Below are 57,671 nucleotides of genomic sequence, written 5' to 3' on the forward strand. Positions count from 1 at the left end.
CAGCGTTGCATTGAAAGTACCACCATGACTGGAGGTAGCATAACCAGTAGAGCACCGCTCAGTGCCACATTCCATTCTGGAAGATCATCCGCCTGTGGAATGAGGTCCTGCAGGCCGATAACCGCAGTTGTCATATCAGGGTTTGTGGTGATGAGTAGGGGCCACAAATATTGATTATAGCCGTAGACAAACTCAATTACGATAAGAGCGGCAATATTGGTGGTGGACAGGGGGAGCAGGATTTTCATAAAAAAGGTCATGGGGCTCGCGCCATCCATCTTTGCAGCTTCGCAGAGTTCCTCAGGTACCGTTAAGAAAAACTGTCTAAACAAAAAGGTACAGGTAGCGGAGGCCACAAGTGGGAGGATCAGGCCTGTATAGCTGTCGAGAAGAGACCAGTTAAGACGTAATTCAAAGTCGTTTCCGGTAAACCAGGAGACTACACTGTTAAGATGAAGGAGATCCCAGGTCGCCTGCATCGGCCCCAGAACGTTTGCTGCAACCTCGTAGGTTGGCATGATACGTACTTCAACGGGGAGCATCAGGGTGCAAAATACTGAAGCGAAGGCAACCACACGCAATCTATAGTCAAAATAGACTATGGAGAAGGCGCCTATGATGGATATGGTAATCTTGCCCACGGTGATTCCTGTGGCCATGATAAAGGAATTGAGTATCTGATTTCCAAGATTGCCACGGGTCCACGCCTCGGTCATATTGGTCATGAACTGGTCGCCAGGAATCAGCGGCATTGGAACCCTTGACACTTCATCCAGGGGGAGAGTTGCAGCAATCAGGCTGTATATCATGGGAAAACCCACGATAAGGATACCAACCATCAGAAATATGTATGTGAATGAATCGAGTACAGGTGTTTTTTCGACCATAGTGCCTAACCAGTATATTGAACTTTCTTCTCGACGTACCTGAACTGCAGTACGGTGATAATGACAATCAAGGACATGAGTACAACGGACTGTGCAGAAGATGAGCCTAGATTTAGACCGACAAAACCATCCTGATATACCTTGTACACGAGGATGTTTGTGGATCCGCCCGGACCACCCTGGGTAACGGTGTGAATGACTCCGAATGTTTCAAAGAATGAATAAATAATATTCATTACAGTTAAAAAGAAGAAGGTCGGAGAGAGCAGGGGGAAGGTGATTGCCCAAAATCGTTTAAGGGGGCTGGCACCGTCAATGGCAGCCGCTTCAATAAGAGACTTTGGAACGGCTTGAAGACCTGCCATAAAAAAGACAAAGTTATAACTTATCTGTTTCCAGGCAGCTGCTATGGTGATCATAATCATGGCATCACCACCTTTAAGAACTGGGTTCCAGTCGAGTCCCAGCCAGGAATTAATGCCAAGAGCAACAATACCGTAGGACGGGTGGAGCAAAAATAACCAGAGAATTCCGGAAATAGCAGGTGCTACTGCATAGGGCCATATCAACAGAGTCCGCACAAGCGCTGTTGCCTTGAGGGCCCTATTGGCCATGGTGGCTATAAACAGTCCAAGACTAATGGATACAGAGGCCACAGCAATGCTGAAAGTAAACGTAATCAGCACTGATTTGAGATACAGTGGGTCGGTGAATAGTTCTATATAGTTATAGAACCAGACAAACTTGCTGCTTCTGCCGAACGGATCACTGAGAAGAAATGACTGGATTAACCCCTGTATTGCCGGCCAGTAAAAGAACGTCAAGGTGATGACAATCTGCGGCAGGATTAGCAGGTACGGCAGATATGAAGATTTAAAAGTCGATCGTTTAATCATAATACCGGGCTCATTATGAACCCCTCAATAATCTGAGGGGCTCAAGCTTACCTCACCCCGATCAGCGGGGTGTAAGTCGGTTAGGTACCTTTACGATATTTCCTACGCCGTATGGCATGGAAACAAGGAGACGGTACCGGAAATTACTTATAGGTTTTTTCAAATGTGCGGAGTTGTACGTTACTCCGCTTCACTGCGTTATCCAGCGCTTCTTTAGCAGTTTTCTTGCCGTTCCATACGAGTTCGAGTTCTTCGTTGATTATATTTCTGATCTGCACGAAGTAGCCAAGACGAAGACCACGGGAAATCTCAGTGGGCTTGGCACGATTTAACTGATCAATACCAACGGCCTGCAGTGGGTTTTCCTTGAAATATCCTTCTTCTTTCAGTGCATCATAGGCATTTAAGGTGATTGGGAAATAACCGGTCTCCTTGTGCCAGTAACTTTGCATCTCATTGCCTGCAAGAAACTTCAAGAAAGCAGCAACGCCGGCATATTCTTCTTTACTGTGTCCTTCAAGTACCCATAAAGAAGCTCCGCCAATGATACTGTTTTGCGGGGATTTCATAGATGCTTCAACGGGTAGAGGTGCAGCATCCCATTTGAAGTCACTAACTGCTTTTTTAAGCTTTGCAATACCACTTACAGAATCAATATACACAGCAGCATTTTGGGCAATAAATTCCGATTTTGGTCCCTGGTATTTCTGACCGCCATACATAAAACGTTTGTCACCGGCCCATTCTTTAAGGCGTTCAATGTGGCTTATAACCATTGGGTTATTGATCATCAGTTCAGTGTCAAGACCTTGATAACCGTTGGCCTTGCTGGCAAAAGGGGTGTTGTGGATGGCACTGTAGTTTTCAACCTGGGTCCAGGATTGCCACGCAGTCACCATACCGTTTGGAGCAATACCGCTTTCAACGAGTTTTTTGGTGATCTCACCAAGCTCGTCCCAGGTAATCGCCTCGGTCTTTGACAAAGGAGCGATGCCAGCTTTTTCAAACATGCTGACGTTATAATACATAATTGGGGTGGATGAGTTAAACGGCATGGACATCAGGTTGCCGTCAGCATCCATATAGTAAGAAAGCACTGCCTGCAGGTAATTAGACCAGTCTATCTTGTATCCGGCATCCGCCATGAGCTTATGGACAGGGTAAATAGCACCTGACTGCATCATGGTCTGGGTTCCAACCTCAAATACCTGGAGGATGTGTGGCTGTCGCTTTGCTCTGAATGCTGCAACACCGGCATTCATGGTCTCGTCGTAGTTCCCCTTGTTGGTACCAACAACAACGTAGTCTGGTTGTGATTCATTAAATTTTTGAATCATTGTATCAACTACTTTTCCCCTTGCGCTTCTCATGGCATGCCACCAGTTAATGGTCACAGGCTTTGCAAAAACAGCTGCTGGAAAACTCAGACAGATTCCTACTACAGCAATCACAGCCAATCGATGTAATCTCATACTGTTTCCCTCCAAAGTAATTTTAACAAACTAACCCTTGAAAAAGGGTGCCAAAGTGCATTAAAAAACCACTACGTTATCAGGACCAATTAGTAAGTAATGAAAAGAGAGTCAAGGTAAATATTTGTTAAAAAATTGTTGTACTCTTCTCATATTTAATGTTCTGTGAATGTGACAAAAATAGAGGGTATTTAATGATTTCCACAATAATGGTGGCCTTAAAATGACAGAACTGCGGTTTAGAAATGTAATTAAAAGATATGGTAAGGTTGAAGTGGTCCATGGAATCGATCTCGACGTTGCAGACAAGGAATTCCTGGTTCTTGTTGGACCCTCTGGTTGCGGTAAGTCGACACTACTTCGTATGATCGCGGGCTTAGAGGAAATATCAGATGGGACAATCTCCATGGGGGATACGGTCATTAACGATATTGCCCCTAAAGATCGTGGGCTTGCCATGGTTTTTCAAAATTACGCCCTCTACCCCCATATGAATGTGTATGAGAATATGGCCTTTGGTCTCAGGCAGAGAAAAACCCCAAAAGAGGAAATTCAAGAGCGGGTCGAGAGTGTCGGTGAAATTTTAGGTCTGGGGGAGTTGCTGCAGAGAAAACCCCATGAACTCTCCGGTGGCCAGCGTCAGCGCGTGGCCATGGGTCGCGCTATGGTTAGAAAGCCCGATGTCTTTCTTTTTGATGAGCCGCTCTCAAATCTTGATGCAAAGTTGCGTATTCAGATGCGTGCAGAGATCAAAATGCTCCACCAGCGGGTAAATTCCACCATGGTCTATGTTACCCATGACCAGGTTGAGGCGATGACCCTGGCAGATAGGATTGTTGTTCTAAAAGATGGTTATATCGAACAGGTTGGCACCCCTTTAGAACTCTTTTTAAAACCCGCCAATGTCTTTGTAGCCGGCTTTATTGGTACTCCTCCCATGAATTTACTGCAATGTAGAATTGAAGATACAGGCAAAGCGGCGGCCATGGTCTTTCCCGGTGGTCTCAGGCTACCAGTACCTGCAAAAGAAGGTGTTCAATTTGTAGATGGGCAGGAGGTGGTTATGGGGATTCGTACTGAAGAAATAACCCTTACAACCGTTGAAAGCGCACTCCCTGCTGAGTGGACTCGAGTAGCTGTAGTAAAGGTTGTGGAGCCTCTAGGTAATGAAAACCATCTCCATGTTGAGATAGATGGTGAAACCTTCGTCGCCCGTTGTGAAGGACGAAAGATAATAAAAGCAGGGGAGGAAATACAGGTCGCCTTTAACCTTGAACAACTCCATATATTCGACGCCGCAACAACCAAGGTCATCTATCAGGGGAATTAAAGATAGAATTTGTTTTTAGAAACAATAGTATCAATTTAACAGTAACTCACCCCGATGAACGGGATAAGTGCCTTGGTGGTATAACTAAACTTATGATTTCAAATTCAATTCCTGAGTTTCTTGTTTTTTATAGAAGTTCAGGAGTAAGGCACTAAAGCGACATCCCCCAGATTTTAGGAGGATGTCGTTTTTTTTGAGCTCTTCACCCATCACCATTATAAGGGGCAATATGTCACAGAAAAGATACCTGAAAATAGATGAAACTGACACGCTGGTGGTTGCATTACAGACTCTCCCACAGGGAGTTCAATTGACCATCGATGGTGTAGCGGTCCAGCTACAAGAAAGTATTCCTGAAAAACAGAAGTTTGCACTTGTGGACTTTAAGCCAGGTGACAGGGCAGTAATGTATGGTGTGACAGTGGGGGAGGCGACCGAATTCATACCTGCAGGCGGTAAAATCACAACCTCCAACTTAAAACACGCGACAAGTCTGTACTCTGAAAGCGGTGAAGATTTTAGTTGGGATGCCCCTGCATCTTATGAAGGTATTGAGGCCACCTTTATGGGGTACCGGCGTAAAAATGGAAAGGCGGGGACTGCGAATTTCTGGATTTTTGTGCCTCTGGTATTTTGTTCAAATCAGGAACTCAATCTTATAAAAGATGTGCTGCCCCGGGCACTTGGTTATCAAAAGAGTAGCAAGTATGAGCAGTTCACTGAAACCCTGGTTGAAAGAGTTAAGGCGGGGGAGGATGTAACGTCGCCGGTAATTGCAATCGATAGTTTTGATCAGCAGCAGACTCCTCTTTTTCCCAATGTGGATGGGGTGCGTTTTCTAACCCATAGTGTTGGTTGTGGAAATACCCCGGAGGATATTGACTCCCTTTACGCACTTCTTGCAAACTACATAACCCATCCAAATGTCGCAGGCGCCTCTGTTATAAGTCTTGGTTGTCAGAAGGCGGAACTTGTGACCTTAAAAGAGCAGGTCGCATTGCGTGACCCAGAAGGTTTGCAGGAGGTGCATTACTACGAGCGACAAAGCTGGAAAGAACCTCAGGATATGCTTGAGGCGATGATTCAGGACACTATGGAAGGGTTACAGAAGGCAGATGGGGTGAACCGTGAACCCATCCCCATAGGAGAATTGATTGTGGGGGTAGAGTGTGGTGGTTCCGATGGTTTTTCAGGTATCTCTGCAAATCCTGTTATCGGTAGGACTATTGATCATCTGGTGGCTGCAGGTGGAAGCGGTATGTTATCCGAATTCCCTGAACTCTGCGGTGTCGAAAATGAACTTGTGATGCGCTGTGTGACTCGAGATATTGCTGATCGATTTCTGCACCTTGTGAGTAGTTATCGAAAACGGGTGCAGCAGGTCGGATCGGACTTTGACCTGAACCCATCTCCAGGAAATATACGTGATGGACTCATCACCGATGCAATGAAGTCGGCTGGTGCAGCTAAAAAAGGCGGGACCTCGCCCATTGTAGACGTCCTTGATTATGCCGAAAGTAATAGGAAAAAGGGCTTAACACTTCTCTGCACGCCGGGCAGTGATGTTGAGTCGACAACTGCACTTGTTGGGGCCGGGGCAAATCTGGTGATATTTTCAACGGGCCTTGGAACCCCCACCGGCAATCCTATTGTGCCGGTACTCAAGGTGGCAACCAATTCGTCCCTTGCAGAACGGTTGGACTATATGATCGATTGTAATTGCGGGCCTATTATCACAGGTGAAAAGAGTATTGATGATCTCGCTTGCGAATTGCTAAAGATGTGCATCGAAACAGCAAGTGGACGCTATGAGGCCAAAGCAACACGCCTTGGTCAGGAAGACTTTATTCCATGGAAAAGAGGTGTTTCTCTATAGTCTGAATGCTGTTTTTTAGGGTTCGTATCGTACATCCATGTACCCATGATCCTGTTTTCAGCTGTACTGTTTTTTGGGGGGAGCCCTCTTGTGAATTTTCCTTGAATCAATCATCGATTGAAGGTAATACGTAATGCTTTACGCAAAATAGTATTGAAAAACAGCGTTTTGAATGTCAGAAAATTTTAGGGTAGACGTTTGTAAGGTGGAAAACATTTCAGAAAGTAAACAGAGTAATAGAGAGGAAGTTGCAGCGATCAGAGGACGGATGGTTTCTCTCACCGTGCTTGAATTGTATAGTGCGGACCTGGAGGAAATTGATCGCCAACTTAAGGAAAAGGTAGAAAAGGCCCCAGCTTTTTTTCAAAACGCCCCCATTCTTTTGGATTTCGAGAATTTTTCCGAGGATATTGACCCTGTATGGTTTGATAAGGCCTGGAAATTACTGAGCGAAAGCACCTTTTCTCCCGTGGGTATAACCGGGGGAGATGGGGCTCTTGAAGTCACAGCAAAGGCTCGCAACATTGCCATATGGCCATCCATTGGGCGTGTTGGGGCCCAAACAACAGTAGAAGAGTCGGTGGCTGTGCCCACCCCCACGCCTGAACCTGCAAGTGCGCCTGTACCTGCCACCCTACCGCCAACAACTCAGGTGGTACGACAACCGGTGCGTTCAGGTCAGAGGATCCATGCCCAGGGAGGGGACCTCATTGTCCTTGCTTCAGTGAGTACCGGAGCTGAAATCTTAGCCGACGGCCATATCCATGTATACGGCACCCTGCGCGGCCGTGCACTGGCAGGGGTACAGGGCGATGAAAATGCCCGAATTTTCTGCCAGGATCTGCAGGCGGATCTGGTGGCTATTGCTGGTTTTTATACTATCAATGAGGATTTACCTGCGGATAAGCACAAGAAAGCTGTACAGATATTCCTTGATAAGGAAGATCTGAGAATTGAAACGATTTAACTACACATAGTAACTGATACGTTCAGTTTGGAGGAAACACGATGGCAAAAGTTATCGTAATAACGTCAGGAAAAGGTGGTGTTGGTAAAACAACGACCAGCGCTGCAGTTGGAACAGGCCTCGCCATGCGGGGGTATAAAACCGTGGTTATCGATTTTGATGTCGGTCTCCGTAATCTCGATCTCATCATGGGGTGCGAACGCAGGGTGGTGTATGACTTTGTCAACGTTATCCGTAACGAATCCAATCTCAACCAGTCTCTGATCAAAGATAAGCGTGTGGATAACCTGTTTATCCTGCCAGCCTCCCAAACCCGCGACAAGGATACACTTGATATTGAAGGGGTGGGGCGGGTTATCAGCGAGCTTTCTGAGAGTTTTGATTATATTATTTGTGACTCACCAGCGGGCATTGAAAAAGGTGCCTTTATGGCCATGTATTTCGCTGATGAGGCCATTGTCGTTACCAACCCAGAGGTTTCTTCGGTTCGGGATTCAGATCGAATCCTTGGTCTCTTGTCCAGTAAAACCCAGAGGGCAGAACAGGGGATGGAGCCAATACAGGAACATCTCTTACTCACCCGGTATGAGCCAAGCCGCGTTGAAAAGGGGGAGATGCTGAGCGTTGAAGATGTCGAAGAGATATTGGCTATCCCGCTGCTTGGTGTTATTCCAGAATCAAAAGCAGTATTGCAGGCCTCAAATTCTGGTTCTCCGGTGATCCTTGATACCGAGGGTAATGCGGGACAGGCGTATGATGATGCCGTAGGGCGATTATTGGGGGAAGACCTCAGCCACAGATTCCTTGAGGTGGAAAAAAAGGGATTTTTCAACAAGTTTCGTCTGTTCAGGAGTTAACACATGCGTTTTTTAGACTATTTCCGCAGCAAGGGGAAAACCTCTGCCAACACCGCCAAGGACCGCTTACAGATAATCGTCGCCTCGGAGCGTATGTCTCGAAACGGCCCTGATTATCTGCCTAAGATGAAGGAAGAAATACTTCTGGTTATTAGGAAATATATTAAGGTTGAAGATGGTGCAGTAAAGATGCAGATGGATAAAGAAGGGGATTGTGAGGTCTTGGAACTCAACATTCAGCTTCCCGAAAAGGCCAATGAAGCATAAGTTTGCAATATAGATCAAGTGACATATCTATCACTCTACACAGGTGCAATGTGATAGATATGTCGTTTTTTTTATACCGGGGGAAGGGGGAGCATCATGGTGCCGTTACCAATTCCTTCGTCCTTGAGCATTCTAACAGATCCGGAAATATAATCTGTTCCCACAACAAGTTGTTCCCAGACCTTGTCGATCTGAGGTTGAATTGTTTGTAACTCTTCCTTGTCACCTCGCTTACTCCAGGCAGACATAAAGAGCTCAGGCTGGCAGTTGGCGGGCACCGGAACACAGCCAGACGCCCCAAGGGTATGAAGCCAACCAAAGTCAGGGGCAAGTCCCTGATACACTTTCAGGCCATGTTCAGCTCCTCCCTTGCATAGTTCTGCGATATAGTCATTATCTCCCGAACTATCCTTTATGGTCTTTGTCCAACCTCTTTTCGCCATTTCAAAAACGACCTCTGGTTCTATCACAACGCCAGTTAGTCCTGGCATGTTGTACACGACCATTTCCATATCGGTGCTGTCATGGAGAGTGCCAAAATGTCGAAGTAAATCATCTTTTGCCGTGGCCCGCATATAGTATGGGGTCACGGTGACAAAGGCTGTGATACCAAGGCTTTCAATGATTTTGATTCGCTCCAACGATCGGACCGTTGAGGATTCCAGTACCCCGCAAAGAAGTGGATACTCCTTTGGTACCACATCCTGCGCTGTAGTTATCACCGTCTCATAGTCCTGCAGCGTCAATACAGAGCCAAGGCCAGCACTGCCACAGATAAAAAGAGCGGGAATATTTGCATCAAGTTGTTTTTTAATGAGTTGTCTCAGGGCAGCAACGTCCACATGTTGATCTTCAGTTAGGGGCGTGAGCAGGGGAGGGATGATACCCTCAGGTATTGAACTGGTCATGGCTGGTATCCTATAGTGACTTAGTAGTAACGTATATCCGTTAAGCGAGTACTGCAAAGAATCTTGGCCTGGTTCTCGTTTAACGGGTTAGATATTATGAATTAAATATCCGCCATCAACTGGAATCGAAACCCCTGTGACAAAGCCCGCGGCCATATCGCTTGCCAGGAAGACAGTGGCTCCCGCAAGCTCCATAACATCACCAAATCTGCCGTAGGGAGTATGGTCAATAACTGATTTTCCCCGCTCGGTGTATTCACCGGTCTCCTGATCAATGAGAAGGGCCTTGTTCTGTTTGCCGATGAAGAATCCCGGAGCAATGGCGTTGACCCTGATACCGTGTTTGGCCAGTTCATTTGCGGTGCCCATGGTAAGATTTAAGGTTGCCGATTTTGCAGCGTCATAGGCCCATACTCCAGAAAGAGGGTTGTATGAGGCCATGGAGGTGAGGTTGATGATAGAGCCCTTGATCTTATTCTCAATCCAGTACTTGCCGAAGATTTTGGTGGGGATCATTAGGCCTGCCACAAGATTCATATGGAGTACTTTCTCAAAAATTTCCATGTCCTGTTCAATGAGTGGCGCCTTGCCGATATTGCCGCCGACGCCGTTTATGAGTATGTCAGGAACTCCAAGAGATTCCGCTGTCTTTTCAAGTCCTTTTTGTACCTCATCTTCACTTCCTGCATCAACCTGCAAACCGGACAAGCGACCCTTGCTGTCCTGCACCTTGGATAAGCGCTCCAGGGCAAGGTCTATTGATTCCTGGGACCTGGACCAGACCATCACCTTGGCTCCAGCTTTAAGAAGTGCCTCAGACATGACAGTACCAATGGCACCGGCTCCACCTGAAACAACTGCAACCTTGCCGTTAAGGCCAAACATTTCATCCAAATAACTCATATTTAAAGCTCCTGCGTAGTATTAGACAGTTTATTTATATGTTTCTATTGCTGTGCTGTTTCTCTCTATGTAATTCCAATCATACATAACGCCAAGTCCGGGACCCTGTGGGACCGGAACAGTCCCGTTCGCTGTAATATCTTCTGCTTGATCAGAATATCCGCAGAGGTAGACGGGAGGAACACTGTTCATCATTTTTGGACCGATAAGGGCCATTTCGTAAAAATGTGTATTTCGAAGTGCTGAGATCACAGCTCTGTGGGCTGGGCCACAGGCATGTATCTGTATATCCAGACCTAGGGATTCAGAAAAATGGGCGAGTTTCATGGCACCTGTGATTCCCATATCATACTCCGGGTCCGCATGGATCATATCACAGCCACCAGCCAGGAGAAAATCAGCCTTAATCTCAAGGCCTCGCAGGTATTCACCACCCACGATGGGAGTTTTCAGTTGCTCTCGCAAACGTTTTTGTCCAGTGATTGAGATACCATTGTCCCGATACGGATCTTCATACCAAAAATAGTTTGCTTCATCGCAGGCTCTGCCAACGTAGAGTGCGTCCATGTAGGTTCGCAGTTGGCAGGCAGGGTCCACCATGAGGTACATATCATCTCCCACCCGCTCTCGAACCATAAGGATAGCCCGGGCCTCGCGTTTTGCATCACCATTATGCCAGCCATGGATTTTAAAGCCGGTGAAGCCTTGTTCTTTACAGGCCAGCGCATAGTCAGCAAAGGCCTCTGGACTGTCGAGGCCGCCACTTTCTTCCTGGCCGTGGTAGGTACTGGCATAGGCGGGCAGAGTTGCTCTAAACCCACCAAGCAGTTTTGTGACCGAAGTGTTGTACTTTTTACCCGCAAGATCCCATAGTGCAATATCAAGGGGCCCGTGGCCCATGTGATCATATGCCCTGATCTCCCGTTTCAGATCATCAAAGATGAGTTGGCGCTGTTCAGGGTCTCTTCCCAGTAGATGCGGGGCCAGCATTTTGATCTGACCAAAGGTGGACGGTGTGCCTCCCCAGTGGGTGACATATTCACCGACACAACCGTCATCGCAGGTAATTGCAACGCTAAAACGTTCAGCTGTTGCGGTCGCACCTGGCTTATGGATGATATTGCCAACTCCGGTTGCAGAGTGTGCCCCCAGTGACATGTCGTGTAGTGGAAAGGAAAAGGACTGAACTTCAACTTTTGTGATGATACTCATGGAGTTTCCTTAGCTGGCCCTGCCCAAAGAATCGGCATTCTAAGGGCAGGGTAGATGCGTGAAATCGTTTCGATCACCCCCCACGATAAGCAACGTTTGGTAACCACATTGCTATCTCGGGTACAAAAGTGATGAGTAATAATACAACAAGTAGTGGAACAATAAAGGGCGCAGTCGCGGTTACACATTTCTCAAATTTCACTCCGGAAACTTTTGAGAGAACATATAACACCATCCCCACCGGAGGGGTTAGAAGCCCCAGCATTAGGTTCAGTATGACGATAAGTCCTAAATGAACAGGATCGATTCCAACCTGTTGGGCAATTGGTAGAAGTACCGGAACGAGGATTGTGATGGCTGCAATAGTCTCCATAAAACAGCCAATAAGCAGAATGACCGCCATCATGATAATGAGGATGACAGTTTTATTCTGGGAAAATCCGAGGAGTGCGTTGGCTAGAATCTCTGCAACCTGCTGGTCAATAAGGATCCAGGCAAATATTGTTGCACTGGCAACGATCATAAGGATGGCGGCAGAGGTTTCAATAGTGTCCATGGAGACGCGGATAATGTGTCTCCAGGTAAGTGTCTTGTAGACAAAAAGACCAAGAAAAAGGGCATAAACAACCGCTGCGATGGCAGATTCTGTGGGAGTGAAAATCCCTGAGAGAATTCCTCCAATGATAATTGTAGGTGTCTGCAGTGGTAAAAAAGCTTTTTTAAAGGTATCCCACAGACGAGCGATACTAAAGGCTGCATCTCTTGGATACTTTCGTTTTTTAGCATAGAGGGTGACCATTATCATGAGGGATACTCCCATGAGTAGGCCAGGGATGAGACCTGCTGCAAACAGTTCTCCAATAGAACATCCTGCCATGACCCCATATATTACAAGGGGTAGAGAAGGTGGGATGATTGGGCCAATGGTGGACGAAGCGGCTGTGATACCAACAGAAAAATCATCATCATATCCGGCGTCCCGCATTGCCTTGATTTCAATGGCGCCAAGGCCTCCCGCATCAGCCACCGCTGCTCCAGACATCCCGGCAAATATAATACTTGCACCGATATTTACGTGTCCCAAACCGCCATGGAGCCAGCCCACAAGGGACTTGGCAAAGTCAAAAATCTTGGTGGTGATTCCCGCCGAATTCATAAGGTGTCCGGCCAGAATGAAAAATGGTACAGCGATCAGCGGAAAACTATCAATGCCGCTGATCATCTGGTGGAGTACGACAACACTTGGTGTGCCTTCAAGCAGGATGAAAATCAGTGAGCCAACGCCAAGGGCGACAGTGACCGGTGTACCAATGACCAGCAGTACAAAGACTACGCTGAGAAGTATTGTAAGTTCCATATGTCTGTTATTCCTTTAGTGCCTTACTACGGAAAAGCATTTAAAAACAAGTGATTTAGTTGAGTGAGATTGTTCACACAACGTTATCTCCAAGGCAACTGTCCCGTTTTTGGGGTTAATCTGAACCTGTAACTGTATCTTCAATTTCCTTGGCCACGTCTTCCCCTCTTTTCTTGAAAAGTGTGAAAAATTCCCAAGATGCGACGAGTGCCATGGCAAAGCAGCTGGCTGCCACTGTCCAGTAAATTATTCCCTTTGGCAGATCGATGGAAGTCATCGCCTGATGGTGGGTGCGTTGTGCCAGTTGGATGCCGACAAAACCGGCATAGGTGAAAAAGGCGGTGTTGATGAAAGATACCGTTATAACCAGCCATTTCACCGCAGTTGCGGGAATAAATCTGTAGAAGAATTCCAGAAATATATGGGATCTTTTGCGAACACAGGTAACTGAGCCGACAAAGCCAAGCATGATGAGAAGATATCGTGCTATTTCTTCAGTCCAAGACAGGGAACTGTTAAGGATGTATCTTGAAAAAAACTGCATGAAGACGATGGTGAGCAGGGTCCAGAATATAATAAATACAGGAGCGTCAATCCATTTTACATCGGAGATGTCTTCAAGCGCGCTCTGTTCCTGAGTGTGGTCGTTCATGATTTCATTCACTCGTTAAAATTGTTCCCGGAGGTTGTGAGAACCCTCCGGGATGGATAGTGCAATTACTGCTTCTTCCAGTTATATCTCAGCATCAGGAATTGCCTGGAGACGCTCATATATTTCTGGGTCCCATGGCATATCCTTAGAGAGCAGGGCAGGTTTTACCATGTCCATGAACGGCTGACGGTCAACTTCGTGAACTTTCACACCCTGGTCTCTGAACCAGGAAACGAGGTCTATCTCAGCTTGAACGATTTCCTTTGAAGCCCAATCAGATGCGGAGCTGAGTGCATCTTTTAGTATCTTCTGGTCTGCTGGATCCATCTTCTTGAGAGTGGACCCGGAGACAACGATAATAAGAGAATTGGTCAGGTGAGCGGTGAGGCTGATATCGGACTGAACCTCATAGAACTTTTTAAACTTAATTGTTGGTAGTGGGTTCTCCTGGGCATCAACAACTTTTTGCTGCAGAGCAAGATACACCTCAGAAAATGCCATTGGAGTAGGGTTTGCGCCAACTACTTTAGGGAACATCAGGTAAGAAGGTGCATTAGGTACGCGGATTTTGAGCCCCTTCATATCTTCAGGCTTAAGTACTGGCTTATTTGCAGTCACCTGACGGGCGCCGTAGTAGGTGAGTGCCGTAATAGTCGCGCCACCTGTTGCTTTTTTATATCCTTCTGAGAGTTCTGCGAAGAGATCACTTTCGGTATATGCCTTCCAGTGCGGATAGCCACGAAGGGTAAATGGATAATCGGAAATACCTATTGGACCGTAGGACCTGGAGGCAAAACCACATCCGGTGTAAATAATATCAATCGTGCCTAAGGATATACCTTCATTGATTGCCTGCTCTTTTCCAAGAGAACTTGCAGGGAAAACCTTGATGGAGTATCTACCATCAGTTTTCTTTTCTACTTCTTCAGCAGCCTTAACAGCGGCTTCATGATACGGAGTATTAATTTCATACACATGGGCAAATCGTAATTCTTTTTTGGCAAATGCGTTAGTGGCTACGGCCAAGGACATAGCTATCAGAGCGGATCCCGCAAGGGCGGTAGTTTTTTTCCAACTCAAATTCATGGTATTCTCCTCTTCAACAATGATGGTTGTTTAACAGCATGTAGCAGTATATTCCCCCAGCTATAAAATGCTGTTTATAAGTGACAGTCGGCTGTGGATGACCGTCGAATTAACTCTTTAGATATTCGTACAGGGGCGGTAGGACAGGTACCCCGTTTGCTCGGTGTTCTCTCTCAAAATTCCATTCTCTTTCACCGGGAACCATTACTTTTTCATGACCTGGACCTGGTTGCTGGGCATGAAGATCATCGATCATGGCATCCATCTGTGCACTAAACTCTTCTAAGGTTCTAAAGGTAGTAGGGTCGATAGCGATCATGGTGCTGGCAAGTTTACGAGGCTTATCATAGTCCCCGTACATTGCAGTAATATGGGGTCCATACTGGGCGCCAAGAAGAACACCCGTCAAGACATCAATCATGAGGGCGATCCCATAGCCCTTAGGACCCCCAAATGGTAATAATGCTTCAACCTTATGTGGATCTGTTGTAGGTTTTCCTTCTCCGTCAATAGCCCAATCGTCAGGGATTTTGCTGTTCTGCTCTTTCGCGTGGAGAATTTTACCAAAGGCCGTGTTGCTGGTGGCCATATCAAGGATAACTGGATCATGTTTTTGGGTCGGAAAACCAAAAGCTATTGGGTTGGTGCCAAAAAATGGTTTTGAACCACCATAGGGTGCTACACATTTATCTGTATGAGTAACCGCCATTCCGATCATTCCCCGCTCTAACGCCCTCATAATAAAATAAGATAGTGCCCCGCAGTGGCTGCCATTTTCTACTCCAACCATGGCAATACCACTTGCCTTCGCAAGTTCACAGGCATGATCCATGGCCTCAAGACAGGCGGAGTGACCCATTCCATCATCAGCGTCCAGTAGACCAGCACCGGGGCGGAGTTGTTTAAAATTAAAGGTAGGATTCTTATTGAGGCTACCTGCTTTTAATCGCTGGACATAGTGTTCTGTTCGTATTATTCCATGGGAGCGAACTCCTCTGAGATCTGCGTGAACCAGTACGTCCGCCACAATATCGGCATCTGAACCGTTAAGTCCTGCATCTACGAGTTTTTTTGAGACGAGTGTTCGCAGTTCTTTTTCGTCAACCAGTACATCCTGCATGTTGTTTCACTCCTAAAGTTTTGTATATTTTACTACTGCTGTATTGCCTGTATGCTATTTGCTGCAATCTGCGATGTCTTTGCCGGATATCGGCATCAAATTCTTTGGTGCGATGGCTCCCTTATGTTGCACAACATAGGCTGCAGCCTTGTGTGCCATTTTGGCCGCTTGTTCTGGGGGACAACCAAAACATCTGGAGACGAGATACACCGCACTAAAGGAATCGCCAGCTGCTGTAGTGTCTACGATTTGAACCCCATTCTGGGCGGGGACAGTTAGCGTCTCGTCGCCTCTGTGTATAGAGCAGGGCTTGTCTCCGTTTTTGATTACAGACTCCTTGACACCACGTTTTTTAAGTTCCTTATGGACTGCATCGATATCCTGGGTGCCAAACAAGTCTTCGGCTTCCTCTGTTGTAAGAAAAACAGTTTCGCAGAGGGGATAGATTTCTGAATAAACGTCTTTGATTTTTTGCCGGTTAGGCCAGAGATGTGGTCTGTAGTTACAGTCGAAATAGATAGGTATTCCGCTGTTGGCAAGTTCTTGCAAACGGCATATGAGGGCGGCTCTACTGGTTTCGGTGAAGATAGCAAGACTGATACCGCTGAGGTAAATGCCGTCATAGTCTCCAAGCTGTTTCAGAATTGTAGGGCTACCCTGATATTCAAAGCATTTCTTGGCAGCGGCAACGCTCCTCCAGTAGTGAAAGATCCGTTCTCCCTTATCATCGAGTTCAATATAGTAGAGACCAGGGAGTTCTCCTTCCTGACGCAGTACAAGGTCACTTCCCACACCCTCTAGCTCCCAGAAATCGATCATACGAGCACTGAACGTATCTGTTCCAACAGCTGTTACGTAATCCACCTTGAGGGGCAGGGTATCTGCGAGGCGGGCGCTGTAGATGGCAGTATTCAGGGTGTCCCCGCCAAATGTCTGCTTGGTCTGTCCAGGCCCTGTTTCCTGCAGTTCAATCATGCACTCGCCGATACAGGCGAGTTGTAGTGTCTTTTCACTCATCGTTTTTGCTTTATTATAGGGTAATTACAGATTTTAAAAATCCAGCTGGTTGCGTGACCGCCATGGCAAAGGCTTCGTCGGCATTTTCAGCTGCAAAGCAGTGGGAGAACATGTCGGCAAGGTTCAGCTTACCTTCTGCCACCCGTTCGAGTACCAGCGGGAACATGTTTGAATTCATTCGGCTTCCAACCACAGTCATCTCCTTACGAAATATTTCGAGTTCTGTTATGTCGTTAGGTCTACCATCCATGCCGAGTAAAATGAGGGTTCCAGCTGGAGCCAATAGATCAACACATTGTCTAAGGATTGCTGGATGACCGACTGCGTCGCAGGCCACATGGGGACCCTCTTCATCTGTCAGAGCCATGATTTTATCAAAGAGTTGCGGGTCGTCGGCAGAAAATGCAGCAAGTGCTCCAAGCTCCATGGCGTGCTCAAGTCTGTCTTCTTTTTTGTCGATGATAATTGATTGAGCGCCAAGGCAGTGGCCATTGAGCATGACCGAAAGTCCGATGGGGCCAGCTCCAAAAATCACCATGATATCGCCTTTGCTGACCTGACCGCGCCAGCAGGCCTGGGCACCGATGGCAAAGGGTTCTACCACAGCACCATGGGCAAGGTCGGTGACATTTTCAGGCAGCTTATGGACATCACGTTCACGTATCTTAAACTGTTCCTGCATGGCTCCTTCCACATGAACTCCTCGACAACTCACCTTGGCACAGGCATTGGCCCTGCCTGTTGTGCAAGGACGGCAGATTCCGCAACCTAAAACAGGATCTATTGCTACCCAGTCTCCAACCTGCACCTTAGTCACAGCGTCACCACAGGCTATAACCTCTCCACTTGCCTCATGGCCTACCACAACAGGTGCCTTAACAAAGGGGTGTTCATCAAGATAGGTGTGTACGTCGGTTCCACAGATGCCGATGGCCTTAACCTTAACTATTACATCATCACTGCTGGTAATAGTTGGGGCTGGCTGGTCGATAATTTCTACCTTTTTGACTCCTGATATTTGAATGGCTTTCATAATTATGTATTTATTAAAGGGTTGTGGGTTACATATGGTTGCAGCTTATCCCAGTCAAAAGAGACGCCGGTTCCAGGACTGTCCGGGGCTACCGCTCGGTGGTCTTTCACCACCAGTGGTCGTTTTGTGTAGCGGTCAATGGGAAAGCTGTGAACTTCGAGCCACCCTGCATTTGTCTGGCCTGCAAGCAGACTGACGTGTAGCTCTTGCATGCCATGGCTGCACACTTCAAGGCCGTGTTTGCGGGAGAGTTCAGCAACCTTGAGCCAGCCGGTGATTCCACCGCAATTTGAGGCATCCGGTTGAATGTAGGACAGCTTGGCCTGATCAAAGGCGTAGCCAAATTCGTGTGTTGTGTGCAGGTTTTCTCCCATGGCAAGAGGAATTCCAGTCGCGTCCGCAATCTGGGCGTAACCGCGGTAGTTATCAGGAATCGTGGGTTCTTCAAACCAGAAGATATTGTAGGGGGCAAAGGCACGGGCTGCGGTAATAGCCTCATCGACACCCATTGAATAGTTTGCATCCACCATAAAGGTGATATCTGGACCAATAAGGTTTCGAACTGCAGCAATGCGCTCTATATCCTCTTTTAGGGTGGGTTGGCCGATTTTAATTTTAATGCCGTTAAAGCCTTGATTTAAATAACTTTGTATGTTGCCAAGCAGTTTGTCTAAAGGAAAATTAAGATCTATACCACCGCAGTATGCTTTGGTTGTACTTGCTGCTCCTCCTACAAGCTTATGAAGCGGTTTTCCTGCCGCCTTACAACGAATGTCCCAGAGGGCAATATCGATGGCTGATATTGCAAAGGATAAAATCCCGCCCCGGCCGACATAGTGTAAATGCCAATCCATCTCTTCGTTGATGGATTCGATCTCAGAGCCATCTTTACCGGTGATAAAGGGTGCCAGGTCGTGCTCGATAAGGGCTACTATGGCGTTTCCGCCCCGGCCTCCTGTGTAGGTGTAACCGGTGCCCGTTAAACCACTTTCAAGTTGTACCGTCACGGTAATGAGTTCAAAGTGGGTGTGGCCTCCGTGTTTAGCGTCAGTGAGAACCTCATCTAAGGGGACCCTGAACAGGCGGGTTGTTACCTTTTGAATACTATTTTCCTTCATAAGAAAATCCGATGGTGGTGGTTTGATTGCCTCTGGTACCGTTGATCTAATATTGGTTTAAATGTATACCGCATATTTTCTGATGTCAAGATGAAATTAAACCGGTTTAATTTTTTCGTCAGCGCCCCTATTGACGGTCATCTTATGTGAACGTTATGGTGTTGTATTTTGAAAAATGGCCCCACAGGATTTTCTGACAACTAGCTCTGACTTGAGGTGAATGTGACGTTGTGGGGCATCTGGTGTGTTTATTCTTCGGATAAGGAGTTCAGCTGCCAGTCTTCCGATTTCACCTTTTTGTATTTTAATTGTAGTAAGTTGGGCATATCCTCGGTCCGCCTCTTCAATGTCGTCACAGCTCACAACAGCAAGATCCTTGCCAGGGGTCAGGCTTCTTCGGTGCAGCCCGGAAAGGATGCCAAGACCCACAAGGTCGGTGAAGCTAAGTACAGCAGTGGGAGGGTTTTTTAAGCTGAGAATGTGTTCAACAGCTTCTTCTCCACCCTTGGGTGTCGTAGGGCATTTTACAAAATGTGCGGGGTCGACTTCGAGGCCGTGTTCTTTCATTGTCTCAATAAAGCCGGCTTTTCTGTTTATGGAAACACTGGTCTGTTGACCACCACCTGCCATTGCTATACGGGTGTGGCCTAGTTTTATGAGGTGCTCTGTTGCCATTTTAAATGCTAACACACCGTCATTACCGACAAAATCCAGTTTTGATCCTTCGACAAAGCGAGCGATAAGTACCGTTGGGAGTTTGTTGGCGAAGACCGGTTTAAGGGATTCAATGTCTGTTTTATCTGCTGGACTGAGGATGAGACCATCGGCTCGGTGTTCAATAAGTGCCCCGATAAACCGACCCTGCTGCTCAAGTGATTCATTGGTGTTGCAGAGAAAGGCGAGTTTGCCGTTTTGGGTAAGTCTGGATTCAGCTTCGGCGCACACTTCAGTAAAGAATGGATTGGTGATGTCGTGGACGGCAAGGCCAACAGTATTAGACTTTCCCGTGCTTAAACCTGCGGCACCCCGATTGTAAACATACCCTAAGTCATCAGCCATCTTCTGGATATTACGCCTGGTTTCCCTGGCAACCCTCGGGTCATTGTTAATGGCTAGCGAGACTGTGGCCTTTGACACCCCGACAGCCTTGGCTATGTCGTTTAGTGTGATGTTACGTTTCTTTTGCATGTTGGCTGGTCGGTTAAAATTGAGTTTGAAGTCATATCTGCTTGTATACAGAATAACTATTGCTACCACTAATACCAATCTTAGTCAATTTATATTAAACCGGTTTAAAATTGTTGACTTTCATGGTTGACATTCATTACACTGGCCACAACTTGGTGATTGTTGACAGATAAAAAATGAGGAAGGTGGAGCTATGGCATCAGACAAAATACAAAAACTTGAGTCTCAACTGCAAGAGCATCGATTGGTTCCAGTCGTGGCACTACCTTCGGTTGATGCTGGGCTACAACTTGCCGAGATACTTGTTCGTTGCGGCCTTCCTGTGGCAGAAATAACGTTTCGCACGGAATGTGCAGCTGAGGCGATATCAGAAATAAGTAGACAATATCCGCAAGTTCTACTTCTGGCTGGCACGGTGCTGAGCCCAGAGCAGGTAGATACCGCTGTAGGGGCAGGGGCTAAGGGAATTGTCAGTCCAGGGTTTACCAAAAAGATGGCCCGTTACTGCAGGGAAAGCGGAATTCCATATTATCCGGGCGTATGCACGCCTTCTGAAGTTCAGATGGCCAGAGAAGAAGGCCTCCAGTCGCTGAAATTTTTTCCGGCTGAACTTTCAGGAGGTTTGAAGATGATATCGCTCTTTAAGGCGATTTATCAGGATACCACCTTTATGCCAACGGGTGGAATTAGTCAGGATAACCTGCTGCAGTACCTTGGGCATGAGAATATACTGTGCTGTGGAGGTACCTGGCTGAGTCCGGAGAATCACATGGTTGAAGGGCGCTGGCAGGAGATTGAACAGCGTGTTGTGAGTGCCGTGGAGTTATTAAAATCATAGGGGCTAAAGGTATTCTGCGACGTATACAGCACACTCTGGAATACGCCGTATGAGTCCTCACCTATTGTCTGTTTTGTGTCCTGTAAGACAAGCCTTGCTGATAATGATCAGAACGGAAGATGAGAAATAATATAGAGAAGCAGTGGAATCTCGATGATCAGAAAACTACTGGATACAAGCCAGCAGGAGTTTGCCAGGTCAGAGTCAAGATCGTACAAGGTTGGTGGTACGACGGATAATAACCCCACAGGCATTGCTGACAGTATGAGGACAACCTTAAACGGTATTCCCTCATTGATTGTGTGAAGACCAAATGCTATTCCGATGGCTGCTATGGTCGCAGGGATCAGCAGAGCCTTTACAGCTGAAATTGCAAGGGCTGGTCGAATGTTGGTCATAATGCTGGAAAAACGCATGCCTAGACCGATGGAAAAGAGAAGCATAAAGACAATTACCGGAATCAGGACCGAGTTTAGAGAGGCATAGTACATAGGTCGTGTTACCTCGGTGAGGTTAAGCAGTAAGCCGAGACCTATGGAGGTAAGGGTCATTATCACAAATATATCTCTGAAGACCAGTTGGAGTCGTTTTAGAAAACTTGTTTTATCCTGGGTGACAGAAGGTGAAAATGATTTCACTAAAGGAAAGACGTAGGCGAAGTAGGTGAATTCCTCAAAGAGTTTATAGATGGGGACAAGGGCAAAACCCGCTTCACCCAGGAACATATAACAGAATAGAGCGCCAAGGGCTCCGATATTTGTGAAAGTTCCAGAGCCGATATATGCGCCAGTCTGTCTGTTGTCCATTGAAAACACCCGGCTGAGTGCATAGGCCAGTATGCCGCCCAGGCCAAGTGCGGTGAGGCAGAGAAATGGAAGAATAATGAGTTCCAGATCATCAAGCTTGGCAACCCAGGTAGCACCAACAATGGCAAGGGGGTTGAGTGCAACAAATATTATCTGTTGGATTTTTTTTTGAAGTGAGGGCAGGCCAAAGGTTAGTTGAATGATGTCTCGATTGACGAGTTGTTGGAAGATATATCCGCAACATACACCGGCAACTATAAGAATAAGAGATATGAAGAGTCGATCCATGGCTGGTCTTTGTTGTGATAGGTTACACTTTAGCGCTAAATTCGTTAGGTCAGGTAGAACAGCATCTTAGCGATGGGCTTGTGTTGCGACAGCCCAACCTTACGTGAGGTTGAGGTAATAGTCAAAGACAAAAACAGGTGAACCCGCACGTTGATGGCTTTGGTAAAAATTGTTAGAAATAGGGAGAAGGAATCAGATGGAAATGAGATATGCGGTACATCCTGACCACGCAGCTGCAATGGACACAGAAGAACTTCGTGACGCATTTTTACTGCAGGATCTGTTCGTGGAGGATAGTCTGCGTCTAGTGTACAGCCACAATGACAGATTGATAATGGGGGCTGCGGTTCCAGTAGGCGAGATCGCTTTAGAGGTTGATCCCAAGACCATTGGAGCAGCATTTTTTCTCCAGCGACGGGAGCTGGGGGTGATTAACATTGGTGGTGCGGGGGTGGTCACCACTGATGGCGATGCGCATGCAATCGCACCACGGGATGGCATCTATATCGGTAGAGGTGTGGAGAATGTACGCTTCACAAGTGATGATCCAAGCAATCCTGCTAAGTTTTATTTCAATTCGACGCCAGCCCATCGTAATTATCCAACAACTGTTGCACGCTATGAAGATGCTGCCGCTGTAACCTTAGGAGATGCCGGGACCAGTAATAGACGTACAATTCGTAAATTCATCCACCCTGAAGGTATACAGAGTTGTCAACTGGTTATGGGTATGACTGCCCTTGAGATTGGTAGTGTCTGGAATACCATGCCAACCCACACTCACGAGCGGAGGATGGAGGCGTATTGCTACTTTGACTTGCAAGATGAGAATGTTGTCTTTCACTTTATGGGGGAACCTGCCCAGACGCGACATCTCATAGTGCGCCAGCAAGAAGTTGTTCTTTCCCCATCCTGGTCTATTCACTCAGGTACAGGTACATCGAATTACACATTTATCTGGGGAATGGCAGGAGAAAACCAAACCTTTGATGATATGGATGGGGTCCCAATGTCGGAGCTGCGCTGAGCTGTCTCTAATAGTTCTAAGGGGGAGAAAGGATGCAAAAGAGAACTATTCGTTTCGGTATAGTAGGTCCTGGAAGTATAGGGCATTCCCACTGCAGGGCAATTCAGCAATCTCAGGGTGCAGAGCTTGTATCTGTTCTTGGCCGTGATATTTTGAAAACCCGGGAGTTTGCTAACAAGTATGGAATTACTCCATATATTGACGAGAAAAGATTTCTTAGCGAAAATACTCTCGATGCAATTGCCATAGCAACTCCATCAGGGGCTCACCTGGAAATAGCTCTTCCTGCAGCTGCACAGGGAACCCATATCCTCTGCGAAAAACCACTGGAGGTCACTCCTGAGCGGTGCCAGACAATTATTGATAGCTGTAGAGAGGCAAAGGTACAACTTGGCATAATCTTCCAGGGCAGGTTTGAGCCCGCTGTTCTTCTTGCCAAAGAGGCGATTGATAGGGGACGGCTTGGGCAAATACTTCTGGCCAGTTGTCAGATGCGCTGGTCAAGGAATCAGGCCTATTATGACTCGGCACCCTGGCGTGGAACCTGGGCCCTCGATGGCGGCGGCTGTTTGATGAATCAGGGTATTCACTCCATTGATCTGCTTTTATACTTAGCAGGCGATGTCGCCAGTGTCTCAGCTTTTCAGGGGCCAGTCACCCATCAAAGAATTGAGGTTGAGGATACTATCTGCGCCTCGGTCCGGTTTGTTAATGGGGCCGTAGGTACCATTGAAGGTTCCACTTCCTGCGAGCCTGGCTTGCCTAGAAAGATTGAAATATCCGGGGAGAAGGGAACAATTTGTATCGAAGATAACCGCATTGTGCGTTGGGAATTCAAGGATTCCAAACCTGAAGATGAGGATATTCTGAGACGTTTTAAGTATTCCGATGACGGGTGTGGGGGAGCGGCGGATCCCAAAATTAATGATGTTACCGGGCATACAAGAGTTATCAATAACTTTGTTACAGGCCTTGTTGAAAAGAGAGACCCATTTATATCAGGGGAGGAAGGGAAACGGTCCGTTGAAGTGATCTGTACCATCTACAGTTCCATGGGCAAGGAAGGGCGGGTAGTGTCTTTAGTGCCTTACTCCTGAACGTCTGTTCAAGCAGGTAGCGTAGACTCCGGGAAACTCAGGAACAGTAGTTAAAATCGTGAAGTTGATTGTTGCCAACAGGGCACTTATCCCGGCTTTGCTTCCCGTTTATCCGGGTTAACATAATCAGAATTGCTCATCCTTAGACCCCGTGACATATTTAAAAACTCAAAATTTGGTAGGAGAATAGCGTGGCAAATGAATCAAAACCAAAAATAGGATTTATCGGCTTAGGGCTCATGGGCGCTGCAATGGTACAGCGTTTACAGAGCCTTGATTATAGTGTGACTGTAGTAGCCCATCGCAACAGGACCCCCATCGAGGAGGCTGTTGCAAGAGGGGCCGTTGAGGTAAAGAGTGCTGCAGAAGTTGCCAGCAATAGCGAAATAATAATGCTCTGTGTTGATACCAGTGCTGCTGTTGAAGCTGTAATGAATGGTGAGAACGGAGTGCTTGCCGGTCTGCAGAAGGGGAGTGTGGTGATTGATTTTGGAACCTCAATTCCTGGAGGCACCAGAGCCCTTGCCCTTGCTTGTGAAGCAAAAGGTGCTTCAATGATGGATGCTCCCCTTGGACGTACTCCTGCCCAGGCGGTTGACGGCTTGTTGAATATTATGGCAGCGGGTGCAGACGCCGACTTTAAAAGGCTTAAGCCCGTTTTTGAAGATCTTGGGGAAAATGTGTTCCATGTGGGGCCCATTGGGGCCGGACATACCCTAAAGCTGATTAATAACTTCTTTGGTATGACCATGGCGTGCGCAATGTCAGAGGCCTTTGCCATGGCCGATCTTGCAGGTCTTAAGCGATCAACACTCTACGACGTTATGTCCGCTGGACCTCTTCGTTCAGGCATGATGGATTTTATTAAGATTGGCGCCGTTGATAATAAGCCTGAAAACATGGCTTTTTCCATTGCCAATGCCGGAAAGGACGTGGGCTACTACTCTAAAATGGCAGATGACTTCGGGGTGCCAAGCCTGATGTCCCCTTCTGTTAAGAGCACCTTAGGCCTTGCAAAGGTCTCCGGCTATGGAGAAAAAATGGTTCCTGAGATGGTGGACTTCATAGCAGATATTTTCAAAAAAGAATAAGTGAGCAAGTATCGTGACATAACAGGCCGTCATACAATTGTGGCAGCCTGTTCTTTGGTTCAGGCTATAAACTGATGTCCCAGGTCCATACGGTCTCGTTGTTGTATCAGTTTTATGGCGTGATGTTTGGTGTTGGCCTGAGTGCCACTGATGTTATCCCGCTCACCATAACAGCGAGGACTTTTTATAATCCTGCATGAGTTTTGAGTACATTGGTTGCTTTGTTAGGGTCATGTTTGCCCAGGTGAATTAAGTAACAATGTGTCTCAACTATTCAAATATTCATTGAAAACAAAAAAAATGCCCCCCAGGCAAGATAGACTCATTTTGTTTATACAGCGTAATTTGTTGCTCTATCTCCTTGTGAATTATAATTCGTTAGCGCATAATATAGTGGTAACACCTTAATGGAGAATTAAACAAACCCCGGTAAGGGTAAAATCTATCGGGATAAGCGTCGTATAGAGACCTATTATTTTTTTAAGAAGGTTTTCTGCGTAAGGCAGTACATGATCTCAGGGGGGGGATGTATGGTTGTTTTTTATCCAGGATTTTACCGGGTTAAATGGCAGGTGGTGAGCTGTTTTGTTTGGCTCGCTGCATGTATTCTGATTCAAACCAATCTAGCCCATAGTGCCGGCTATCAGATTCCAAACCAATCCACAAGGGCCGTTGGTATTGCGGGAGCAACGGTTGCCTATTCAACCGGAGCCGAGGCATCATACTACAACCCCGCCAATATGAGTTTTCTCTCTGATGCCTGGTTTCTGGAAACAAGCCTTACCATGTTGTACCTCCCATCCATTGAGTATAGCGATAATCGCAGCCCACTTATGGACGGTTCCTCAGAGTCTGAGATGTTCTATCTACCTCAGATTCATCTGGTTTCAGAGGATATGCAAAATTTTCGTTTTGGATTCTCCCTTGCCTATCCATATGGTTTAGCAAAACGTTGGGAAGATCCTTATCCCGCTGCCTCAGCAAACGAGTTTTCCCTTGATGTTATTGAAGCCAACCCGACCTTCTCGTTCCTGTTGACTGATAGTTTTAGTTTAGGTGGCGGAGTACGATTTATCTACAGCGAAGGAACTGTGGAAAATGGCGTCCCGGGTTTTACAAGAGAACTTGAAGGGGATGATTTTCAGGTGGGCTACAATCTTGCGGCAACATATAAGCCCATTGAGGCCTGGCGTGTTGCAGCAACTTATCGTTCTGAGGTTACAATGGAGCTTGACGGTGATGCTGACCTCGTTGCTATGATGGGGGATATGTTGGTCGCAGGTTACAATGGTTCCGGGTCGGTGGATATAATCCTTCCTGCAGTATTCAGCCTTGCCACATCCTATACAATTAAAGACCTGACCTTTGAAGTGACCTGGAACAGGACCTTCTGGTCGAAAGTTGAGAATTTTGATTTTAATTATGATCAGTCTTTTCTTGGCACTCCCTTTGATGGTTTTGACAGACCACTGACTAAAAAATGGGATGACAGTGACGCCATACGTTTTGGCCTTACCTGGTCTGTTGTCAAAGCCCTTGATGTGACCTTTGGTTTTGCCATTGATGAAACTCCGGTGACAGAGGATAACCTGGGCTTTGAATTACCTGATTCTGATGCCTATATGTATTCAGCCGGCCTCGTTTACGACGTGTCAGAACGTATGAGTCTGGGACTGTCATATATGTATCAGTATACCACAACTCGTTCTGTAACAGGTGATTCGGTCGCTGGTCTGCCAGGGATCGATGGTACCTTTACAGATGGTGGGGCACATGCTGTAAATGTCGGTGTTACCTGGAAGTTTTAGCAGTTTTGTGAGGGTATAGGCATACATGATGAGAATGATATATCCCTAAACTTAAATTATGCGTAGTTCGTATGAAAGGTGATGATTATGCAGGATGGCGGCGCAGTTGCAGAAGCAAATCCCCTGGACGTTCTTTTAGAAAAAGCCACACTGTACAGTAGGCCCTGCTCGTTTACAGCGGGTGAGACAATTATGTCGCCTGCAGAGGGGGATAAGGCCTTCTATTATGTTGCAAAGGGCACTGTTGAGGTGAGCTACACCGATCAGAATGACACCAGGATTACGGTTGCGCTGATTGGTGAGGGAGAATTCTTCGGGGAAATAGGCTTTTTTGACGGAGAGACAAGGGTAAGGGATATCCGGGCCAATGGTGATGTCATAGTTGGAGTATTCGATGAGAAAACCATCGAAACCATACAGCGGGAAGATTTAAAACTATATACGGATTTTCTTGTTTTTATCACCCGTAAGATATGTCGAAAGTTTAGACGTATCGCAGGTGAACGGGAGCCGGTGAACAGTTATGCAGACTCACTTGCCACCAGGCGCTCTGTCCGCTACAGCGACTCAAAACCAATCCCCTCATCACTGATGCACTCAAAAGGTTGGCATTTTATCAGCAGTAAAATGGAAAAATGTAAGGCGGGCATGTTTGATATGTCCCACCAGCTCCAGCAAAAAGAGGCCCAGGGAAACCGGGATGAAAAGCTGGAGCGCGAGTGTATAGATCTTGTGGTTGAGTTTAATTCTTCACTGGGTGAGTTTCAGCAGGCCATGAAGGGCACGGGCTATGAAGAGGTTATGTGGGGCTATGTCTTTAAGGAATTTTATCCCTACCTGATGCGCAGCAGGTTTGCAGAACGCGCCTACTTTAAGCCCAAGGGCTATGCAGGTGATTTTCTTATGATGGAACATATCTATGCAAATATTCCAAAAGGGGAAGGGCGCCTGGGAGAACTTATTGATATCTTCTGCCTTGAGCGCCCTGGATCCCTTGCAATCCATGGGAGAAGACGGCTAATAAAGGAGCAATTGACCCGCATCAGCAATGAATTGCATGGACGTGGTGAAAGAACCTCTATTATGAATCTTGCCTGTGGCCCCAATCGGGAACTCTTTGACTTTATAGCAGAATGTGATCACTCCGATACTGTGGACGCCCTGTGTGTAGATATTGATGCCGAGGCGTTGCAATATACCAATCAGCATGTGAACATTTTCCCCCATATGGCCTCTATTCGCCTTATGAGTGAGAATGTTATTAAATGGTCTCTGGGGCGAGCTTCCCATCAGATGGGAGAAATGGATATTATTTACTCTGCCGGTCTGTGTGATTATCTCGATACCAGATTGTTCCGTGCTCTGGTCACCCGGTGCTATAATCATCTAAAGCCTGGAGGCTCATTGCTTCTTGGTAATTTTACCTCTTACCCCGACTCACTGTTTTTAGATAAAATCCTTAAGTGGGAACTGATTTACCGTGATGCGGAAGATTTGAAGGAACTCTTTGCCCCCACACCTTTTGGTGACAATGTCACAATCCTGGCAGAAGATGAAAATGTGAATCTTTTTGTCCTGGCAACAAAGGAATAAGTATGCAGGCGGCCTATCCCCATACATTTACATCCTTTCAAACTGATTTAAAGGAATTGTTCTATCAACGGACACTTGTATGTTTGTGGCTTGCTGTTGTCTTTTTTTCGATTTTCTCCGTTCTTGATTTTGTTTGTTGCAGGGATCATTTTGGTCTGTTTTTTATGTTTCGAATGGTCTATGTGGTTACCATACTAGGCTTTATTAATATCCTCTCACTGCCTGGCTGTAAAAAATATGCCCCCCACCTGATTTATGGCGCAATGGTGCTTGGCGGTTTTTCCATTTCTCTTATGACTGTGCATCTAGGGGGCTTCTACTCCGGCTATTATGTTGGGATTCTGTTGATGATTGCTGGAACACTTTCAGTTTTGCCCCTTAAAATTCCCCAGGTGTTGTTTATCGGTCTGTCGATGTACGTGATTTATGTATTTACTGTCCTGCTGGGAACAGGTGATATGAACTCTGAACATCTGGTCTCTATGCTCAATAACAGCTTCTTTTTTCTCGCTCTCATTGGGATCACAGTGGCCCAGAGTTATGATGATTTTCAGACCCTGTTACGATCTATACGGGCTAAGACGAGTTTGAAATCTATTCGGGGAGAACTGACCAACTATACGGGCGGGCTGGAAAAAATGGTGCAGAAACGCCTGGAAGAACTTGAGGAAACTGACCTGAAATATCAGGATCTCTATAATTCAATATCTGATCTAATTGTTCTCACTGATGAAAAGGGGAAAATTAAAAAGATTAATGAACACTGTGTAGTCATTCTTGGGTTTAGTCCAGAGCAGTTGGAAGATAGGTTCATTGCCGATTTTATCTATGAAGAGGATGACAGTTGTACGGCAAGCCTGCTTATTGAGCAACTCAAGAAGGAAAATCGTATAGAAGGTATACAGTTGCAGGTGCAGAACAGCAGTAGCCAAATACTCGATATCGAGCTGAGCGCTAATAGGTTCTATATAGAAAATAAGACACATTTTCAGTTTGTTATTCGTGACATTTCGGTCCCAAAGGCAATGGAGATGCACCTTCTTGACTCAGAGCGTCTCCTTGATAGTTCAAGACAGGCTGCAATCTTTGGTTTGGCTCGCCTTGCAGAGTGTCGGGATGATGATACCGGGGCTCACCTCAATCGAATCAGGCTTTATACAGGAATCCTTATACATGAGCTGGCTAACCTGCCGGAGTTGAAAAAGATTATCAGCGGAGATTTTATCGAGAATTTACTGCGTTCTTCTGTCCTTCACGATATTGGCAAGGTCGGTACTCCGGACGCTATACTTTTGAAACCGGGGCGCTTGACGGATGAGGAGTTTGAAGAAATGAAGCGACACACTGAGTATGGGAGTGAAATTTTGGCGGATGCGGAGGCAGGTGGGGAGGGCGTGACCTTTCTTCACCTTGCAATGGAAATTGCGCGTCACCATCACGAACGCTGGAATGGTAGCGGATATCCCGATGGTTTAGCAGGTGAAGACATACCTTTTGCTGCCCGTGTTGTCTCCTTAGCAGATGTGTATGATGCTCTGACCTCAACAAGAGTATATAAGGCTGCCTATACCCATGAGGAGGCTAAAGAGCTGATAATACGAGAGAGAGGAGCACAGTTTGATCCGATGGTAGTCGATGCCTTTCTTCGCGTAGAACTTGATTTTAAAGAGAGCAGGATGGGACTGTTACTTGATTATAAACAGCCGTCCATATGAGTTATATGGAAACCTACAGAGACGAACTACAACTACTGCATCACAGGCGGGTCTATTATATTGTTCTCGGTGGCAGTATAATGACACTGCTTTTTTCCCTACTTGACTATGTTACCGTTCCCGATCGTTTTTTGCAGTTTCTTAACTATCGTATTGTCATTGCAATGTTTGGGATTTTTCTTTTCTGGCTGAATAGCAGGGATAAAAACAACCGTTTTCCTTTTTGGATCGGGTTTGTTGGCTTTGTTTCAGTTATTTTTGTCATTTTACTGATGATTTATCAGATAGGTGGAGTCCTGTCCCCCTATTATGTTGGCCTGATTGTGGCCATTGCCCTCTACGCGACCCTGGCGCCTCTAACTGTTGGAGAGACTCTGGTTGCGGGGGTAATTCTGTTGACAGGTTATATGGTGAGTATAAGTTCTTCTCACTCGATTTTGACGACATACACTGTGCAACTGTTTAGTAACCTGTTTTTTATGATCTGTTTTATTCTGATAATTGCAACCCAGAGCTGGGCTGAAACTGTAGCCCGTAAAAGTGAGTACCTACTTAGAAAAGAGGAAGACTATGCAACTTCAGAGCTTTCTTCTCAGGCAGAGACTCTGGAAAAAGAGGTGAAAAAGAGATCCATTGAACAGGGAAATCTTGATAAAAGATACAGGCAGTTTTTCAATCAGTTAGCGGATCATGTGGTGGTTATTAAACCTGATGGAACGATTGTTCAGGCAAATAACAGGTTTAACGATCGATTTTTTTTAGGAAAGTCCTCCGGTGGAAAGTCCTCCGGTGGAAAGTCATTGTGGGACATAGTTGATACAAACGACAGACCTGGCTTGCAGGACCTGTTAAGTAATATCGTCGGAACTGGAACATCACTGTCCGAGGTTACGATTACTCTGGTGGATGGAACCGATACAGGACTTGAGATGGAGGTCAACGGGAATGTTGTTTTCCGTGGAGATCTTCCCCACGGGATTTTGCTTATTATGAGGGATATCAGTACCAGAAAAGAGATTGAAAAGCAGTTGTATAAATCACTTGAAATGAAAAAGAAAACAGAGATTTCTGCAATCCTGGTTCTGGCAAAGCTCTCTGAATTCAGGGATGTAACTCCCCTTCATCACCTTGAGCGTATCCGTGAGTATTGTAAGGTTCTCAGTGAAGACCTTGCGCAAACAGAGCATTTGAAAAAGGTTATGAACCCGAGATATATTGAGGATATTTATCATGCCTCTATCCTCCATGATATTGGCAAGGTCGCAATCCCCGATGAATATATGGCGGGGGAGGTACCCATGGTAGAGTATGAGAAAGATCTGCTTCGAAGACACACCCTTATTGGAGGGGATGTTATTCGGGAGATGGAGGAAGAGAGTGAAGGTAGCGGTTTTCTGACCATGGCAAAGCATATTGCCTACTTTCATCACGAACGATGGGATGGAACTGGATATCCCTATGGTCTTTCAAAAAGGGAGATTCCCCTTGCTGCCAGAATTATGGCTGTGGCTGACACCTATGAAGAAATGACCAGTATGGACAGTGGAGATACAGATACTATACATAACAGTGTTGTTGCTTATATAAAGGAGAACAGAGGTTCACAGTTTGATCCGCAAATAGTTGACAGCCTTCTCAATGTTCAAAACGAATTTAACAAAATCCGTATGGCCTATCCCGTTGATCCTTCTTCTTCAAATTTGTAAATACAACAAGAGGTTACGATATTCGTTGTTTTACACATATTACCAATATATATTCCGAAAATTGACAAACAAATTGATTGATAATAACATAAACTATTAGGTCCGTTGGCTGTGCTTTCTTCTTGTTGTGAGGAGGTACCGCGGGGTTGTTGTGGGTAGTTAAAACTTGTGGCTGGCAGGTGTGGGTTGAGAGCGATCAATTTAGGTTCAATTAATAGAACGCTGTTTATACTGGTGCTGGTTACCATGGCACCTGTCGTTGCGATTTTGCTCTATTCAGCGGTTGAACATAAGAAATTATCCGTGGCGGATGCTGAGCGGGATATTTTTCTTATGACAAGCTCCATGGCTGAGGTGCAAAAAGATCTCACCCACAGTGTTCGGCAAACTCTCACCGTTCTCTCGCTGCTGGCTGAAGTGCAGTCGTTTGATCGAGAAAAATCGAGCACGATTTTTAAATCAATAGTTTCGCAGAACCCAGAATATTATAATATTTCACTGGTGGCTCTTGATGGATCTATAATAGCTTCTGCAAAATCGTTCAGCGTAGATACAAATCTCAGTGATCGCAAACATATACAAGATGCCATAGCAGACCGTCGTTTTTCAATTGGTGAATTTATAGTTGGCAGGGCGGGTGAGAATGCCCCTGTTTTTTCGTTTGCCTATCCCGTTTTTGATCAGGAATTGCAGCTCGTGGCTCTTCTGGCAGCAGCGATCAGGTTAGACTATTTTACTAAATTTCACGAATTTGCTGAAATGCCGGCAGAGTCTTTTATCTCGGTCACCGATTATAAAGGTGTTCGTCTTTTCTACTATCCTCCCCAAAGCGATACAAACCCTATTGGCAAGCCCATAAAAAGGGCCTCATGGATCAAAGCTCAGACCCTGGCAAGTGCAGAGTTACAGGGAAGCTTTGTGTCCATCGGCTCAGATGGGGTGAAAAGAATTTTTGCCTTTGAAAGGGTTGGACTGTCTAAAAAGGCCAGGCCCTATATGTATGTATGGGCAGGGATTCCTGAGGAAGATGTACTGCGCCCTGCACGGAAGGCTCTTGTACGTAATATGATATTTCTTATTGCCAGTATAGCGCTTGCTCTTCTTGTCTTTTTACTGGTGGGAAAGAAAATACTCATCGAACCTATTAATAGGCTGGTGAGTTTGACTCAAAAGTTTGCCGAAGGAGAGTTTACCCCATGTGTTGAGCCGTCCCGTGGGCCACGAGAATTGCAGGTCTTAAATAACGCTTTTTTTGAAATGGCGACAGATCTCAGTGAAAGTCAAAGAACGGTACGTGACAGTGAAGATCGGTTCAGGGAAATATTTAATAATATGACTAATGGGGTGGTTATATTTACACCCATTGATGGTGGAGACGATTTTGTTGTAAAGGATATTAATCCTGCAGGTCTTAAGCAGGCAGGTTTTTCGCGTGAAGAACTTATTGGCCGCTCAGTTTCTTCTGCCCTGCCTGATATTTTTGATACGACCTTTCTTGAGCTGTTACAACGGGTCTATTTAAATGAGTCTACGGAGTATTACCCTGTATCAAAATATGAGAATGAACAGGTTCAGCTCTGGATTGAAAGTTATATTTTCTCCCTGCCTGTGGGGGAGGTTGTTGTTGTTTACACCGATATCACTGAAAGAAAACAGATCGAAGATGAACGGTTAAAAAGTGAGGTGAAGTTTAGGGCTGTGATAGACCACGCCAGTGATGCAATATATTTGGTTGATGAAAATGGAGAAATTCTTCTTGTTAATAAGCGTGCCTGTGAATCCATGGGCTACACTGAAGAGGAGTTTTTACAGATGAGTATTGCGGAAATTGACCCACATTTCAGTGATCGCAGTGATATCGAAAAAATTTGGCGCCCCCTCGTTGAGGGAAAGACCCATATTATAGAAACTGAGCATCGGGATAAGGCTGGTAGAGTCTTTCCAGTGGAGGTGAATCTTGGCAGGATTACCACGGGAAATAAAAAAGCGTACTTAGGAATAATACGGGATCTTTCGGCACGAAAGGAGTTTGAAGCCTCGCTGAAAAGAAGCAAAGAAGAGTGGGAAAATACCTTTAATGCAATGAGTGATATCATCACTATTCAGGATAGGGATATGAGTATTCTGAGGGCAAATAAGGCCTTTCATGACACCTTTCCTGAATACGATAATATTAAGTCTGCTCCTCCCTGTTATGAAATCTTTCATAGTGATAAGCAGATTTGTTCAGATTGTCCGGCTCAGAGAACGCTCGCGGATGGAGCAACCCACCGGGAGGAGGTTTTCGATGAACTCACCGGGAAAACCTGCAGCGTCGTCACCTGTCCGATTCTTGATGAAAATGGCGATTTTGAACATTTGGTTCACATTGTAAAAGATATTACAGAGAGTAAAAAGCTAGAAGATGAGCTGTTTCAATCCCATAAAATGGAAGCAGTGGGTACTCTGGCTGGTGGTATTGCCCACGATTTCAATAATATTCTTTCGGCAATTATGGGATTTGCAGAATTCATTAAAGAAGATGTTCCAGTTGGTAGTCAGATAGGCCAAGATGCGGATGAGATTCTTAGCGCCACAAACAGAGCGAAAGATCTGGTCAAGCAGATACTCACCTTTAGCCGGAAAAGTGACCACAAAAAAGAGGTGGTGGAGCCGCATCTTGTGGTTCAGGAAGCAGTTAGCATGCTTCAGTCAACATTTCCCACAAGTCTTATGATTGTAGAGGATATCCAGACAGACTGCTGTCCTATTCATGTAAATTCGACCAATTTACACCAGGTTGTGATTAATCTCTGTGCAAATGCGCGTCATGCGATGGAAGATGATAAGGGGGTATTGCGAGTCGAGCTTAAAGACGTTAGCCGTCGGAAGAGTGCTATTGATTCTACTCTTGAACAACAAAATTATGTTGTCCTTCGCGTAATTGACAATGGTTGCGGTATGGCCCCCGAAGATCTGGAACGCATTTTCGAACCCTATTATACAACCCGTGAGGTGGGGAGCGGAAGTGGCCTTGGACTATCTGTTACCCACGGTATAGTTGAGGATTGTAATGGTTTTGTAGAGGTTGAAAGTGAGCCGGGTGAGGGCACAGCCTTTTCAGTCTACTTTCCATGTTATGGGGATGAGACTATTACTCATGATACTGCTGGCGAGGGACTGGAAATGCCCGTTGTGGGTGTCAGTGGCGGACGTATTTTAATGGTGGACGATGAACCTGCGTTACTCAAGATCAATACAAGACGTTTTGAAGGCTTGGGCTATGATGTGGTCGTTGCCCATAGTGGCAGTGAGGCGTTGAAACTGATATATACTGATTCTGCTGGCTTTGATTTACTTATAACTGATCAGACAATGCCTGAACTCACAGGGGAAGAGTTGGCCCGAGAGGTATTACTGATCAATGATAGTCTACCGATTATTATCTGCACCGGTCATAGCGAAAGTTTTTCCAAAGAGCAGGCCCTTGCAATGGGAGTAAAAAAATACATACTAAAGCCCATATTAGGTAATGATCTCATCGATGCAGTCCGGGATGTTTTAGGGCCAGATTAACCCTATATGTCTGCTTTTTTATCCTCACTTTTTTGTCATATTATGTCTGTCATAAAACGTCTGGACTCATTGTTGAGTTAGGTTAAAATGGTAGATTAATTAAAACCTGTTATCATAACAGGGTGATCTCATCCTATGGGAGGTAGACCATGGACAGACGACAATTTATCAAACAGGCAATTGCCTATTCTGCAGGTCTTTCCTTTTCTGTTCCGGAGGTTTTCGCGTTATCAGAGCCCCGTCCAGAGCTTTCTCTGGTGACAGGAGCGAATTATAAAGAGGTTGTTTCCAAGAGCATCGAACTTTTGGGTGGTATGGGAAAGTTTGTCCGCTCCGGGGATACTGTGGTTGTAAAACCAAATATTGGCTGGGACCGAACCCCGGAACAGGCTGCAAACACCAATCCTTTGGTGGTGCAGAGGCTCATTGAGCTTGCCCTTGACGCGGGAGCCTCCACGGTGCGTATTTTTGATCATACGTGCAATGAAAAGCGACGTTGCTATCAGAACAGCGGTATGGTCGATATGGTAAAGGATATTGGTTCAAAAAAGGTTCGACTGGACCATATCGATAGAAGAAAGTTTATTTCAGTAAAGATTGAACGGGGTAAATCCCTTACGAACTGGAAGATCTATGAAGAGGCAATAACTGCTGATGTCTATATCAATGTTCCGGTGGCTAAACACCATGGTCTTGGTAGACTCAGTTTAGGGCTTAAAAATTCCATGGGAGTGATTGGTGGAAACCGTGGAAGTCTGCATCACGATTTAGGTCAGCAACTTGCCGATCTTGCAACGGTGGTCACACCTTCACTTACTGTTATTGATGCCACCAGAATACTTTTGCGTAATGGTCCCCAGGGCGGCAGTCTGAAAGATGTCAAAAAGCTTGATCAGGTTATAGCCTCAGCTGATCCTGTGGCAGCTGATGCCTTTGGAGCAACTCTTTTTGGCCTGGCCCCTGAAGATATAGACTCAACGGTCGCTGCCTATAAAATGGGTCTTGGGCAAATGGAACTGGATAAAATTAATGTCATAAAGAAAACGCTGTGAAAAGGGACAAGGGTGTAAGGAGAAAAAGCAGGTATTTCCTCTGGCAGCTGGCTCGACGCCTGACCCAGTTCTTATCTGTATGTCTCTTTCTTTTCCTCTTTATAAAGACGGACTATACTGGTTCAGATACTATTGAGTATGGTGTAAATATTCTCTTTAGGATCGACCCACTGCTGGCTGTTACGACTATGGTGGCAGCCAAAACCTTTATTGCCCTTCTTCTACCCTCTCTTTGTATCATCGGTCTGTCATTTATTTTTGGACGAAGCTTTTGTGGCTGGCTATGTCCCCTTGGGGGACTTTTAGATTCGGTAAGAAAAGTCTTCAGGGTGCCAGGAGGGGGACTCAAAGGCGGGCGACAAACGTATCTCCCCAAATTACCTGTCCTGCTTTTTCTGTTTATACTCATTGCTGCTGTCTTTGGTTTGCCTCTCGTGGGGTTTGTAGATCCATTTTCTATTCTGGTACGAGGTTTGGTGCAGGTGGTATATCCTGGATTACATTTAATCTCTGATACATTTTTTACCTACACCTATCATAATCTGCCTACTGTCGTGAATAGTCTGACTGAACCTGTATATGGATTTTTACAGGCCACCATCTTGCCCTTTGAGCAACGTTATTATGAACTGACTATTGTGAGCGGTTTGATTCTGGCACTTGTCTTTGTTGGTGAATTGGCCCAGAGCAGATTCTTCTGTCGTAATATCTGCCCATTGGGTGGTATGCTGGGGCTTGTAAGTTTTTCTGGTACCATGGCGGTAACAGGGGGGAGTGATGAGTGTAGGAGCTGTCGTCTTTGCGCCACTAGATGTCGTATGGGTGCAATTGATGAAAAAAGGGAGATTTCAGCCTCCACCTGTATTCTATGTATGGATTGTATGGTGGAGTGTCCTCAGCAGCGTATCTACCCACTTGTATCGCTCCCATCCTGGCGGAACACAGGCGCAAAGAAGGTGTCCCTTTCAAGGCGACAATTTCTAGGGACTGTCTCTGCAGGTTGTACCCTGACTCTATTTTTTGGCGTGCAAAATAGAACAGCACAGGCGCAGAATATGTTGGTGCGACCCCCCGGTGCGCTTATTGAGAAAGAGTTCTTAGCCCGCTGCGTTCGTTGTGGAGAATGTATCCAGGTCTGTATTACTAATGGTCTGCAGCCAACGACCTTTCAGGCGGGACTTGAGGGTTTATTCACTCCTTATCTTCAGACAAGGAGCGGCTACTGTGAGTTTAACTGTACCCTCTGCGGCCAGGTCTGTCCCACCGGAGCAATTCAGGTTTTAGACCAGGCCGATAAACATGTGACAAAGATTGGCCACGCCTGGTTTGATAAGAATATCTGCCTACCCTTTGCAAAAGGGATTCCCTGTATCGTTTGTGAGGAGCATTGTCCTACTCCCGAAAAGGCTATACGATTCAATCTTGTTGAGGTTAAATCTCAGAATGGAGAGATGCTCACCCTTAAACAGCCGTATATTGTGGACGAATTATGTATAGGTTGCGGTATCTGTGAGACCAAATGTCCACTGCCGGGCCGTGCTGCCATTTATGTTAATAGCGCTGGGGAAGGCAGAGACCCTGACAATGAATTGCCGGGGTCTGCTTCTGCGATTGGAGGAGGCTATTTCTGAGGCGGGGATGAATAACTAGTAATAAATGTAAGCTAGATATACCGTCTCATCAGATTGTCGATGACCTCATCAAAATTGTCCACTGTTGCTCCAAGCCTAGTACAAACATCTTCAATATAGTCACGTTTTACTGGATCTTTCAGATCGGTTATATCATCAAGGCGCCTGGTCCTTCTCCCGATACAAAAGAGCATCTGGTCATGGGGGGCAAGCTGCAGGAAATCACGCAGTGGGCGCATCATCTGTTCCTTGTCACCGGGGAGTTTACCGTCAATTTCTGGAAAGAGATTGAGGATATGATCGCTTCGTATTGTGCTGGTTATGTTGCCCAGGTTTTCCAGCCAGGTCAGTAATTCTCGAACAGTGTCCACCTCTCCCATCTTGTCGAAGTTTCCACCCAGGTACGTCTCGGTGAGTGGAGCACCTGATGCCATGGCAAGGGTTCGAAGGCGTATGAAATCAGGGTTAATCTGGTTAAGAGCGTCCGCTGTTTCAAGCGCATTTTCTATGGTATGGGTTTTTCCACCAAGGCCCGGCATAAAATATTCTGATAGCTGCATGCCCGCCTTTTTAACCTTTTTCCCAGCAATAATATGTGTTTTTTTGTCGGCACCTTTTTTTACCATTGTAAGAACAGCATCCGAGCCGGATTCCATTCCTATATGGAGTCTGTTGAGGCCTGCTGTGGCCATCTGGGCTAAGTGGTCATCACTAATCTTAGAGATAGTCTGGGACCTGGCGTAGGACGTGACCCGTTGTACCTGGGGAAAGGATGTTTGCAGGTGCTTTAAAATTGTGATGATACTTTCAGGTTGTATAACGAGGCTGTTGCCGTCCTGGATAAAAATAGACTGCATTCCGCTAGAAACAAAGGCCGAAGCTGCGTGAAGGGCAGGGAGATCGGGTTTGCCACTACCATTAGAAAGTGAGATCAGTTCACTTTGGGAAAGCGGCTGTCCACTTTTACGGCTTTCAAGGATTGTATCCACATAAAAGCGAATGGCGTCTATGTCTTTTAGGACATGGTTCACAGGGCGCATCGTGAATTTTTTGGTTTTATAAAGACTGCAAAATGTACACTGATTCCAGGGGCAGTTTCTACTGACACGAATCAAAAGACTATTTGCTTCACTGGGGGGACGTATCGGGCCCTGTTCAAAACCGCAATATGGTTCTTCTTTTTTCATAGCGTCCTTCTTCTAACATATTTGCAGAAAGGTCATGAATGTTCTGGTTTCAACGATTGATTTACGTCTGTAATCCTTTTTCTGCCTGCGCCTGGATAGCGGTAATGGCGACTGTGTTCACAATATCTGTCACCATACAGCCACGGCTCAGATCGTTAACCGGTTTATTTAGTCCCTGCATGATAGGGCCAATTGCCACAGCCTTTGCTGAGCGTTGAACCGCTTTGTAGGTATTGTTGCCGGTATTCAGGTCAGGGAAGATGAAGACGGTAGCCTTGCCAGCCACTTTACTTCCAGGCATTTTGGTTGCTGCCACCACTGGATCGACCGCTGCATCATATTGAATTGGCCCTTCAAGAAGGAGATCAGGTGCAAGACGATGGGCAATTTCGGTCGCTCTTTTGATCTTATCAACTTCTTCACCTATTCCTGATGTTCCCGATGAGTAGGAGAGCATGGCAACATAGGGTTTTATACCAAAGAGCTCAGCGGTACGGGATGATTCTATTGCAATCTCAGCTAGCTGATCGGCAGTCGGGCGTGGGTTAACAGCACAGTCTCCATAGGCGAGAACGCGGTCCTCAAGGCACATGAAAAATACAGAAGACATTATGGTGGAACCGGGTTTTGTTTTTACAAATTCAAGAGCCGGGCGGACTGTGTTGAGAGTGGAATGGACAGCACCCGAGACCATACCGTCGGCATGTCCTTTGTAAACCATCATGGTTCCATAGTAGTTAACTGCAGACATCACATCTCGGGCATTATCAGGGGTAATTCCTTTATGTTGTCTGAGCTGATAGTATGTGTCTGCGTATTCGGTCAAAAGTTTAGAGTGGTTGGGGTCTATAATTTTTACATCGTTGAGTATAAGACCCAATGCTTGAATTTTATTTCTAATACTTTGTACATTGCCAAGGAGGATGATTTTCACAGCGTCGCGATGTATCAGGATCTCTGCAGCTTTGAGGATTCTGTCATCACTTCCTTCGGGGAGTACAATTGTTTGTTTGTGTGTCCTTGCTCTTTTAATAAGACTGAACTCAAACATTTTCGGTGTGGTGAAAAGCATACTGTAGCCCACGATATTTTTTCTCAGCTCAGTTGTCTGGACGTGGGATTCAAAGAGGCCAAGAGCAGAGGCAATCTTTAGAGAGGATTCGGGTTTTATGCAGTTGTGGATCTCCTTTATTTTCATTGCTGTAGTGAATGTATCGGCTTCTACTTTGATGATTGGGACGAGGTCATCCATGCCGTGGAGTAGATTCCGGAGCATTTTGTCGGATTTGAGATAGCCAGTGAGTACAATACCACCAATATTTGGCATATTTGATGACCTGTAGGCCGCAAGTGTTCCTAGTATTATGTCGATTCGGTCAACGGGAGTGATAATAAGATTGCCATTTTCAATTCGGGGGAGAAAGTTTCTCAAGTTCATCGCGGCAATGACAAAGCGGGACACAGGCCTATTCAGCTGCTCTTTCCCGTGGATTACTTTTGCGTCGAGTGCCTCGGCAATTTCTGCCATGGTTGGCCGATCAAGTTTATCTTCAAATGGAATTGAATAGATGAGTTGGGTTTTGTTCTGGAGCTTTTCTTTGAGCGCTGTCAACATCTTCTCCTGCAGTGTGACAGGTGTTCTGTTGACTATAATGGACAAAATAGATGAACTTTTTTCTTCAAACGATTCTATGGCAAAACGACAGGACCTCACAATACTCTCTATAGAGCTTTCGTGGGCATTGGCAATCATGAGAACAGGACAACCAAGATTGTTTGCAAGTTCTACATTTAGTTCAAACTCAAAAGCAGAAGAGTCGCTTTCATAGTCTGTGCCGATACAAAGGACAAAATCATACGCTGCCTCCAAGGCTTTGTAGCGGTCAAGAGTAGTTTCAAGGAGTTTGTCATACTGCTTGTCAGCGACAAGTGTTCTGGCTTCTTCAAAGGTGTAGGCATACATCTGGGAGTATGGGATATCAAGGTTATAATGACTCGATATCAGATGAATAATTTCATCCTCTCCATCTCTATTATGCTTCATGTTCACAATCGGTCTGAAGACAGCTACGCGAACCAGATTACGGACCAGAAATTCCATAACCCCAAGGGCCACGAGAGAGATACCGCTTTTGGGTTCGAGAGCACTGATGTAGAGATTTTTCGACATGGTAATTCCTTTAGAAGTAATCAAATTCAAAATCGAAAAACAACATAGAATGTGGACTCAGTGTAGACTCTACTCACCGAAATTGCATGTGTTTTTTTGTTGTAACTGGGAGGGGGATGAGCGGGGGAGAAAATAAAATGTGACAGGGCAAGGGGTGTACCCCGTCACATCAAGGTGAGAAAGCGCTAAATCCTAGTAGTTAGAATCAGCGTATCCCACCCAACCTCCAGCTTCTACCAGAGCCTGGTCAAACTCTGAGATAGAAAAGCTAAGGGTTTCTTCCTCACTTCCTGCCTGGAAGTGGAGTGTCTTTTGTTCAAGATCAGTGGTGACAGTAGTCTCTTTACCACCGAATTTACTAAAGAGAGAATCAATCTGATCTTTAGGGAGTTCGACTGCCATCATGCCGCAGTTAAACATGTTCTGCTTGAAGATACGTGCATAACTCTCAGCAAGGACGATGTTGATATCGTTAACTTCAAAGGCCCATGGAGCATGTTCTCTTGAAGAACCGCAACCAAAGTTGGCCCGGGTGAGCACAACAGAATTCTCTGCTATATCACTTTCAGGATTAAACCCCTCCAAAGAGAGATCTTCCAGGAGATACGGTTTTAAGGCCTCTTTTGTGATTTCGGTGAGGTATCTCGCCGGAATGATTTCGTCTGTATTTATATCGGAGCGGTCCAGAAACAGAACCTTGCCGTTAAATTCTTTCATTACTTACCTCCTGCAAAAATATTGGAGTTACTGATATGTCCGTTTATAGCCGTAGCCGCAGCAGAAGCAGGACTCATAAGATGCACAGTGCCACCTTTTCCCATACGACCATTGAAGTTTCTATTGGTGGTGGAGGCACATATTTCACCTTCGGCAAGAACACCGTTACTCATGCCAAGACAGGCTCCACAGGTGGGGTTGGTCACACAGAACCCGGCATCCATGAAAATTTTGATAATACCTTCTTCAAGGGCCTGGCTGTATATCTTAGGAGAGGCGGGGGAAACAATGCCTCTGACACCAGCCTTGATTGTGTTGCCTTTAAGTACATTAGCTGCAACGCGCAGATCTTCTATGCGGCCGTTGGTACAGGAGCCGATATATACCTGATCGACCTTTTCACCTGTCATCTCACTAATGGCCTTCACCTGATCAGGCTTATGACCAAAGGTTGCAACCGGAACCAGCGAAGATGCATCAATACTAATAACCTCAGTGTAGGTGGCATCCGCGTCAGCTGTGAATGTCTGGTAGCTTGCAAGGGCCTCTTCTTTTGAGGCGAATTCATCCTGGATGAACTCCCAGAGGTAGTCGACGGTAACCATATCAGGGGCACATATTCCTGAGGTTCCACCGGCCTCAATGGCCATATTACAAAGAGTCATTCGGGCTTCCATGGACATTGATTCCACGACATTGCCGGTAAATTCAATCACCTTATTGGTGGCGCCGTTTACCCCGAGTTTACTGATGACTGCAAGGATCGCATCTTTTGCATAAACACCATCTGGCAGCTGGCCGCTCAACTCAACTTTTATGGACTCAGGGTAATGAAAGGCACAAACACCCTTGAGTATTCCTACCTCAAGATCAGTGGTTCCAACACCTGCTGCAAAGGCTCCAAAGGCCCCATGGGTACAGGTGTGGGAATCCCCCATGATCACAGTGTAACCGGGTCTGACAAAGCCTTTTTCAGGGAAGAGTGCGTGGCAGACGCCGTTCTGACCGATATCGAAAAAATCGATAATCTTGTTTCTAAGTGCCCAGTCCCTTAAGATCTTGCCCTGCATGGCAGTTTTGGAATCTTTAGCTGGTGTAACGTGGTCGATGACGGCCTTAATCTTGCTAGGGTCAAAGACACGGTCCATTCCCCTTGATACTAAGTCATTAATGGCCACCGGGGTGGTGATCTCATGGCAGAATACCGCATCCAGGCGAATAACATGTATGTCGCCAAAGGGATTGTCCACTTTGTGGGAATCAAATATTTTTTCCGCAATCGTTTTTCCCATAATGTCCTCCGGGATTGTTGTGTTAAGTCTGTTTTTGCCTAACAGGTTTCTCTTTGTGTTTATAATAAGTCAGCTTGAAAACATACCCCGGGCGGGGGTGACCACCCAGATTGCCTCAAGGGTCGTTTCGCCTGAATTTTTAAAGAGGTGCGGGCTGTCCGATGGAAAGGATATACTATCTCCTTCACTAAGTGCATATGACTCATTACCATAGATGAGTTCAGCTTCTCCCTTGAGAATAACACCAAACTCCCAGCCAGCATGGCCATATTCGCGGTCTCCCTTCTCCCCACCTGCAGCAATTTGCAGGGAAAAAGCGTCAATTGCGTGTTCAGTTGTACCGTCACCTGGAACAGAGAGTTGCTGGATGATCATTTTCGGGCTCGTTATGCTGGCCCTGTCATCTTTTCTGATTATGGCTACTTTTCTTTTCTGTCTGTAATCATTAAATAAATATTCGTAGTCAATATCCAGCACATCGGCAATGAGCAGCAGGGTGTCGATGGATGGTGACACCTTGTTTCTCTCAATTTGAGAGATAAGGCTCTCACTGACCCCAGCCCGCAGTGCTACATCTTTTAGGGTGAGTTTCTTACGTTCCCGAACTGTGCGAAGCTTTTCACCAAATTTATATTTTACCTTAGACTTTATCAATACTGCACCTCCTTGAGTATTTATAAAGTTTGAGGGCTGCTTTTGTCAATAAAAAATTATAGACTGTTGTCACTTTAAGAGAATTTTTTTGGATGATATATTGGTATTCTCTATAAGATACGCTATCATCATAAAAAATAAGCTTGGAGGTTTGATCCATTAAAGGGGGAGGGCTATTTATGGGGAAGTATGGTGCAACATTATTACTATTAGCGTATCTGTTTTTAGGTTTCCCGGTTGTTGTCAGTGCGGAAGGGATTCCCAAGGAAAAACCGGCAGACTGGGGAGCAGAGCAGGGAGATGATATCCCACTTGTTGATTCTGCAAAAGAACAGTCACTCGATGATATGCAGGTGGAAGCATCGGCTCTGCTCTATGAAGTTTCAGAATGGATTGATTCATTTTTTGATGATGGTCGTTTCACTGAGGAAGAAAATGAAAGTCGGGCAACGTTGAAGCTATCCATGGGATACTCTAAAAATGATGATATTGAGATACAGCCCCGTCTTGACGTACGATTAAAACTCCCCAAATTATCAAGTCGTGCTCAGCTTATACTCGAGGCAGCGGAAGATTCAGATTTTGATTCGGAAGATTCACCATCAGATAATTATTCCGACAATCACGATGATGATGACGGAGGAGAATTTCGAGCGGCACTTCGCTGGTTTTTAAAAGACAGTGATACCTATAACATCGCGCTTGACGCCGGTGCTTCATGGAGCTATTTGTATGGTAGCGTACGATTCAGATCTCTCCAGGATTTTGGTAGTTGGCAGGGCAGGTTTACCAATCGACTCCGTTACTATACCGATGATGGTTGGGAAAATCGTACTGCTTACGATCTCGAACAACCCTTTGGAGATGATTTCTTTTTTCGATCAACAAGTAAGTTTAACTATTACGAAACCAAAGACGGCTTTCCCCACTCCCAGCATTTTCGGCTGTATCAGGTACTATCTGCAATCCGTGCTGTGTCCTATGAGACTGCATTTTATATGGAAACAGAACCGAGTTATAAGTTGTCTGATGTGCAAGTTATTGTCAAATACAGGCAGCGTTTTTACAGGGACTGGTTAATGCTTGAGGTCTCTCCCAGAATATCATTCCCCGAAGATCATGACCGGGATGCTAATCCAGGCCTTTTCTTTACCCTTGAGGCCTCATTTGGCAATAACGCAGACAAAGAAGGATTTAAGAAGATTTTTAAAAAATAGTGGACTTAATCCAGAAGTTGTTATTGGGGGTGCGGATTAAAGATTCCATCCCCAGTATGAGAGAAAGCGGGGGAAATCCTTCATGTCTGAGTTGTCTCGTTGCCAGAATTTCAGGCTGGTATAGAAGGGTGTCGTGCTTGAGTCACTTCTGCCATACGCCTTATCCTCCCCAACATGCCAGTCAAACGCCCACCAGCTGATTAGCAGCCTTTCAAGGGGTTTATTGTTATTTTTCACATAACCTGCCCGTGGTCCATCTGTTTCAAAAAATGACACTGCTCCACTCTGATAGGGGAGGTTGCTGAGTTGCGTCATTGGATGAAGACGTAGAGGTCTGATTTGAGTGAAGTCAGTGTGATCTATTCCGGCTTTAGAAACCCCAATTACCCGGTGGGTTTCACTGGCGATGGTAAATGTGTAAGGTTTGTCAGACGTAGTCTGTGAAGAGATAATACCTGGTAGCTTGTATCCGAAAACGGTTTGTATAGATTGCGGCCAGTTGTCTGGAAAAGCATCTTCTGCAAGATCACCTGTTGGGAAGAAGGCGAGGTAACAGCCGCAGGTATGGACAGTGGTAATGAGAACAAGCCTGTCGTATCGGTCTGATGTATATATGATTAGAAGACCGGGGTTTTTGCCTGCAGTGATATTTAATGTACATAGACCAAAGGGAACTTCTGGGAAATGCAGGCGGTAGATACGGTTTGTGTATGTTCCTTTTTCAGTTGTGAAATGATCTTGCTCGAAATAGAGCGAAGCTATTCTGGGATTGACCTGCAGTTCTATGTCATCGCCTACTTCCACCGGTTCGGGTGTGCCAATTTTATTGAAAGAGTGATTACCGGAGAGAATATGAAATGCTGGAGGTTGATGTTGTGATAACTCTCCCACAACAGGTGTAGTATAACAGATTGTTATGTCCGGATGTTCTGCTTTACTACAGCAACCGGAGAGACAAAAAATAATAAGAGCAAAAAGAACAAAAAAAGAGGAAGGAAAGTAGTGGTTACTACATGAGGAGAAAACCACTTGTCCTTTTAAAAAAGAACAAGTGGCTTTCAAAGAACTATATGTCCATGTTCGCTGGCTCATAGTACTCTTTAGGGTGTTTACAGCTTGGGCACTTTGGTGGGGGCTCAGTGCCGGTATGCTTGTAACCGCATACTGAACATTTCCATTTGATTGGCTCTTCGCGTGTGAAAACGGTTCCTTTTTCTACCATCTCAAGGAGTTTTTTGTATCTTTCACGGTGCTCTGCTTCAATTTTACCAATCTGGGTAAATAGCATTGCGGCTTCCATGTTGCCTTCTTCTTCGGCTTCTTTGGCAAAGGTTGGGTACATGGTAACAGTCTCGTAATTTTCTCCGTCCATTGCTTCTTTGAGATTTGCAGCAGTGTCGCCAATACCACCCATCATTATGAAGTGATCTTTGGCATGACGCATTTCATTCATTGCAGTCTCTTCAAAAATATTTGCAATATAGTGATATCCTTCTTTGCGTGCAACTTTGGCAAAATAGGTATACATATTACGTGCCTGGGACTCTCCAGCAAATGCTGCCTTTAAATTTTCTTCAGTCTTACTCATGTAAGCCTCCATAATTGAGTATTGATAAACCAACCTACCACTAAGTGATAGCTGTTATTAAAAGATAACGGTTATTATTTACCTGAGGTAACTGAATCTGTCAAATAGATTTTCCAGGTATTTCATGCTGGAAGTAGTTTTCTCAGCACATATAACAAGCTGAAAAAGCATTCAAACCATAGGTTACGCCTTAGCAGAAGGCACTCTAATTAAAAACAGAGGAAACTAGTTATAGTTGAGTCACATTTAAAAATGTCTTCTCGGAGCCTGGGCTTACCTGATGTCAAATTTTCGTTAGTGTTAAAAATGTATCGTCAGGTAATTTTTTCTTTGACTGTGGTAAAATTTTTTTCAGGTCGTAACTAAAGATCATTTTTTGCAAAAATCTCAGTTGTACTACGGTAAAACAAAAAAACACCAAAGGATTTATCCCACCTTTAGTTCAAGTATGCGATAGATAACTGAACAGAAGAATGTTTTGGAATTTGTGGCAAGGGAAATGGATGAACAAACGAAAAAATAATCATTTAGAAAGAAAAAATGGTGTTTATCGATATTTTTCTATGGATTTTTTCTGGATGTCGGGTTAATGTACGCTGTTGATCAGGTTAATTTTCGAGTGTGTGGTGAGATCACCTTCACTTGATGTGATATCTAAGTACCCTGTGAATTGTTTTGAAACGTGCACTCGTTTTCAATGTTTTAAGGCACTAAATGGTTTTAACCAGGTACTTTTGACTTATGTGTCCCTTTGTTGGGGGCGAGTCTATTTTATAATCTGTATCTAGAGATATCACGAATGAGTCAGTTGAGTAAGGGGTTACAGCATGCTGTGACTCCTTACTTTTTTATATTCACTCAGCTTGCATAAGCTAGGCCGGGAACGTACCGGTTGGCACCGTTGTAGAGGACAGCAGCCATGAACACGGATTTATCAAAAGTAAGAAATATAGGTATCAGTGCCCATATCGATTCGGGAAAAACCACTCTCACCGAACGTATCCTGTACTACACCAAGAAAATTCATGCCATTCATGAGGTACGTGGCAAGGATGGTGTTGGTGCAAAGATGGATTCCATGGAGCTTGAGAAAGAGCGTGGTATAACAATTCAGTCGGCTGCTACATACTGCTCCTGGAATAATCATGATATTAATATCATTGACACACCTGGTCACGTTGACTTCACCGTTGAAGTAGAGCGCGCATTGCGTGTTCTTGATGGTGCTGTTCTGGTTCTCTGTTCAGTTGGTGGCGTACAGTCCCAGTCTATTACGGTTAACAGGCAGATGACCCGCTACAATGTTCCACGTGTTGCTTTTATCAACAAGTGTGACCGTACCGGTGCAAATCCTGAGAAAGTTACAGGCCAGTTGAGAGATAAACTTGACCTGAATGCACATATGATGCAGGTGCCTATCGGTCTTGAGAACGACCTCAAGGGTGTTGTTGATCTTATTACCATGAAGGCTGTCTATTTTGATGGCGAGAATGGTGATGATATCCGTATTGAAGAAATTCCTGCTGATCTGGTCGATGAAGCTGCAGAGAAGCGTGAAGCAGTTTTGGAAGAAGTGTCTATGTTCTCTGAAGAGCTCATGGAAGCACTCCTTGAAGGCGACGATGTAGATCCAAAGCTGATCTATGACGCAGTTCGTAAAGGTACACTTTCTCTTGAATTTACTCCGGTATTTGTGGGTTCTGCCTATAAGAACAAAGGTGTTCAGTCTCTTTTAGACGCGGTTGAACAGTACCTGCCATGTCCGACTGATGTAACCAATATGGCACTCGATCTTAAAGATGGAGAAAAAGAGTTCCCGGTAACAAACAACCCGGAAGATCCTCTTATTATGCTTGCGTTCAAACTCGAAGACGGTCGTTATGGTCAGTTGACCTACGTTCGTACCTATCAGGGTTTTCTGAATAAGGGTGACACCGTATTTAACAGCCGCACAGGTAAAAAAGTTAAGATCGGTCGTCTTTGTCGTATGCACTCCGCTGAGATGGTAGAAATCGAGAGCGTTGGTTCCGGTGACATTGTTGCACTCTTCGGTGTTGACTGTGCTTCCGGTGATACCTTCACCACTGATGCAATTTCCTGCTCCATGACCTCTATGCATGTCCCCGAGCCTGTTATCTCTCTTGCTGTTATTCCAGCGGATAACAAAGCCCAGGTTAATATGTCCAAGGCACTCAACAGATTCACTAAAGAAGATCCGACCTTCAAGACCTTTGTTGATCATGAGACTGGAGAGACCATTATTTCAGGTATGGGTGAGCTTCATCTCGAGGTATATATTGAGCGTATGAAACGCGAGTATGATGCCACTGTAGATGTCGGTGCTCCTCAGGTTGCCTACAGAGAAACCATCTCTCAACGTGCTGACTTTAACTATACCCACAAGAAACAGACTGGTGGTTCAGGTCAGTTTGGTCGTGTTGGTGGTTTTCTTGAGCCAATCGAAGAAGATTACGAATTTGTTGATAGTATCGTGGGTGGTGTCATTCCACGTGAATTTATCAGCTCTTGTGATAAGGGTTTTCAAAAGAGCATGATTAAGGGTTCACTCTGTGGCGCACCAATTACAGGTGTTCGTTGTACCATTAATGATGGTGCATTCCATGCAGTGGATTCCTCTGATGTTGCCTTTCAGCTCGCCTCCCAAGGTGCGTTTAAAGAAGGTTACCTCAAGGCAAAACCAGTCATTATGGAACCAATCATGAAAGTTGCTGTCGAAGGACCTTCTGAATTCCAGGGTGCTGTTATGGGTTCTATTAACCAGCGTCGTGGTATGATTATTGGTACTACTGAAGAAGGCAGCTACTCAGTGATTGAAGCAGAAGTACCTCTTTCTGAGATGTTTGGTTACTCGACTACTCTCCGTTCGCTTACCCAGGGTAAAGCAGAATTTACCATGGAGTTTTCAACTTTTAAGGCTGTGCCTAAGAGTGTGAATGACGAGCTTGTCAAAGCGTATCAGGATGAGCGTAAGAACGCTTGATATTCTGAGCCGTAAAGACTAAAACAATATGAAAGCCCCTGATTTTGTCAGGGGCTGTTGGTCAGTTGTATACAACGATCACATAAGGAATAAAAAAGAGGTGAACTGCCATGGGAAATGATCTGGTTGTAAATAATCCACTCCGGGCGCTTGGTCTGGATGAGAAGGCGGAAGGACAAGGGTCTATGGGACTCGTTATGGCGAGAGCAGGTCTTGGAAAGACTGCTATTCTCGTTCAATTCGCTTTGGACTGTATGCTGCTCGGAAATAAGGTGTTGCACGTCTCCATTGGAGAGGGTGTAGACAAGACCCGCACTTGGTATGATGATATTCTCGCTTTACTCACCGACGGTGAAAAAATCGAGTCAATCCCCGAGATTATGCAAAATCGTATGATTATGACCTTCAAGGAGAGCGATTTTTCTAAGGCTCTATTTGAAGAACGACTCAATGATCTAGTAATGCAGGGTATCTACCAACCTGAATGTCTCATTGTTGACGGATATGATTTTGATAATAACAGTAAAGAATCTCTGGAAGAATTCAAGACTGTTATGGCAGAGCAGGGTCTGAAGATGCTCTGGTTCTCAGCTGTAAGTCACCGCGACGATGAGCGTGTTTCATCAGCTGGTGTGCCTGCTCCTTGTCATGAGGTTGATAGTCTGTTTGATACAGTGCTGTTGATAAATCCAGAGGGTAATGAGATGAATCTTGACATCATTAAATGTGATACTGGATCAATCGATCCAGGAACAACCCTGATGCTCGATCCCTCAACAATGTTATTAAAAAAAGCATAGTTGCAAGGTTATATAAGGGTCTTGTCTGTCAATACCCGACCCTGGTAGGCGAGAAATCAGCCAGGATGAGTGTTGTAGTGGCAGCTTCAGGTTTTATGGAGCAAGACTTAAAACACACTACGAGAAGTACAAAGGCGGGATGCTTTCAGGCATCCCGCCTTTTTTTATGCATGAGGATAAATAGTTATGAAACTTAGACCCTGTATCGATTTACATGGCGGGCTTGTAAAACAGATAGTTGGCTCAACCTTGAGTGACGAGACGCCATCTTCTGTGACCACTAATTTTGTTGCCACCAATCCGCCATCATGGTTTGCAGCACTCTATAAAAAAGATAACCTTACAGGTGGGCATATAATCAAACTTGGCCCCGGCAATGACGAGGCCGCAATGGAAGCCCTTGCAACGTGGCCAAAAGGGATGCAGATTGGTGGAGGAGTGACTGCAGACAATGGTCAATTTTGGCTGGAGCAGGGTGCCTCTCATATTATCGTTACCTCATATGTGTTTAAAGATGGTAACATTAATATGGAGCGACTAAAGCGTCTTGTTGATGCCGTTGGTAAAAATAATATAGTCCTTGATCTCAGTTGTAGAAAAAAAGATGGTGACTACTATATCGTCACAGACAGGTGGCAAAAGTTTACCTCGGTGAAAGTAGAAAAGTCTGTTTTAGATGATCTTTCCGCTTACTGTGATGAGTTTTTGATCCATGCAGCTGACGTTGAAGGAAAGTGCAGCGGCATAGAGCAGGATCTTGTGAGCTTACTCGGGACGATGGTTACGATACCTACAACGTATGCAGGGGGAGTTCGCAATCTTAAAGACCTGCAGCTTATTAAAGAACTGGGTTGTGATCGTCTTGATGTGACTGTGGGGAGCGCTCTCGATATATTTGGAGGTGTCGATATGACCTACAAAGAGGCAATAGACTACTGCTGCCAAGATGGCTGATTTCTATTTTTAAAGCTGGAATTTTTTACCGCCCTCATTTCTTGACCTTGTCTATTTGATTCGATACAATACTTTATCACAGGACTGTATGACTGATTCCTAACACATTGGATTTATAAAATATAAATATGAGTATAGATCAAGATAAGCAACGAAGGGATATTGAGAAATTTATCAGGAAGATGCCGAGTCTTTCCACAACTGTTGGCAAGGTTATGGAGATATGTAGCCGCACTGATGCCTCTCCAAATGAACTCAATAAGGTTATCTCACTCGATCCGGTTTTAACAGGTCAGGTTTTAAAGCTCATTAACTCCGCCTATTATTCCCTTATGAACAAGGTAACGTCTCTTACGCGGGCGATTACCATGTTGGGGATGAATACTGTTAAAAACATGGCGCTGAGTACTGCAATTATCCGGAGTGTGGCTGGGGCGAAAAAATCTAAAGCACTGCCAACACAAAAATTCTGGGCCCATTCAATTGGTGCGGGGGTGAGTGCTAAGTTACTCGGTGAAGTGAAAGGTTTGCCGGTCATGGAGCGGGAAGAATTATTTCTGGCCGGCCTATTGCATGATCTCGGTAAGGTTCCATTTGGGGACGAATACATTGAAGTTCTTAATATTGCACGTTTTGAGCAGCTCCCCCTCCGTGAGGTTGAACTTGATGTTTTAGGTATAGATCATCAGGAAGTAGGCATGATGATAGCTGAAAAGTGGAAGCTTAATAATGTGATCACGACCTGCATTTGCAAACATCATGATATTGACAATATAGCCAAACAGCCAGAGGGATTACGATTGCAACTGGCACTTGTCGCCCTTGGAAATGTGTACGCTAATATCCTTGATCATGGCTACTCAGGTAATCCTTTTCCAGCTGAAGAGGATGTGTATAAGCTTCTTGATATCGCTGAGATCAGCATTGAGGATTTTTGTGGTATTGGCGAAAGGGTTGTTGAGGAGATAGACAAAGCTAAGGTCTTTTTGCAAATATAAGGTTGGTGAGCATATGAAGGTTCGTTTCTGGGGAGTGCGCGGTTCTATTCCAAGTCCAGGACAGATGACTCAAAAATATGGCGGTAATACTGCCTGTACTGAGATCAGGGTAGGTGACGATGATAGGCTACTCATTGTGGACGCTGGTTCCGGGATACGTAACCTTGGGAATTACATAATGGGCTATGACCTTCCTAAGGGCCCCATTAAAGCAGATATCTTTCTCTCCCATACCCATTGGGATCATATTATGGGCTATCCATTTTTTACACCTATTTATATTCCGGGTTCTAAGCTCAAAGTTTTCGGTCCTGTGTCCTTTGAAGATGATCCCCTTGAAGAAGTAGTTGGCGGTCAGATGAAGTATCGCTATTTTCCTATAAATCTTGGAGAGCTTGCTTCTGATATCGAATATGTTCGTTTAAAGGAAGATCCAAGTATTGATCTGGGCGATGGCCTGCATTTATCAACGAAACTCTTAAACCATCCAATTACTGCGTTAGGGTATAGGTTCGAGTATGACTCGAAGGTAGTGTGTACCTGCTACGACACTGAACCCTTCCGTAATTTGTTCATAACAGATCCAGATAATCCGGATTATGATGAAGCTATGGCCTATGAGGGTGAAGAGGTTGCCAGAGAGCAGAACCAAGCCATAGAGGACTTTTTTCAGGGAGCTGACCTTCTTATCTACGATGCCCAGTACACCATGGAGGAATATAATAAAGATCGTGTTAACTGGGGGCATACAGCCATGGAATATGCGGTGGAGGCAGCTAACAGGGCAGGTGTGAAAAAACTAGCACTCTTTCACCATGATCCTGACAGGTCCGATGACCAGCTGGATCAACTTGCAAAAACCTACTGCGAGCCTGGGCGCTATGGGGACACTGAGATCTTTTTTGCTCAAGAAGGTGTTGAGATCGTTCTTTAAGGCTATGTTTAACAGGGGAATATGCAGCATAAATCTGTAAGAAGGTGTGATAGGTTACAGGTTGTGTCGGATGTGCAGGAGATGTGGGGTGTGTTGAAGAGAGCAGGAGATAGAACCTTCCAGCGATTATGATACTAGTACGTTTGGTAGCCTCGTAATTGATCAACTAACTCAATACTTGCCGTATGGTAAGTGTTTGGAAGTTCTGGCCATGGTAGTGATAGTTCAGCTGCAAATGGAGTGTTTGCAACGTTTCTGTTGTATGCTTCTACGGCGAGACGCTCTAGATTGACTGTATCTTCAATATTATAGGCAAGTAGTGTTTCCAGGGCCCGTTCGTCACCAGTGCGTTTATACATCTGCCAGAGTAGTACCGCAAAATATCCATCCACACCATCAAGGTTACCACGATCCAACCCCAGTTGTCTCTCACACCCTTTGAGTCCTCCCTTAAATCCGAGTTTGGCGAGAATATAGCGCAGGTCAATCTGAGCGTGGTTCAGGCGAGTTTTGAAGTACCGCTCAATAAAGGGAACATCAAAACTTTTTCCATTGTAGCTGACTATCACCTTATATTTACATATATCATCCACGAATTCGCCCAGGTTTTGACCGTTTACGTAGGTGAAAATAGTCTTGCCGTCGTAGAGAGCAATGGTGGTGATTTCAGCAAAATCATCGAGGCCAGTGGTTTCAATATCGAGATAGGCGATTGAGTCTCTAAACTGAGAGAAGATGCGCCAAGACTCATTTGCTGCGAGGCGGGAGGTGAAAAAAGTGGGGTCGTTATTTTGAAGAGCCAGTTGTGAGGCCTCGATTATTGCAGGAGCCTCATTGTTACTATTTGCAGAGATTCTGACAGGAGCGGGTATCTGCCACTCCGGCCAGCTTGATATTCCGGCGGACCAGAGATTTTTTTCAATTTTTGGTCCAATGCCGGGAATATGTGAGAAGGTGTGTCGGAGCATTAGTGCCTTACTCTTGAAAATCTGTCTAAAAATACGAAATAGGAAGTGCTTTGGAAGCTAATATGTAATCATACTCCCAAGGCACGTATCCCGGCTTATTGTTTGCTTACAGGGGCGTTGTATTATGCTACGCTACTGGTCTTCTGTTTTGTGGTCGCTTACCCTGGGGAGCTCCACCTTTTCGTTTTGGTCGGTTCTGCTGTGGGGCCTGGTCACTACCGCCTACGGAACCTTCAACCCTCTGAAGGCGCATTTGTCGACTACCAACTCGTGCCTTTTTCAGTAAGTTAAGGGTTTTTGCAGGCATTCCAAATGGTAGATCCACAGTACTGTAGTCATCATAGATTGAAATTCTACCGATGAACTTGCTGTTGATATCAGCTTCATTTGCAATTGCGCCTACGATATTACCCGGTTTTACACCATGGGTGTTGCCCGCTTCTATTCGAAAACGCTCTAAGCCTTCTTCGGGTGGTAGCTGTACATTGTGACTTTGTGGTGCTCGTCTGGCCTGTTGCTTTCCCTTTCTTCCAGGGGCTGGCCTTTCACGTTCAGCCTGATAACGAGGACGCTTTTCTTCTTTGAGCAGCAGCGGTTTAGTACCTTGTACAAGAAGAGCAAGAGCCGCAGTGACCTGTGTGATATCCGCATCAGTCTCTTCTAAATATTCGCCGATAAGCTTTTCATAAAAAGATGTGTCACTCTCGATAGTGGCAGTGATCCGATCTTTGAAGCCCTGGATGCGTTTGATGTTAATGTCTGCCACAGTGGGCAGTTCCATCATGGTAATTTTTTGTTTGGTTGCCCGCTCAATGGATCTGAGCATGGATCGCTCCCGAGGGTTCACAAAGAGGATCGCATGGCCGGTTCGACCTGCACGACCTGTTCTACCGATACGGTGAACATAGGCTTCGGTATCAAAGGGGATATCGAAGTTAATTACATGACTGATTCGCTCAACATCAAGTCCCCGGGCTGCAACGTCTGTTGCAACGAGGATATCAATATTCTTAGCTTTTAGCTGTTCAATGGTTCTCAGTCGTTGGCTCTGCTGGATGTCACCATTGAGTGCTGTGGCCTTATAGCCAAGGGCTCCGATTTTTTCAGCAAGCTCTACGGTCTGTAGTTTTGTTCGGACAAAGATAAGCACACCATCAAAATCCTCAGATTCAAGCACCTTTGCAAGAGCGTCTACCTTATTTACAAAGCCGCCAGGGGTAATAAGACAGCGTTGCTGCACGGTATTTGCAGTCATCGACTTTGACTTAATAGTTATTTCCACAGGAGAGTTGAGATACTTGTGTGCAATCTTACGGATGTTTGCAGGCATGGTGGCTGAAAAGAGAGCCGTCTGCTTACGGTTGGGCAGTTTTTCAAGTATCCATTCAACGTCGTCCAGGAATCCCATTCGTAACATTTCGTCAGCCTCATCAAGAACCAGGCTGTGGATAGTGTCCATTTTGAGGCTACCCCGACGAATGTGATCCATTACTCTGCCAGGTGTGCCTACAACAATCTGGGTACCTTTTTGCAGCTGGCGGAGCTGTACACTGTAGTCCTGACCACCAAATATTGGGAGAACATTAACTTTTTTGAGGTGTTTACTATAATCAGAAAATGAGTCAGCTACCTGAATTGCAAGTTCTCGGGTTGGGGCGAGAATCAGAACCTGAGGAGATTTGGACCCGGTATCAAGGGCTGCCAACATGGGTAGAGCAAAGGCAGCGGTTTTTCCAGTTCCGGTTTGGGCCTGGCCAACAACATCCCGTCCCTCAAGGACGTGGGGAATCATTTCTTTTTGAATGGGAGTTGGTTCGGTGTATCCGAGTCGGCTAACAGCCTGGGTGAGGTGGTTTGGTAGACCAAGATCTGAAAAAGACGCAGGTGTAGTTTCGTGTTCAGTAGACATAGAAATCCTATAGTAATCTTTGGGTTGATTCCACAGATGAACTTGTTACGTAAAGCTTGTCCAGGAATGTAAAATCGGCGTTTCAACAACTCATTGGTTGAAATGTGAACCGATGTATACAGTGTCTGTCCAGTTTCGCGTAACTTCCCCAAAATTCCATGTTCTGGTCTGACACTATCGCATTGAAGCGCTTACATACCAACAAGGGGCAGAATATGCAATGATTAAATTGTTAATTTTATCCCCAAGAACAATATGATGTGGCGACTGTCTAATTATCTCAGTCTCTTGTGACCTTTTTCCGCATGTTTTTCAGTTTGCCGCGTTTTGTTTTGGCGTCAGTTCTTTTTGATTTTGCGTTACGACTTGGTCTGGAGGGTTTTCTGGTCTTTTGGGTACGGCTGGCACTTCGAATAAGGGAAGCGAGGCGTGCAAGGGCTTCATCTTTATTCTTCTGTTGACTTCTGAATTTTTGGGCCTTGATAACAATGGTACCGGTATCAGTAATTCGAGAGTCACTCAGGGCGAGTAAACGCTCTTTATAAAATTCAGGTAAGGATGAACTAGTAATGTCAAAGCGGAGGTGAATGGCTGACGAGACCTTGTTCACGTTCTGTCCGCCTGCTCCTTGGGCACGGATCGGTACGAGAACGATCTCATGTTCAGGTATTGATACGGTATTTGTAATAAATAAATTTTCCATGATGGTTTTTCTGGTATCTTAGATCTTCAATCAATTGAACAATTAATGCTGTCCTGCTAAGATAGACGGGGAGAATGAATTTGTCGAGTACTCTCTCCGAGTGTGTGTGGAAAGCGAATAGTACCACAGGTTTTTATTACATTTAAGAATGAATATATAAGATCCCAAAGGATTAAGGAAAATATGCGTTGTCCCAAATGTAAGCATCAGCAAAGTAACTCAGTGG

At 45.4% G+C, this 57,671-nt stretch carries 48 protein-coding genes (2 of these 48 only partly in view); 23 read left to right on the forward strand and 25 right to left on the reverse strand.

Annotation, left to right across the window (positions count from 1 at the left end; all coding sequences use genetic code 11):
- The 3 genes from ACX6CI_RS01515 to ugpB form a co-directional block, all read right to left on the reverse strand.
- Positions 1–887, reverse strand: the 5' portion of a protein-coding gene (locus ACX6CI_RS01515) for an ABC transporter permease subunit (protein ID WP_458776415.1). 34 nt of this gene lie to the left of the window's left edge; 887 of the gene's 921 nt are visible here — the first part of the coding sequence; it begins with the start codon at positions 885–887; its stop codon lies beyond the left edge, outside the window.
- 5 nt (positions 888–892) lie between these two features.
- Entirely contained in the window at positions 893–1,783 is an 891-nt protein-coding gene (ugpA, locus tag ACX6CI_RS01520; RefSeq protein ID WP_458776416.1) for a sn-glycerol-3-phosphate ABC transporter permease UgpA, read from the reverse strand.
- Between the two features lie 143 nt (positions 1,784–1,926).
- Complete coding sequence (gene ugpB / locus ACX6CI_RS01525; protein ID WP_458776417.1) at positions 1,927–3,255, reverse strand: sn-glycerol-3-phosphate ABC transporter substrate-binding protein UgpB; 1,329 nt, start codon at positions 3,253–3,255, stop codon at positions 1,927–1,929.
- Positions 3,256–3,478: 223 nt separating this feature from the next.
- On the opposite strand from ugpB, the gene ACX6CI_RS01530 reads away from it, so the two are divergent.
- The 5 genes from ACX6CI_RS01530 to minE all read left to right on the forward strand — a co-directional run bounded on the left by ACX6CI_RS01530 (position 3,479) and on the right by minE (position 8,552).
- Positions 3,479–4,585: an ABC transporter ATP-binding protein gene (locus ACX6CI_RS01530; protein WP_458776418.1), complete on the forward strand. Its 1,107-nt coding sequence runs from the start codon at positions 3,479–3,481 to the stop codon at positions 4,583–4,585.
- Between the two features lie 229 nt (positions 4,586–4,814).
- Complete coding sequence (locus tag ACX6CI_RS01535) at positions 4,815–6,461, forward strand: UxaA family hydrolase (protein ID WP_458776419.1); 1,647 nt, start codon at positions 4,815–4,817, stop codon at positions 6,459–6,461.
- 172 nt (positions 6,462–6,633) lie between these two features.
- Positions 6,634–7,428: a septum site-determining protein MinC gene (gene minC / locus ACX6CI_RS01540; protein ID WP_458776420.1), complete on the forward strand. Its 795-nt coding sequence runs from the start codon at positions 6,634–6,636 to the stop codon at positions 7,426–7,428.
- A gap of 41 nt (positions 7,429–7,469) precedes the next feature.
- Positions 7,470–8,285 (forward strand): septum site-determining protein MinD, encoded by an 816-nt coding sequence (gene minD, locus ACX6CI_RS01545; RefSeq protein WP_458776421.1) that lies wholly within the window; start codon positions 7,470–7,472, stop codon positions 8,283–8,285.
- A gap of 3 nt (positions 8,286–8,288) precedes the next feature.
- Positions 8,289–8,552, forward strand: coding sequence for a cell division topological specificity factor MinE (minE, locus tag ACX6CI_RS01550; RefSeq protein WP_458776422.1), 264 nt, complete (start codon positions 8,289–8,291; stop codon positions 8,550–8,552).
- Between the two features lie 71 nt (positions 8,553–8,623).
- On the opposite strand, the gene ACX6CI_RS01555 is transcribed toward minE, so the two are convergent.
- The 11 genes from ACX6CI_RS01555 to ACX6CI_RS01605 all read right to left on the reverse strand — a co-directional run bounded on the left by ACX6CI_RS01555 (position 8,624) and on the right by ACX6CI_RS01605 (position 20,146).
- On the reverse strand, positions 8,624–9,460 hold the full coding sequence (locus ACX6CI_RS01555; RefSeq protein WP_458776423.1) for a dihydrodipicolinate synthase family protein: 837 nt from the start codon (positions 9,458–9,460) through the stop codon (positions 8,624–8,626).
- Between the two features lie 87 nt (positions 9,461–9,547).
- The gene (locus ACX6CI_RS01560; RefSeq protein ID WP_458776424.1) at positions 9,548–10,363 is read right to left on the reverse strand and encodes an SDR family oxidoreductase; all 816 of its coding nucleotides are present in this window, start codon (positions 10,361–10,363) and stop codon (positions 9,548–9,550) included.
- Between the two features lie 30 nt (positions 10,364–10,393).
- A complete protein-coding gene (locus tag ACX6CI_RS01565; protein ID WP_458776425.1) occupies positions 10,394–11,575 on the reverse strand; it encodes an enolase C-terminal domain-like protein in 1,182 nt (393 codons plus the stop codon).
- Positions 11,576–11,648: 73 nt separating this feature from the next.
- Positions 11,649–12,932: a TRAP transporter large permease gene (locus tag ACX6CI_RS01570; RefSeq protein ID WP_458776426.1), complete on the reverse strand. Its 1,284-nt coding sequence runs from the start codon at positions 12,930–12,932 to the stop codon at positions 11,649–11,651.
- Positions 12,933–13,047: 115 nt separating this feature from the next.
- Entirely contained in the window at positions 13,048–13,584 is a 537-nt protein-coding gene (locus tag ACX6CI_RS01575) for a TRAP transporter small permease (RefSeq protein WP_458776427.1), read from the reverse strand.
- Between the two features lie 81 nt (positions 13,585–13,665).
- Positions 13,666–14,670: a sialic acid TRAP transporter substrate-binding protein SiaP gene (locus ACX6CI_RS01580; protein WP_458776428.1), complete on the reverse strand. Its 1,005-nt coding sequence runs from the start codon at positions 14,668–14,670 to the stop codon at positions 13,666–13,668.
- A gap of 109 nt (positions 14,671–14,779) precedes the next feature.
- Positions 14,780–15,790 carry an ureidoglycolate dehydrogenase gene (gene allD / locus ACX6CI_RS01585; protein WP_458776429.1) on the reverse strand — a complete coding sequence of 337 codons (1,011 nt, stop codon included), beginning with the start codon at positions 15,788–15,790 and terminating at the stop codon, positions 14,780–14,782.
- Positions 15,791–15,844: 54 nt separating this feature from the next.
- Positions 15,845–16,807 (reverse strand): sugar kinase, encoded by a 963-nt coding sequence (locus tag ACX6CI_RS01590; protein WP_458776430.1) that lies wholly within the window; start codon positions 16,805–16,807, stop codon positions 15,845–15,847.
- Positions 16,808–16,820: 13 nt separating this feature from the next.
- The gene (locus tag ACX6CI_RS01595; protein WP_458776431.1) at positions 16,821–17,840 is read right to left on the reverse strand and encodes an alcohol dehydrogenase catalytic domain-containing protein; all 1,020 of its coding nucleotides are present in this window, start codon (positions 17,838–17,840) and stop codon (positions 16,821–16,823) included.
- Positions 17,841–17,842: 2 nt separating this feature from the next.
- Positions 17,843–18,958, reverse strand: a complete 1,116-nt coding sequence (locus ACX6CI_RS01600; RefSeq protein WP_458776432.1) for a mandelate racemase/muconate lactonizing enzyme family protein — start codon at positions 18,956–18,958, stop codon at positions 17,843–17,845.
- A 153-nt stretch (positions 18,959–19,111) separates the two neighbouring features.
- Positions 19,112–20,146, reverse strand: a complete 1,035-nt coding sequence (locus ACX6CI_RS01605; RefSeq protein ID WP_458776433.1) for a LacI family DNA-binding transcriptional regulator — start codon at positions 20,144–20,146, stop codon at positions 19,112–19,114.
- A gap of 193 nt (positions 20,147–20,339) precedes the next feature.
- On the opposite strand from ACX6CI_RS01605, the gene eda reads away from it, so the two are divergent.
- Complete coding sequence (gene eda, locus ACX6CI_RS01610) at positions 20,340–20,984, forward strand: bifunctional 4-hydroxy-2-oxoglutarate aldolase/2-dehydro-3-deoxy-phosphogluconate aldolase (RefSeq protein ID WP_458776434.1); 645 nt, start codon at positions 20,340–20,342, stop codon at positions 20,982–20,984.
- 107 nt (positions 20,985–21,091) lie between these two features.
- On the opposite strand, the gene ACX6CI_RS01615 is transcribed toward eda, so the two are convergent.
- Positions 21,092–22,078 carry an AEC family transporter gene (locus ACX6CI_RS01615; protein ID WP_458776435.1) on the reverse strand — a complete coding sequence of 329 codons (987 nt, stop codon included), beginning with the start codon at positions 22,076–22,078 and terminating at the stop codon, positions 21,092–21,094.
- A gap of 196 nt (positions 22,079–22,274) precedes the next feature.
- Here ACX6CI_RS01615 and kduI point away from each other — a divergent pair, with 196 nt between their 5' ends.
- The 10 genes from kduI to ACX6CI_RS01665 all read left to right on the forward strand — a co-directional run bounded on the left by kduI (position 22,275) and on the right by ACX6CI_RS01665 (position 38,353).
- Positions 22,275–23,105 carry a 5-dehydro-4-deoxy-D-glucuronate isomerase gene (gene kduI / locus ACX6CI_RS01620; RefSeq protein WP_458776436.1) on the forward strand — a complete coding sequence of 277 codons (831 nt, stop codon included), beginning with the start codon at positions 22,275–22,277 and terminating at the stop codon, positions 23,103–23,105.
- Between the two features lie 32 nt (positions 23,106–23,137).
- Positions 23,138–24,202, forward strand: coding sequence for a Gfo/Idh/MocA family protein (locus ACX6CI_RS01625; RefSeq protein ID WP_458776437.1), 1,065 nt, complete (start codon positions 23,138–23,140; stop codon positions 24,200–24,202).
- Between the two features lie 191 nt (positions 24,203–24,393).
- Positions 24,394–25,293, forward strand: coding sequence for an NAD(P)-dependent oxidoreductase (locus ACX6CI_RS01630; protein WP_458776438.1), 900 nt, complete (start codon positions 24,394–24,396; stop codon positions 25,291–25,293).
- A 530-nt stretch (positions 25,294–25,823) separates the two neighbouring features.
- Complete coding sequence (locus ACX6CI_RS01635) at positions 25,824–27,101, forward strand: OmpP1/FadL family transporter (protein WP_458776439.1); 1,278 nt, start codon at positions 25,824–25,826, stop codon at positions 27,099–27,101.
- Positions 27,102–27,182: 81 nt separating this feature from the next.
- Complete coding sequence (locus tag ACX6CI_RS01640) at positions 27,183–28,694, forward strand: cyclic nucleotide-binding domain-containing protein (RefSeq protein ID WP_458776440.1); 1,512 nt, start codon at positions 27,183–27,185, stop codon at positions 28,692–28,694.
- A gap of 2 nt (positions 28,695–28,696) precedes the next feature.
- Complete coding sequence (locus tag ACX6CI_RS01645; protein ID WP_458776441.1) at positions 28,697–30,409, forward strand: HD-GYP domain-containing protein; 1,713 nt, start codon at positions 28,697–28,699, stop codon at positions 30,407–30,409.
- 5 nt (positions 30,410–30,414) lie between these two features.
- A complete protein-coding gene (locus ACX6CI_RS01650) occupies positions 30,415–32,115 on the forward strand; it encodes an HD domain-containing phosphohydrolase (protein WP_458776442.1) in 1,701 nt (566 codons plus the stop codon).
- A gap of 186 nt (positions 32,116–32,301) precedes the next feature.
- A complete protein-coding gene (locus tag ACX6CI_RS01655; RefSeq protein WP_458776443.1) occupies positions 32,302–35,670 on the forward strand; it encodes a PAS domain S-box protein in 3,369 nt (1,122 codons plus the stop codon).
- A gap of 149 nt (positions 35,671–35,819) precedes the next feature.
- Positions 35,820–36,722, forward strand: a complete 903-nt coding sequence (locus ACX6CI_RS01660) for a DUF362 domain-containing protein (protein ID WP_458776444.1) — start codon at positions 35,820–35,822, stop codon at positions 36,720–36,722.
- Entirely contained in the window at positions 36,719–38,353 is a 1,635-nt protein-coding gene (locus tag ACX6CI_RS01665) for a 4Fe-4S binding protein (protein ID WP_458776445.1), read from the forward strand. The genes ACX6CI_RS01660 and ACX6CI_RS01665 overlap by 4 nt, the downstream gene beginning before the upstream one ends.
- A 32-nt stretch (positions 38,354–38,385) precedes the next feature.
- Here the strand turns inward: ACX6CI_RS01665 and ACX6CI_RS01670 are convergent, their stop codons facing one another.
- The 5 genes from ACX6CI_RS01670 to ACX6CI_RS01690 all read right to left on the reverse strand — a co-directional run bounded on the left by ACX6CI_RS01670 (position 38,386) and on the right by ACX6CI_RS01690 (position 44,373).
- Positions 38,386–39,540, reverse strand: a complete 1,155-nt coding sequence (locus tag ACX6CI_RS01670; protein ID WP_458776446.1) for a radical SAM protein — start codon at positions 39,538–39,540, stop codon at positions 38,386–38,388.
- A 61-nt stretch (positions 39,541–39,601) separates the two neighbouring features.
- Entirely contained in the window at positions 39,602–41,710 is a 2,109-nt protein-coding gene (pta, locus tag ACX6CI_RS01675; protein ID WP_458776447.1) for a phosphate acetyltransferase, read from the reverse strand.
- Positions 41,711–41,902: 192 nt separating this feature from the next.
- Entirely contained in the window at positions 41,903–42,427 is a 525-nt protein-coding gene (locus tag ACX6CI_RS01680; protein ID WP_458776448.1) for a 3-isopropylmalate dehydratase small subunit, read from the reverse strand.
- Complete coding sequence (locus ACX6CI_RS01685; protein ID WP_458776449.1) at positions 42,427–43,719, reverse strand: 3-isopropylmalate dehydratase large subunit; 1,293 nt, start codon at positions 43,717–43,719, stop codon at positions 42,427–42,429. Before ACX6CI_RS01685 ends, ACX6CI_RS01680 begins: the two co-directional genes overlap by 1 nt.
- Positions 43,720–43,788: 69 nt before the next feature.
- Positions 43,789–44,373, reverse strand: a complete 585-nt coding sequence (locus ACX6CI_RS01690) for a helix-turn-helix domain-containing protein (RefSeq protein WP_458776450.1) — start codon at positions 44,371–44,373, stop codon at positions 43,789–43,791.
- A 179-nt stretch (positions 44,374–44,552) separates the two neighbouring features.
- On the opposite strand from ACX6CI_RS01690, the gene ACX6CI_RS01695 reads away from it, so the two are divergent.
- Positions 44,553–45,590, forward strand: a complete 1,038-nt coding sequence (locus ACX6CI_RS01695) for a hypothetical protein (protein ID WP_458776451.1) — start codon at positions 44,553–44,555, stop codon at positions 45,588–45,590.
- A 36-nt stretch (positions 45,591–45,626) separates the two neighbouring features.
- Here the strand turns inward: ACX6CI_RS01695 and ACX6CI_RS01700 are convergent, their stop codons facing one another.
- Positions 45,627–46,682, reverse strand: coding sequence for a hypothetical protein (locus ACX6CI_RS01700; RefSeq protein WP_458776452.1), 1,056 nt, complete (start codon positions 46,680–46,682; stop codon positions 45,627–45,629).
- Positions 46,657–47,178: a rubrerythrin gene (gene rbr, locus ACX6CI_RS01705; RefSeq protein ID WP_458776453.1), complete on the reverse strand. Its 522-nt coding sequence runs from the start codon at positions 47,176–47,178 to the stop codon at positions 46,657–46,659. The genes ACX6CI_RS01700 and rbr overlap by 26 nt, the downstream gene beginning before the upstream one ends.
- Positions 47,179–48,097: 919 nt before the next feature.
- Here rbr and fusA point away from each other — a divergent pair.
- From fusA to ACX6CI_RS01730, 5 genes are all read left to right on the forward strand, one after another.
- Positions 48,098–50,179 carry an elongation factor G gene (fusA, locus tag ACX6CI_RS01710; RefSeq protein ID WP_458776454.1) on the forward strand — a complete coding sequence of 694 codons (2,082 nt, stop codon included), beginning with the start codon at positions 48,098–48,100 and terminating at the stop codon, positions 50,177–50,179.
- 110 nt (positions 50,180–50,289) lie between these two features.
- Positions 50,290–50,979 carry a P-loop NTPase family protein gene (locus ACX6CI_RS01715; protein ID WP_458776455.1) on the forward strand — a complete coding sequence of 230 codons (690 nt, stop codon included), beginning with the start codon at positions 50,290–50,292 and terminating at the stop codon, positions 50,977–50,979.
- 186 nt (positions 50,980–51,165) lie between these two features.
- Positions 51,166–51,933 (forward strand): phosphoribosylformimino-5-aminoimidazole carboxamide ribotide isomerase, encoded by a 768-nt coding sequence (gene hisA, locus ACX6CI_RS01720; RefSeq protein WP_458776456.1) that lies wholly within the window; start codon positions 51,166–51,168, stop codon positions 51,931–51,933.
- A gap of 128 nt (positions 51,934–52,061) precedes the next feature.
- The gene (locus ACX6CI_RS01725; protein WP_458776457.1) at positions 52,062–52,931 is read left to right on the forward strand and encodes an HDOD domain-containing protein; all 870 of its coding nucleotides are present in this window, start codon (positions 52,062–52,064) and stop codon (positions 52,929–52,931) included.
- Positions 52,932–52,944: 13 nt separating this feature from the next.
- A complete protein-coding gene (locus ACX6CI_RS01730; protein ID WP_458776458.1) occupies positions 52,945–53,865 on the forward strand; it encodes an MBL fold metallo-hydrolase in 921 nt (306 codons plus the stop codon).
- A 134-nt stretch (positions 53,866–53,999) separates the two neighbouring features.
- Here ACX6CI_RS01730 and ACX6CI_RS01735 read toward each other — a convergent pair whose 3' ends face one another.
- The 3 genes from ACX6CI_RS01735 to arfB all read right to left on the reverse strand — a co-directional run bounded on the left by ACX6CI_RS01735 (position 54,000) and on the right by arfB (position 57,445).
- A complete protein-coding gene (locus ACX6CI_RS01735) occupies positions 54,000–54,833 on the reverse strand; it encodes a ribonuclease H-like domain-containing protein (RefSeq protein ID WP_458776459.1) in 834 nt (277 codons plus the stop codon).
- A gap of 127 nt (positions 54,834–54,960) precedes the next feature.
- Positions 54,961–56,742 (reverse strand): DEAD/DEAH box helicase, encoded by a 1,782-nt coding sequence (locus ACX6CI_RS01740; RefSeq protein WP_458776460.1) that lies wholly within the window; start codon positions 56,740–56,742, stop codon positions 54,961–54,963.
- 280 nt (positions 56,743–57,022) lie between these two features.
- Positions 57,023–57,445 (reverse strand): alternative ribosome rescue aminoacyl-tRNA hydrolase ArfB, encoded by a 423-nt coding sequence (arfB, locus tag ACX6CI_RS01745; protein WP_458776461.1) that lies wholly within the window; start codon positions 57,443–57,445, stop codon positions 57,023–57,025.
- Between the two features lie 183 nt (positions 57,446–57,628).
- Here arfB and ACX6CI_RS01750 point away from each other — a divergent pair, with 183 nt between their 5' ends.
- Positions 57,629–57,671: the 5' portion of a S1C family serine protease gene (locus tag ACX6CI_RS01750; RefSeq protein WP_458776462.1), read on the forward strand. 1,097 nt of this gene lie beyond the right edge of the window; the window shows 43 of its 1,140 coding nt (coding positions 1–43); its start codon is at positions 57,629–57,631; the stop codon falls past the right edge of the window.

Source organism: Desulforhopalus glucosivorans (assembly GCF_054397165.1).

Excerpts from the sequence above, each read along its gene's own strand:
- minC (WP_458776420.1), top strand. The coding sequence starts at position 6,634 with ATGTCAGAAAATTTTAGGGTAGACGTTTGTAAGGTGGAAAACATTTCA.
- ACX6CI_RS01735 (WP_458776459.1), bottom strand. The coding sequence starts at position 54,833 with ATGCTCCGACACACCTTCTCACATATTCCCGGCATTGGACCAAAAATT.
- ACX6CI_RS01700 (WP_458776452.1), bottom strand. The coding sequence starts at position 46,682 with ATGAGCCAGCGAACATGGACATATAGTTCTTTGAAAGCCACTTGTTCT.
- arfB (WP_458776461.1), bottom strand. The coding sequence starts at position 57,445 with ATGGAAAATTTATTTATTACAAATACCGTATCAATACCTGAACATGAG.
- ACX6CI_RS01670 (WP_458776446.1), bottom strand. The coding sequence starts at position 39,540 with ATGAAAAAAGAAGAACCATATTGCGGTTTTGAACAGGGCCCGATACGT.
- ACX6CI_RS01650 (WP_458776442.1), top strand. The coding sequence starts at position 30,415 with ATGGAAACCTACAGAGACGAACTACAACTACTGCATCACAGGCGGGTC.
- ACX6CI_RS01605 (WP_458776433.1), bottom strand. The coding sequence starts at position 20,146 with ATGCAAAAGAAACGTAACATCACACTAAACGACATAGCCAAGGCTGTC.
- ACX6CI_RS01580 (WP_458776428.1), bottom strand. The coding sequence starts at position 14,670 with ATGAATTTGAGTTGGAAAAAAACTACCGCCCTTGCGGGATCCGCTCTG.
- ACX6CI_RS01600 (WP_458776432.1), bottom strand. The coding sequence starts at position 18,958 with ATGAAGGAAAATAGTATTCAAAAGGTAACAACCCGCCTGTTCAGGGTC.
- ACX6CI_RS01660 (WP_458776444.1), top strand. The coding sequence starts at position 35,820 with ATGGACAGACGACAATTTATCAAACAGGCAATTGCCTATTCTGCAGGT.
- ACX6CI_RS01645 (WP_458776441.1), top strand. The coding sequence starts at position 28,697 with ATGCAGGCGGCCTATCCCCATACATTTACATCCTTTCAAACTGATTTA.
- ACX6CI_RS01725 (WP_458776457.1), top strand. The coding sequence starts at position 52,062 with ATGAGTATAGATCAAGATAAGCAACGAAGGGATATTGAGAAATTTATC.
- ACX6CI_RS01715 (WP_458776455.1), top strand. The coding sequence starts at position 50,290 with ATGGGAAATGATCTGGTTGTAAATAATCCACTCCGGGCGCTTGGTCTG.
- pta (WP_458776447.1), bottom strand. The coding sequence starts at position 41,710 with ATGTCGAAAAATCTCTACATCAGTGCTCTCGAACCCAAAAGCGGTATC.
- minE (WP_458776422.1), top strand. The coding sequence starts at position 8,289 with ATGCGTTTTTTAGACTATTTCCGCAGCAAGGGGAAAACCTCTGCCAAC.
- minD (WP_458776421.1), top strand. The coding sequence starts at position 7,470 with ATGGCAAAAGTTATCGTAATAACGTCAGGAAAAGGTGGTGTTGGTAAA.
- fusA (WP_458776454.1), top strand. The coding sequence starts at position 48,098 with ATGAACACGGATTTATCAAAAGTAAGAAATATAGGTATCAGTGCCCAT.
- ACX6CI_RS01740 (WP_458776460.1), bottom strand. The coding sequence starts at position 56,742 with ATGTCTACTGAACACGAAACTACACCTGCGTCTTTTTCAGATCTTGGT.
- ACX6CI_RS01635 (WP_458776439.1), top strand. The coding sequence starts at position 25,824 with ATGGTTGTTTTTTATCCAGGATTTTACCGGGTTAAATGGCAGGTGGTG.
- ACX6CI_RS01560 (WP_458776424.1), bottom strand. The coding sequence starts at position 10,363 with ATGAGTTATTTGGATGAAATGTTTGGCCTTAACGGCAAGGTTGCAGTT.
- ACX6CI_RS01595 (WP_458776431.1), bottom strand. The coding sequence starts at position 17,840 with ATGAAAGCCATTCAAATATCAGGAGTCAAAAAGGTAGAAATTATCGAC.
- ACX6CI_RS01530 (WP_458776418.1), top strand. The coding sequence starts at position 3,479 with ATGACAGAACTGCGGTTTAGAAATGTAATTAAAAGATATGGTAAGGTT.
- ACX6CI_RS01625 (WP_458776437.1), top strand. The coding sequence starts at position 23,138 with ATGCAAAAGAGAACTATTCGTTTCGGTATAGTAGGTCCTGGAAGTATA.
- ugpA (WP_458776416.1), bottom strand. The coding sequence starts at position 1,783 with ATGATTAAACGATCGACTTTTAAATCTTCATATCTGCCGTACCTGCTA.
- kduI (WP_458776436.1), top strand. The coding sequence starts at position 22,275 with ATGGAAATGAGATATGCGGTACATCCTGACCACGCAGCTGCAATGGAC.
- ACX6CI_RS01685 (WP_458776449.1), bottom strand. The coding sequence starts at position 43,719 with ATGGGAAAAACGATTGCGGAAAAAATATTTGATTCCCACAAAGTGGAC.
- ACX6CI_RS01570 (WP_458776426.1), bottom strand. The coding sequence starts at position 12,932 with ATGGAACTTACAATACTTCTCAGCGTAGTCTTTGTACTGCTGGTCATT.
- ACX6CI_RS01695 (WP_458776451.1), top strand. The coding sequence starts at position 44,553 with ATGGGGAAGTATGGTGCAACATTATTACTATTAGCGTATCTGTTTTTA.
- eda (WP_458776434.1), top strand. The coding sequence starts at position 20,340 with ATGGCATCAGACAAAATACAAAAACTTGAGTCTCAACTGCAAGAGCAT.
- ACX6CI_RS01565 (WP_458776425.1), bottom strand. The coding sequence starts at position 11,575 with ATGAGTATCATCACAAAAGTTGAAGTTCAGTCCTTTTCCTTTCCACTA.
- ACX6CI_RS01575 (WP_458776427.1), bottom strand. The coding sequence starts at position 13,584 with ATGAACGACCACACTCAGGAACAGAGCGCGCTTGAAGACATCTCCGAT.
- ACX6CI_RS01680 (WP_458776448.1), bottom strand. The coding sequence starts at position 42,427 with ATGAAAGAATTTAACGGCAAGGTTCTGTTTCTGGACCGCTCCGATATA.
- hisA (WP_458776456.1), top strand. The coding sequence starts at position 51,166 with ATGAAACTTAGACCCTGTATCGATTTACATGGCGGGCTTGTAAAACAG.
- ACX6CI_RS01590 (WP_458776430.1), bottom strand. The coding sequence starts at position 16,807 with ATGAGTGAAAAGACACTACAACTCGCCTGTATCGGCGAGTGCATGATT.
- allD (WP_458776429.1), bottom strand. The coding sequence starts at position 15,790 with ATGCAGGATGTACTGGTTGACGAAAAAGAACTGCGAACACTCGTCTCA.
- ACX6CI_RS01640 (WP_458776440.1), top strand. The coding sequence starts at position 27,183 with ATGATTATGCAGGATGGCGGCGCAGTTGCAGAAGCAAATCCCCTGGAC.
- ugpB (WP_458776417.1), bottom strand. The coding sequence starts at position 3,255 with ATGAGATTACATCGATTGGCTGTGATTGCTGTAGTAGGAATCTGTCTG.
- ACX6CI_RS01535 (WP_458776419.1), top strand. The coding sequence starts at position 4,815 with ATGTCACAGAAAAGATACCTGAAAATAGATGAAACTGACACGCTGGTG.
- ACX6CI_RS01615 (WP_458776435.1), bottom strand. The coding sequence starts at position 22,078 with ATGGATCGACTCTTCATATCTCTTATTCTTATAGTTGCCGGTGTATGT.
- ACX6CI_RS01730 (WP_458776458.1), top strand. The coding sequence starts at position 52,945 with ATGAAGGTTCGTTTCTGGGGAGTGCGCGGTTCTATTCCAAGTCCAGGA.
- rbr (WP_458776453.1), bottom strand. The coding sequence starts at position 47,178 with ATGAGTAAGACTGAAGAAAATTTAAAGGCAGCATTTGCTGGAGAGTCC.
- ACX6CI_RS01555 (WP_458776423.1), bottom strand. The coding sequence starts at position 9,460 with ATGACCAGTTCAATACCTGAGGGTATCATCCCTCCCCTGCTCACGCCC.